Here is a 43,130-nt window from a genome sequence, read left to right as displayed (position 1 = left end):
CGGGGGGAGTGCCTATAGCTCGAAAAACTGACATATCCCACTCCCGGCATGACGACCCCGGGGACATAATAACCCGCCGTGATGTTCCAGCCACCATAACCAAGGCCTGAAAAGCCGGTGAGAAAAAACACAAAAAACAGGATTAAAAAATATTTTTTCATGCAAGTGGGTTATCGACCAAGCCATCGAAAAGTTGCCTCTATTTCGAAAATAGGGCACACTTATGGCCATGAAAAAAATCATCCTTTTTCTGGCTCTTTTTGGTTTTAGTTTAAACACCTTGGCCGATGAAGTCACCCATCAGCTTGGCAATTCAGGCTATGCCATTCGTGAAGCCATGCAGGCCGGGGCACCACGTAAGAGTCCGGCTTCTTATTTCAAGGCTTTAAATCTTCAAAATCAGGCCAAAAAAGCCTTTAGTAACGAAAATTTGGAGATGGCTATTCAAGTTTCAAAAGAGGCGGAGGCAGAGGCCAAATTGGCATTAAAAAAATCTTTATAAATACATTTTCACCTCCCTTGCCCCGCGCAGCGGGATTCCGGTACGCGGAAAGGGGAGGGGGTTAGGGGGCGGGTGATCCCGGGGCCACCCTCTCCCTAACCCTCCCCCCTCAAGGGGGAGGGGATATAAATAATAATGAATCGCATTGGCATTATCTGGGATGAGCGTTACCTAAAACACGAAACAGGAGAGTCCCACCCTGAATCCCCCGCACGTCTTTTGGCGATCAAAGAAATTCTGGATAAAGATTCAACACTGGTGCGCCTGAAACCCCGCATGGCAAGCGTTGAAGAGATTGCCTGGGTACATAATCCAGATCTGATTGCCCAGGTTGAAAAAACACGGAGCATGGCCCATGCCTATTTTGATTTGGATACCCCCGTTTCTAGCGGTTCTGCCGATGCCGCTTTTTTAGCGGCAGGCGGGGTGCTGAGTGCCGTCCAATCTGTTGACAAGGGAGAGGTGGACGGGGCATTTGCTTTCCCGCGGCCTCCTGGGCATCACGCTGAGGCAGCCCATGCCATGGGTTTTTGCCTTTTTAACAATATCGCCATTGCCGCCGAATTTTTATTGAAACAAAGCCACAAAACAAAAGTGGCCATTGTGGATATTGATGTCCATCACGGCAATGGAACCCAGCATGCCTTTGAGGAAAGAAGCGATGTTTTTTTTACTTCCATTCATCGTTTTCCCTTTTATCCGGGGACGGGTTCTGCCAGTGAAAGGGGAAGGGGCAAGGGGGTAGGGTTTACCTTAAATGTTCCCATGCCGGCTTATTCAGACGATGCCGACTATGAACGCGAGTTTGAAAATAAAATAATCCCTGCCGTCTTGAATTACAAACCTGATTTTATTTTGGTGTCAGCGGGATTTGATGCGCATATCCGCGATCCGTTAGGGGGGATGAAAATCACCAAAACAGGTTTTTTCAGCATGGCCCGGCATTTGGTAAAAACGGCAAAGAAAGTCTGTGACGGTAAAATCGTCTTTGTCTTGGAAGGGGGTTATGATAAAAAGGGCCTTCAGGAAGGAACCGAAGCTGTTTTGGAAAACTTGTAAGGGCGGTTCATGAACCGCCCCTACGGGATATATATATTATGAAAAAAAAATATTTCATTCTTGCGCTTGCCTCTCTTTTCTCTTTAACCACAAACCTACAAGGAGCCCCCATGACCCAATTTTCAGAACCCGTTGCCCCCATGAAGTTTGAAGCGGGGAAAAAATATACAGCTATTCTTCATACCTCCAAGGGGGACATCACTTGCGAGCTTTATCCCGACAAGGCGCCAGTTTCCGTCACCAATTTTGTCCAGCTATCAAAGGGCGGTTTTTATAATAATCTTACTTTTCATCGTGTCGTTCCCAATTTTGTGATTCAAGGCGGAGACCCCAAGGGCAATGGAAGTGGAGGGCCTGGGTATACAGTCAAAGCGGAAATAGGCCTTCCCCATATAAAAGGGGCTTTGGCCTGGGCTCGCTTGGGCGACCAGGTAAACCCTGAAAAGCGATCGAGCGGTTCCCAGTTTTACATTACCTTGGAGGCAACTCCGTTTTTGGATGGGGAATATACTGTTTTCGGACAAACGACGGCTGGAATGGAAGTTGTTCAAGAAATTTTGCAGGGCGATATTATCAAGAGCGTGGATATTTTGGTACGGTAGGGGCGGGTCACGATTTGTAAGGGCAATTCACGAATTGCCCGTGTAAGTAATGATCGTATCCTTCTTCTCCGATTCAAGAGGATCAGGGTAATCAATATTATAATGAAGTCCGCGTGATTCCTTCCGCTTGAGGGCCGACGCAATAATAAGTTCGGCCATGCAGGCTAGGTTTCGTAATTCAATTAAATTAGAAGTCACCTTAAAGCTCCAATAATAATCCATGATTTCTTCCTGTAAGAGCGCCATTCTTTTCTGAGCCAAAGTCAGTCGTTTGTTTGATCGGACAATCCCCACATAATTCCACATGAGCCTTCGTATTTCATCCCAGTTTTGGGTGATAAGAATTTCCTCCTTATTCTCTTTGGCCTTGCCCGGGTTCCATGGGGGTAAATCCGACAAAATCTTTTCTTTGGTATTTGTGAGAATGTCTTTTGAGGCGTAATCGGCCATGGCTACAGCTTCTAAAAGGGAGTTTGAAGCAAGCCGATTGGCTCCGTGTAAACCAGTGCAAGCCGTTTCTCCAATGGCATAGAGATTTTTAAGGCTGCTTTGCCCCTTTAAATCGGTCAACACGCCACCACAAAAATAATGGGCTGCAGGAACAACGGGGATTGGTTCACGGGTCAGGTCAAAACCAAGTTTGAGACAGGTTGTATAAATGTTAGAAAATCTTTTTTTGATGAATTCACTAGGCTTGTGCGAAATGTCTAAATAAATAAAATCATCCCCGCTTTTTTTCATTTCAAAATCGATGGCACGGGCCACAATATCGCGAGGGGCTAGTTCTTTTAAGGGATGGTGTCTTTCCATGAACGAGGAACCATCTTTAAGCTTTAGTTGGGCCCCTTCTCCACGAAGGGCTTCTGAAATAAGAAAGTTTTTGGGGCCAAGGCTGGGGGTATATAAACAAGTGGGATGAAATTGGACAAATTCGAGATTGGCCAAGGTGGCTCCGGCGCGATAGGCCATGGCCATGCCATCGCCTGTGGCAACATCGGGATTGCTCGTATAAAGATAAACCTTTCCGGCCCCCCCACTGGCCAGGATTGTTTTTTTAGCCACGATTGTCTTGATGATATTTTCTTTGATGGAAAGAACATAAACCCCAAGACACTCATTAGACGGGGTTTCTGCAAGTTTTTTTGAGGTGATCAAATCGATGGCAATATGATGTTCTAAAATTTGGATGCGGGAAGATTTTTTAACCTGCTCCAGCAAGACTGATTCAAGTTCATTGCCTGTAAGATCCCCCGCGTGTAAAACACGCCGCCTGGAATGCCCCCCTTCACGACCCAAATCAAATTTCTGGTTCTCTCTGCGGGCAAAAGAGACGCCCCAATTGACAAGCTCATCAACAAGGCGGGGACCGTCACAGACAATCTGATGAACGACATTTTCGTGGCACAGGCCGGCTCCTGCAGTTAATGTATCGCTTATGTGCGACTGGAAATCATCATTGGAAGCCATGACAGAAGCAATACCCCCCTGGGCATACCGTGTATTGGCTTCCATGGCCTCTTTTTTGGTGACAATGGTGACATCAAAATCTTTGGCCAGCTTTAGAGCGCAGCTTAATCCCGCAATGCCACTGCCGATGATGAGGATATCTGTTTTCAAGAGAGAGGAGTCAGGAGTCAGGAGTCAGAAGTCAGAATAAAAACCTACCGACTACTGACTACCCAAAATTCCATAGACATTAGGAACATCATTGTTTAACCTCAACAAGTACTCTTTATTTAATTCCCATGGCAACTCAAAAACAAAAAATTTTTAATGTTCCAAATATCCTGACTCTGGGGCGTATTGCCACGATTCCCATTATTATGGGGCTCTTATTTTTGCAAATGGGGCAGAATACGTTTGAATTTAACAAAACGGTCGCCCTTGTTTCAGCCATTCTTTTCATTCTGGCCGGCATTTCAGACTTGGTGGATGGGGCCTATGCCCGCAAATATGGGCAAGTCAGCCTGATGGGAAAGTTTTTTGATCCCATGGCGGATAAGCTGATTCATTTAAGTGTCATGATATTACTTATTCCTCTCGGCCGTTTTCCTGCCTGGCTTGCCATTCTTCATTTATTCCGGGAGATTTTTGTTTCGGGCATGCGTTCAGTGGCCGCAGGTGAAGGGCTTATTATTTCGGCCTCAAAAATGGCCAAGAAAAAAACCGCCTGGCTCAATGTGGGCTTGGCCGCACTGCTTGTCCATTACGATATTCTGGGAGTCAGCGCCTACAGCTTTGGCTGGGTATGCACGGCTGTGGGCACCTTTTATAGTATTCTTTCAGGAGTTGAATACGGCATTTTGTTTTTTAAGGAAATGAAAAAGAAATAAGCAACGTCATTCCCGCCACGCTTGCCCTCGAGTGCTTTTGTCGAGGGTGATCCCGCAAAGCGGGATACTAAGGGCGGGAATCAAATACTGGATCCCCGCTATAAGAATCCGCCGTATACGGCGGATAGCGGGGCGGGGATGACGTCTTCAATCCAATGATCCAAATTTTCATCAAACGTTTAAGTCAAATCAAGCCCGAATTACCCCTTCCTTTCTATCAAACAAGCGGCTCCGCAGGCATGGATTTGATGGCCGACATCAAAGACACTGTCATTTTAGAACCCGGTCAGCGCAAACTTGTTCCTACGGGGCTGGCTTTTTCAATTCCTGTGGGTTTTGAAGTTCAAATCCGTCCTCGCAGTGGCTTGGCTATTAAAAAAGGAATCACTCTCCTTAACACACCTGGCACGATCGATTCCGACTACCGTGGCGAAGTTCAAATTATTCTCGTAAATTTAGGGCAGGACACCGTCCGCATTGAACGTGGCGAGCGCATTGCCCAGATGATTGTTGCCCCTATTGTGCAGGCAAATCTCAAAGAAGTGGATGACCTTGACTCGACGACACGCGGTGCGGGTGGTTTTGGAAGTACGGGGGGATGACCCCGTAGGGGCGCAATGAATTGCGCCCGCAATTTTTGAAGATCATGGGCGCAATGAATTGCGCCCCTACACATTTCTTACCCCACATTCCCATTGAATTCTCTTTTTACTTACATTAGTAAGCTTCTTCATGAAAATTCTTGTCATTGGTTCAGGCGCTAGAGAGCATGCTCTTGTCTGGAAAATATCCCAAAGTCCCCTTGTAAAAAAAATTTTCTGTGCTCCCGGTAATGTGGGCATAAGCAAACTTGCCGAATGTGTGGACTTATCCGCTGACAATATCAAAGGACTGCTTGGATGGGCCTTAAAAGAAAAAATAGATTTAACTGTTGTGGGACCAGAGTCGCCTTTATCCCTTGGCATTGTTGATGAATTTGAACGCGCCGGCCTTGCTATTTTTGGCCCACGTAAAAACGCTGCCATTCTTGAAGCTTCAAAATGCTTCACCAAAGAATTTTGTACGCAGTACGATATTCCTACTGCCCCTTATACTTTTTTCTATAACGCAACCGATGCCAAAGCTGTTTTGGAAAACAGAAAAGATTATCCTGTGGTCATTAAAGCGGACGGTTTGGCTCAAGGAAAAGGGGTGATTATTGCCCACAACAAAAAAGAAGCTTTTAAGGCCGTCGATTCCATGTTGGTGCATGAAAAGTTTGGGGAAGCCGGCAAAAAAATTATCGTGGAAGATTTTATGCCGGGAGAAGAGGCCACCTTTTTGGCTTTGGTTGATGGGTTGCATTTTCTCCCCTTTGAATCATCCCAGGATCACAAGCGTATCTTTGATGATGACAAGGGGCCCAACACAGGGGGAATGGGTGCGTATAGCCCGGCTTCCCTTGTAACCCCGGCCGTTTATAAAAAAGTGGTTGATCAAATCATTAAACCCCTGCTTCATGGAATGAATCAGGAAGGGCGTCCTTACAAGGGAATTTTGTATGCTGGATTGATGATCAATAAAGGCGAACCCCGCCTTGTCGAATTTAACTGCCGCTTGGGCGATCCGGAAGCCGAAGTCGTGTTGTTCCGGTTAAAAACCGATTTGGTTCCCTTGATGTTGGCCGCCATTGAATCAAGACTTGAAAATGAGAAAATAGAATTTACACCTCATCCGGCTGCTTGTGTTGTTCTGACATCCAAAGGATACCCTGGTGAATACGAAAAAGGGAAAACCATTACGGGGCTTGATGAAGAGATGGAACAAACCTACGTATTTCATGCAGGGACAAGAAAAGATGGTAACAAGATAACCACAAGTGGGGGACGTGTTTTAGCCGTCACTGCCCAAGGAAAAAACCTTCAAGCAGCGTTAGACAAAGCCTACAAACGTGTGAAACAAATAAAGTTTGAAGGAATGCATTACCGGAAGGATATTGGTAAAAGAGGGTTGTAGGGGATTAACTCCCCCTCGCCCCCTCTTAAACTAAGAGGGGGTTGGGGGGCGTTATTCAAATTGAAAGGAAAAATATGACCATACAAGTTGGCATTGTGATGGGAAGTGAATCCGATCTTCCCACGATGGGAGAATCAAAAAAAGTTTTGGCTGAATTTGGTGTCGAATCTGAAATAAAAATTTTATCAGCTCATCGCACTCCTAAACTGGCCCAGGAATATGCTCAAACAGCCATAAGTCGCGGCTTGCAGGTCATTATTGCCGGTGCCGGAATGGCCAACCATTTGGCAGGCTCCATGGCAGCCCATACCCTACTTCCTGTGATAGGAGTCCCTGTAGATGGGTCCGCTTTAAATGGACTGGACGCGCTTCTCTCCACAGTGCAAATGCCGCCGGGTATTCCCGTGGCTTGTGTGGCTGTGGGGAAGGCCGGGGCCAAAAATGCCGGGTATTTGGCGGCACACATCCTTGCTTTAAAAGATGAAAAAATCAGAAAAAAATTGGAAGAATACCGCAAAAAAACAGAAGCCTCGATTGTCGAAAAAAATAAAAAGCTGTAGGGGCGTATCGCCATACGCCCTTTTATCTCTCGATCAAGCCGCCCGCCTTATCAAAAAAGGCGGTGTGGTCGCTTATCCCACGGAAACTTTTTATGGGCTTGGGGCCGATCCCAAAAACAAAAAAGCACTTGGGAGAATTTACCGTATTAAAGGGCGCGAAAAAGGAAAACCCGTTTCAATCATTATTTCTTCCTTGAAGGAACTGCAAAATTGGGTAGAACAGCCAGGATCTTCTTTAAGAAAACTTATAAAAAGCGTGTGGCCGGGAAGAGTTACTTTTATTTTTAAGGCCAAAAAGAATGTGAACTCCATTCTTACGGCCAAAACGGGAACCATTGGCATTCGCATTCCTCCCCATTTAAAGGCAAGGCAATTAGCCCAAAAAGTGGGCGGAGCGATTACGGCCACCAGTGCCAATTTGTCGGGATTGCCTTCATGTTTCAGCGCCAAAGAAGTGTGGGGGCAGATGGGCGATAAGATTGATGGAATAGTAAGAGGAAGATCGTGCAAGCCATCAAAGGGTTCCACAATTGTGGATGTATCGCATATTGCTGTAGGGGCGCCGCTCCAGCCTGAGGCTGGTCCGCCTCTGGAGGATGCTGCGCCCCTACTCATACGCCAGGGTGATGTTCCGTTCAAAGCTCTCGTTCCCACGCTCCAGCGTGGGAACGTATGACTCCCGACGCTCCAGCGTCTAATACAAAGATGTTCCCACGCTGGAGCGTGGGAACAAGCAAACAAGCAAAACGGAGATGGATGTAAATAAATCGGGAACGGGAACAAATCCCCCTTAATTCCCCTTTTTTTCAGCCAAAGGACTGATCCGTCCTTCGGCGGAAAAGGGGGACAGAAAACTGGAGATCATTATGACCAATAACCCCAAATTACTCCCCTTTAAAGGGCTTCGTTACAATGCCAACAAGGTTTCTAATCTAGCTGATGTGGTCACACCGCCTTATGATGTGATCAATCCTGAAATGCAAAATGAATTTTATGAAAGGCATCCTTACAATTTTGTCAAAATCGATTTGAACAAAGAGCCCGGCGATAAGCGTTATGAAGAAGCCGGAAAACTTTTCAAGCAATGGATTGATGCAGGAATTTTGGTTCAGGATGAGAAACCGGCGTTTTATTTTCACCACCAAATATTCAAGCTTTCCGATGGGCATGAAATTACACGAAAGGGTTTCTTTGGTGTGCGCCGTATTGAAGATTTTTCTGAAGGGGGCATTAAACCCCATGAAAAAACCCTGGAAGGGCCCAAGGCTGATCGTTTAAAACTGATGCGAGCTACACAGACCCAGCTTTCGCCCGTTTTTTCACTTTATTCCGATCCCCAAAAAAATATCGATGCGCTTGTTGGTAAAATAAAATCGGAAAAACCCCTGATTGATTTTGTCACTGTTGAAGGGGAGAGGCATCAGTTGTGGAAAGCAGAAGAACCATCTGTTTGCACCAAAATTAATTCTTTTTTAGGGGAGCAACCCCTGTTTATTGCCGATGGTCATCACCGTTACGAAACCTCCCTTAATTATCGCAACGAGTGTCGACAAAAAAATCCCGGTGCCGTTAATTTGGAACCATTTAACTATGGCATCATGTATTTTTCAAACATGAGTGATGAAGGGTTGATCATTCTTCCCATCCACAGGGCGCTTCACAGCATCAAGAATTTTAAGTTTGAAGCCCTGTTGGAAAAACTTCGTCCATACTTTGAAATCACACCCTTGGGAGAAACCAATCCTCAAAAAATTGTTGAAAAATTGGCTGAGGCAGGGAAACAGGCCCATGCCTTTGTTCTTTTAACTAAAGATTCTAAGCAATCTTGCATCATCTCCCTAAAACGTCAGGATTGGATTTCTTCTTTGGTAGCTAAAACCGTTTCGGAATCCCTACGCCCCTTGGATGTGACTGTTTTACACCGCCTTGTGTTTGAAGAAATCTTGGGCATTTCCCAAACAGCCCAGGCGAATCAGGAAAACATCATTTATTGGAAGGATACGAAAAAGGCGATCAACGAAACCCAGAAGGGGGCCTGCGAAATCACTTTTCTCCTAAACCCCACACGCATCCAAGACATGGAGCGCGTGGCTATGGCCGGTGAAAAAATGCCCCAAAAATCGACTTATTTTTACCCAAAAATTCTTTCGGGCTTGGTGATGCATCCGTTGTGGGTTTAAAGCCAGGATTGAAAGATTTTTTTAAGGGAACGACTAATGTTGATTGAATCGTTTGAGGAAAGAGTGCCTATTTTCTTGACGATGATTTCGTGTTCTATAGTGACCAGTTTTCCAAGCCTGACTTTGGAAGGGTAAAGAAGCCCCGATTTTTCCCAATCTTCAAGCAGAGTATCCCCCTCAATAAATCCACTATCAATTTGGCTTGTAACCATGGCTACTGGATAAAGCCTCCTTTTTTTATCAAAAACGATATTCGCCAAAACCAGAACAGGCCGTAATTTTTTTGTTTTAAGATCGCTAAAGGGGAAAGGAGCCAAAACAATATCGCCGGGATTATAATTTGTCATATTCGGCGTCCTTGGGGTTGTCCCATTCCTCAAAGGTTTTTTCTGCTAATTTCAATAGGGCCTTGTTTTCTTTTTTGTTTGAAAAATAGCTTTTTAAGGCATCGACAACAACTTCCCGGAGGGATTTGTGTTGTGATACAGCTTCAAGCTGGACAAGCTGAATAAGGGCAGGGTCTTTTAAATCAAGAGTGATTCGGGTATTCATAGGGTAAGCCATATAAACATATTCATGCTTTTATGTCAAAGCACATTATCACCTAAAATTTTAATGAATAATTCCTTGCTTTCATATTCTTCTTTCCTATGATCTCTCCTTCATCAAAGGAGATACCTTATGGATTTTTTTCAATTTTCCATTCCCACTAAAATCGTTTTTCAGGCGGGGCTGGCCAAGGATTTTTCAGCAGAGCTCGACCGCATTCCCATTTCCAAATATTTTATTGTCACTGACAAAGTGCTGACCGATTTAAAAATCATCGACCCCATCCTTGAAGGTATTAAAAAATCCGGGCGTGAAATCGCAGGTGTCTTTAATGAAGTTCCCCCTGATTCTGGCATTACAGTCATCGAACATGTCGCCCAAATAGCCAAGGAAAGCGAGGCGGAAGGCTTCATCGCCATCGGTGGGGGAAGTGTTTTGGATACGGCCAAAGGCGCTAATATTCTTTTCACACTTGGGGGGGATTTGGTTAATGACTATTCAGGGGCTCAAACCATTGGGGAAGAATTATCTCCTTTAATTGCCATCCCTACCACAGCAGGCACGGGAAGTGAAGTTACTGAGGCCATTGTGGTATTAGATGAGGCCAGTCAAACCAAAATGAGTTTTGTTGATGCTCATTTACTTCCCACCTTGGCCATCCTTGATCCTGAATTGACCCTTGGCCTTCCTCCCAAGATAACAGCGGCCACTGCCATGGATGCCTTAACCCATGCCATTGAAGCTGTGATGAGTGTGCAACGCGGGCCTTTTTCAGATGCGCTGGCTTTCAAGGCAGTTTCCCTCATTGCTCAAAATATTGTGCCTGCCACTCGCGATGGTTCCAATCTTGAGTCACGCAGCGCCCTTTTGGTGGCTTCCAATTTGGCTGGCATTGCCTTTAACCACGCCATGGTTGGCGTTGTGCATGCCGTGGCACACACTATAGGAGCCATGTTTCATGTCCATCATGGCACAGCTAACAGCCTCTTTTTACCTTACGGCATGGAATATAATTTGGAAGAACGAAGAGCCGAAATAGCAAGTCTTGCCCCTGCGCTGGGTGTGAAAACCGCTGAGGAATGTATTCAAAAAATCAAAGATTTGAAAAATGAATTAAAGAAATTGTGTGGTTTACCCACCAATCTTAAAGAAGCCGGCATCCCTGAAAATAAACTTACCGATATCGCCGCCAAAGCCCCCGATGATGGCGCCAGCTTTTATAACCCCCGCCCGTTAGATAGCGAAAGCCTTCTGCCTTTTATTAAAAAGGCTTATCGGGGAGAATGATGCGACGCGTTAGTATTTTTCCCCCTTGAAAAAAGGGGGACGAATACAGGGGATTACTTCCATCAAACATAATCAGTAAATTGAGATATCGACAGTAGAAAAATTAAATTAAAATTTCCGCAACTAATCCTTAGAAGATCCGATAAATAAACCAAGGAGTCTATTTATGGCTGTCACGCAATCCAATCCAACCTCTCACTTTAACGAAGTTGCATACACCTGTAAGGATGAACAACAAGGGACCAACGCTCAACGCCGCGTTTGTGAATCAATGGGAGATGGTCATGTCAAATTTATCTGCGAATCTCCCATGACAGAATCATATACCTGCAATGTCCGTGATTCGGGGCGTACTTATAAAAGATTTCGTGTCGATGGGTCAGAAGGACGCCTGGCTAGAAATATAAATGACTATAGAAAAGAAAAAGCAGAATTAGAGAAAATAAAAAATGACCCCGTTTTAAGAGCAAAGGTCATTATCGAACGTGAGCGTAACCCTGGCGCAAAAACCGTTACTATTGTTACCGATGAAGGTGGAGATGCTTTTCCTTTAATTCCCCTTGTTTCATGTGCTGATCCCGTTAAAAAAGAAGATGTTGATGTAACAGCCATAGACGGAGATGCAGATGCCACTGTTAATGTGGGAGATGGCGATGCAGTAACCCCTCTCGTGGATGCCAGTGATGGGGGGGATGCAAGTGATGCCGGTGATGCTGCCTCAAGCGATGGCTCGCAAGTTTCTACTGATGGCCCAGCCATTTCTGATGTCCCTGATAATTATATTCCACCCACCAGTGATGCTGATATTTTCTCCGCTGTCGACCAAGGTCTCTCCGGCCCCGTATGTGGGGAACGTCCGCAGGTGAGTGTGGTGCAGCCTGGGTTGGCGCCACGTACAAGGCAACTCAATGACAATACCCAAGTGGTTGCTATCAACTTTGGTTTTCCCGAACAGAGCATAGTGAATATAGATACAGATGGTATTGTAGAAGTTTACTCGGACCTTGTTGCTGATGGTATCTGTGTGAATCGTAGCGATCAAGACAATTATCCTCACTGCCTTATTAACCAAGATGCATATTATGATGGGGGTCACTCTTTTGATTTTAGTGCATTACCGGAAGACGTCGTAGCATCCTATGTTCTTGTTGTGTGGTCTTGCGAGGCTGACCGCCAAGCTCATGATCTTTCTAGGGCAAGTATTATCTACATGGATGTAGATTATGCTTAATGAATTATGAAAAAAATCATCCTCATTTCTTTTTTGTTTCTGATGGGAAACTTTAATTTGTCTTCATGGGCTGATGAGAATTTTAATCCTAATACCATCTCTGATGGTGCCCAGTTTTTTTTCAGTGGAGAAAACCCTGCCGTGGCTTATCTTTGTACCACAGAAGATGTGACACTCAAATTTCAAAAACTGGAAAGAGTGCCGGGTCGAGGTAAAGTTCAGGTAGATGATGGTGAAACCACCATTCAAGTTGGACAGGAAATTCCGTTGCAAACTATGGAGGAAAGTGGTTTTGATGTATTCAATAAGAATATTTTCGTTTCGGTATCCATGTCAGATAATGTCCAGTTTTGTGACACTGAGGATGGAACTTGCAAAACACTTTCAACTATTACAGGCAGTGGCAGCTTTACTCCCTATATTATTTTTGAACCTAGTGGTACTGTTGAAAATCCCTGCATTCAAGGACAAACGGTTTTTCAAACTTATCAATTCAGAAATATCCCCAATTCCGAATTCAGCCTGCAAGTCACTCAAATTGTGGCGGCTGATCCGGGAATAGATCCGCCCCTAGAAGATAAGGGATCAGGTGGTTCTAGCGGGGGAGGGTGTTCGCTTAAAGCCAATTCTTCTTACAGCCCTGTCAGCTTCCTTGTTTTGTTGGGAATGTTTCTTGGATTACGTTTTGTAAAAAAGTTCTACAAATCAGCAATATGAATCTAAGAAGTCCCTAACCAGCCGCACAGCGGCGGTGAGGGGGAGGCTCCATCCCCGCGGCGCGGGGTTGGAGGAAGGCTCCATGAGCCGCTGCCAGTGGCAGATAAAGGCGAGTGGAGAGCATACGCGAGCCCCTATAATTGATCTATAATCTTCTGCAAACTCTCCTTAGCGACAACACCCACTTGCTGTTGAACCATTTTTCCATCCTTAAAGAATAAGAGGGTAGGGATGCCTCGAATGCCGTATTGGGAGGCGATGTTGGGGTTGTCATCCACATTTAATTTGTAAACATTGACCTTGCTGGCATTGGTTTCGGCCAGTTCATCGATAATAGGGGCCAGGGCACGGCAGGGGCCACACCACACAGCCCAAAAATCAACGACGGACGGTTTGCTTGATTTTAAAACTTCGGTTTCAAAATTATCATCGGTTGCTGTTTTGACAAAATCACTGGCCATAAAATCTCCTTTTTTAAAAATAAACCGTAGCCTCCTCAAAAAATCAAGTAGATATTTTTTCTTTGACAACAATCTTTTAAAAATAAATCCTTTTGAGGTTATTACTCTCTCCCTTTATGAGGGGGGAAGGGAGAGTCATTGAGTGGATGTTTTTTTAAATATGCCGAGCTCACCCTCCCCCTGACCCCCTCCCCTCAAGGGAGGGGGATATTAAAGAGACAAAAATCAAATAGATATTTTTCTTTGACAACAATCTTTTAAAAATAAATTATTTTGAGATTATTATTCCCTCCCCCTTGAGGGGGGAGGGTTAGGGAGAGGGTGACGATCGGTGAACAAAAAATTAATGAGATTTGCAAAGAATTTGAGAAAACAGTCAACTGATACAGAAAATTGGCTGTGGAATGCCTTGAGAGCTAAACGATTTGAACAGTTAAAATTTAGAAGGCAACAAATTATCGGAAATTATATTGTTGATTTTGTCTGCTTTAAAAAACGTGTCATCATTGAATGTGATGGTAGCCAGCATTTGGACCAAATTGAAAAAGATCAACAAAGGGATGAGTGGCTGAAAAAAGAAGGATATCAGGTTTTGAGATTTTGGGATTATCAAGTGTTGCAAGATCTGGATATAGTCTTGGAAGTTATCTTTCAAGTATGCCAAGATCACCCTCCCCCTAACCCCCTCCCCTCAAGGGAGGGGGGATATTAAAGAGATAAAGAAATAAGCATATATTTTCCTTTGACAAAAAAGCCTCCAAACCTCTAAGTGTTCCTTCATGCAAACATTTTCTTTTCTGAAGAATCCTTGGGCTCTTCCCCATCTTATTTTCATTTTTACAGGGATGATTATTTTCCTGATCAGTTTTGCTGAAGGAATCATTTATCTCGTTTCAGAATATCGAATCAAAAACAAACGGATTGGGGGATGGTTTGATAAACTTCCGTCGCTGGAAACCATTGAAAGAAACCACAATAAACTTTTAAACATCGGGTTTGTTTTTTTCACGCTGGGAATCATTACCGGGGGAGGGTGGTCCAAATCAGCCACGGGGTATTATGTAAGCAATAATTTTCAGCAGATCGGCTCCTTTGTCCTGTGGATTTTCTTTGCCATTTTTTTAAGACTGAGGGTTTCAAGGGGATGGGTGGGTCACAGGGGCATCTTACTTTCCTGCATCGGTTTTGTGGCGGTCATCATCTTATTAACCTGGGCCCAACAGCATTAAAATTTATGACACTTCTTCTTGTCGGCATGAATCATAAAACGGCCCCCGTTGCTATTAGAGAAAAAATAGCCAAAGAGCCGCGCGCCCTGGAGTTTTTTTTAAATAAAATTAAGAAAGAACTCTCACTTACCGAAATTTTTGGCTTGTCGACCTGTAACCGCTTTGAGATCGTAGCAGTTACTCAGGATGCCTCATCGCCATTAAATGCCTTAAAAACCTTTTTTGCCGCCGAAACCTTGCAAAGCTTACCTGAAATAGAAAAATTTATTTATGTTCATGAAAATACCGAAGCCTACAGACATTTGCTTCGGGTTGCTTCAAGTTTAGATTCCATGGTGTTGGGTGAAAACCAGATTTTGGGCCAGTTTAGAGATGCCTACCAAAGCGCCCTGGATGCGGAAACAACCGGGCCCATCTTAAACAGGCTCCTTCAAAAAACCCTTCAATTTGCCAAAAATGTTCATTCTGAAACCTGCTTGGGAGCAGGCTCTGTTTCGGTAGGGTCGGTGGCTGTAGAATTGGCTGAAAAGATTTTTGATACACTTCAAAACAAAAAAATTCTTCTCATGGGAGCAGGCGAAATAGCCGAACTTGTCTTGGGGGCCTTAAAAGCCAGGGGAGTTCAAAATATCAGCATTACCAACCGCACCTTCGAAAATGCCACCGGACTGGCCAAAAAGTTTGAAGCCAATACCAAATGTTTTGAGGATTGGCCAAGATGGATGGAAGAAAACGATGTAGTCATTACTTCATTGGCGATTTCTTCGGCCCTTATTCAAGAAGAACACATCAAAACCATCATGGGCCAAAGAAAAAATAGGCCCCTGTTCATGATTGATTTGGGGTTGCCCCGCAATATTAGCTCACAGGTTTATTCCACCAATAATGTTTATGTATACAATATTGACGATCTAAAAGAAGTGGTCGACAAAACCCTTTCTGAACGTCTTGCGGTTGCCGAACAAGTCGAGGCGCTTATTGAAAAAGAGACTTCGCAGTTCTGGCATTCTGTGTTAGGCACTCAAGTCACAATTACACTTTTAAAACAGAAATGTGATCAAATTTGTGCTCAAGAACTTGAAAAAACCTTTGGCCGGTTAAAAAACCTGAAAGAAGACGAAAAAGAATCCATCCGAAAAGGAATGGATGCCGTGGTCAGTAAAATTTTGCATGACCCAATTTTAACCCTTAAAAACGAAAGCCTTGAAGCGCAAGGATCGTTGGCCAGTTCATGGCTTAAGAAACTGTTTCGATTGGAGGACTAAATGGCCCAGTACAAACGCCTGCCCAGGAAAAACGTGAAGACAAAACGGGACGAGTTTGTCAGTTTTATCGATCACGCGCTTCATTATTTTGAAAAATACCGAGGCGCTATTATTGGGGGAGTATTGGTCGTTTTGTTGACCTTGGCCAGCTTGTGGGGCGTTAAACAATACCAACAATCAAGCCTTCAGGATTTCAGTGAAAAATTTTATCACCTAAAAAATAATAAGGAACCCAGGGGAAATTTTGAGGAACTTTTAAAGGAATATTCCCTTAAGTCCGAACAAAACCAACTTCATATCGCCCTTTTGCAGGATAAAATTTCTGCTGCAAAATGGGATGAGGCTTTCAATGAAATTGACGCCGCGCTTGGTTCTGTTTCTTCAGATTTTAAAGGGCTTCTGCTTTTGTCAAAAATTTCAATTCTCTGGCAAAAAAATCAGTTGGATGAAGCCTTGGCCACAATCGATAAAGAAAAATTAACAGAAGATGCCTTGGTCAAATTTGAGGCCCAATGGATAAAGGGCCAGCTTCTTGAGGCCACGGGGAAAAAAGAGGAGGCGATTGCCGTCTATGAACAGTTAGTTACCGCTGACGAAAGCCATGTCATCCAAGCCCAAAAAGCCAAAGAACGTCTTCTTTATCTCAAATAGTGATTGGATTCCCGTATTATCCCCCTTTAAAAAAGGGGGGTAGGGGGGATTTGTTTCCGTATCCGTATCGGGGATAAAGGTAAAAGAGAAAAAACAAAAATGATACGGGAACAAATCCCCCTTAGTCCCCCTTTTTTAAAGGGGGATATCATGGGTTCAATAATTCGATGGAAATAAAACAGGAGTTTAAACACATGATGAAACCTTTTTTTTATTTTACAGGAATTCTTTTTCTGCTTTTTATTTTTTCTTCAAATAGTGCCCTGGCGAAAAAAGAGGATGAAGAAAAAGCAAAACCTCCCAAGGGTGCAGGAAAAAACATTGTATCCATTGATTGGACCCGTTCTTTAAAAACCTCCGGATCAAAAAAACGATATTATCCGGACATGGCTTCCCCCGTTTTGGATGACAGCCATCTTTATGTAGGTACCCATGGCGGCCGTTTTTATTCCATCACCAAGGATGGGAAAGAAGCATGGGAAACTAATTTAGGTGGTGCTGTTGCCTCCCAAGCCCACCTCGATGCCCAAACCGTTTATTTGGGAAATAACAAGGGTTTTGTCATTGCTTTAGATAAGGCCACAGGGAAGGAAAAGTGGCGTACCTATGTTGAAAATGAGGTGCTGGCTCAATCCGTAAGCGATGAGAATTTTTTGTATGTCGTTACCACGGGGCGTGATTTGCTGGCCTTAAACAAAAACACGGGCGAAATCCAATGGCAAAAAAATGTCCGTGGTTTCGAGAAAAAAATCACCATGCGCGGAAATGCCTCCCTTGTTTTGCACAATGGAAAAATTTACGCCGGCTTTGCCGATGGGACCTTGGTGGTTGTTTCTGCAGGAAGCGGGAATCTTGTTTGGGACATTAATTTAACCAACGAAAGTGGTGGGTTTAAAGACGTAGATGCCCGTGTCTTTATTGATGGGGCCAATCTTTACTTTGTCAGTTATGCCGGTTTTTTGGCCAAGCTTGATTTGGCCAGTGGACAATTGTTGTGGAAAAAGGAAATTCATTCAGGAAATGAAATTGTTTCAAATGGAAACCTTCTTTTTGTCAGCAATTTTGAAGGAGGTGTTGTGGCCTTTAACAAACAAACGGGAATTCGTGCCTGGGAAATAAGCATGAATGCCGGAAGCCTTTCTTCCCCCTTTATTTTGGGTGATTACGTCCTTGTTGGTTCGCAAAGAGGTCACTTGTTTGTTTTTGAAGCGGCTACGGGCAAAGTAGCCCAAACCCTGCGTGTGGGGGCTTCTTTCTTAAGTGAGGCCGCCACCGAGAAAAATCATGCCTACCTCCTTTCTGGGGCGGGAAAGATCTATTCTTTAACAGTTAGGTAGGGGCGGAACCTCGCCTGCCCGCCTCAGGAGGGTGTTCGCCCGTTATTGGGCAGATATCTCTGGGCGAACACAAGGTTCGCCCGTACAGATGCGCCCTTACAATTCTCTTGCTTCTTCCAAACACTTTGATTAAAAAGCCATGGGAACATGGAAAAAGAGTTCCCCAAAGCTTTAACCTTTGATGACGTTCTCCTCGTCCCAGCGCGAAGCCAAATTCTGCCCAAAGACGCCGATACCAAAACCAAACTCACTCGTAATATTGAACTTTATATCCCCCTTGTTTCATCCGCCATGGATACAGTGACCGAAGCAGGAACAGCCATCAGTATGGCCCGGCATGGCGGCATTGGAATTATCCACAAAAACATGTCGATCCAGAAGCAGGCGCTGGAAGTCATCAAAGTCAAAAAATCAGAATCAGGCATGGTGGTAGATCCACTCACAATCGATCCGGACTCTACCGTAGCGCAGGCTGTGGATCTAATGAAGAAGTACGGTATTTCGGGATTGCCTGTGACGAAGAATAAAAAACTTGTCGGCATTTTGACCAATCGTGATTTGCGCTTTTTAAAAAACATCCGCCAAAAAGTTTCACAAGTGATGACCAAAGACAACCTTGTCACCGTCCATGAAAAAGTCACTCTCGACCAAGCCAAAGAACTTTTACAAAAACACCGTATTGAAAAACTCTTGGTCGTGGATAAGTCCCACAATTTAAAAGGTCTCATCACTGTCAAAGACATTGAAAAGACAATTAAATATCCCAAAGCCGTCAAAGACAGTTTAGGCCGCTTAAGAGTGGGCGCTGCAGTTTCTGTTGGGGAGGAAGGCCTGGAACGCGCCTTGGAGCTGAAGGCCGCGGGCGTTGATCTGGTGGTTGTCGATACAGCCCACGGGCATTCTGAAAAAGTTTTGCAAACAGTGGCCCTCTTAAAGAAAAAAATGGGCAACGTTGATGTTGTCGCCGGAAATATCGTTACCGAGGAAGCCACACGCGATTTGATCGAAGCTGGGGCTGATGCGGTTAAAGTAGGTGTGGGGCCGGGTTCCATTTGCACCACACGCATTGTAAGCGGTGTGGGTGTGCCTCAAATTACCGCCGTTCAAAACTGTGTGAAAGTGGCTGCCAAGGCCAAGGTGCCCATCATCGCCGATGGGGGAATTAAATATTCCGGGGACGTGATCAAGGCGCTGGCTGCCGGAGCGCATACGGTCATGCTTGGTTCGCTCTTGGCAGGCACGGATGAAGCTCCTGGCGAAATCGTCCTTTTCCAAGGACGCAGCTATAAAGTGTACCGTGGTATGGGGTCGCTTGGAGCGATGAAGGAGGGGAGTAAGGACCGTTATTTCCAGTCCGATATCATTGAAGAATCTAAATTCGTTCCTGAAGGTATTGAAGGCCGTGTTCCTTATAAGGGCCCGCTCGAAGGAAGTTTATATCAGCTGGTGGGTGGAATTAAATCTGGGATGGGTTATGTTGGGTGTTCAACGATTGAAGAAGTTCACAAAAAAGCCCAGTTTGTCCAAATTACTCCTTCGGGCTTGCGCGAATCGCATGTGCATGATGTCATCATCACCAAAGAAGCCCCTAATTACAATGTTGGGTAATGTAAATGGCCCCTTCGACTCCGCTCAGGGACCGAATTTCTGGTCATTGAGCGGAGTCGAAATGACCAATGGCCATGGGCCTATAGCCCTGCGCATTTTCTCATGAACAAAATTCTCATTCTCGATTTTGGTTCCCAATATACCCAATTAATCGCCCGGCGGATTCGTGAGGCCGCCGTTTATTGCGAAATTCATCCCTGCACCGTTTCTTTCGAATTCATCCAAAACTTCAAGGCCGATGCCCTTGTTCTTTCAGGGGGCCCGGCCAGTGTCTTGTCAAAAGGCTCTCCTAAAGTGGACAAGCGTGTATTTGAAATGGGGCTACCCATTCTGGGGATTTGTTACGGCATGCAACTGATGAGTTTTTTATTGGGTGGAAAAGTCACCAAATCAAAAAAACGGGAATACGGAAAAGCCGTCATCCAATTGCCCGAAGAAAGCTCGATTCTATTTTCAAAACTTCCACAAGAATCGGTGGTGTGGATGAGTCACGGCGATTCAATTGAAGCCTTGCCGCCGGGTTTTGTCCCCATGGCTCATACCAATAACGGCATTTTGGCCGCCATGATGTGCAAAGAAAAACATTTTTATGCCCTGCAATTTCATCCCGAAGTCGTTCATACCGAACATGGCAAAACCATTCTTTCCAATTTTCTCTTTTCCATTGCCGGCTTAAAAGCAACCTGGAACATGTCGAGCTTCCTTGAAGTTTCACTTAAAAATATAAGAGATACAGTTTTGAAAGATAAAGTTATTTTAGGTCTATCAGGTGGGGTTGATTCCTCCGTTGCGGCTGTATTGGCACACCAGGCTATTGGGGACCAGCTTATCTGTATTTTTATAAACAACGGGCTTCTCCGAAAAAATGAAGATAAAGAGGTAAGAGAAGTTTTTGCTAAACACTATCACATTAAATTACATTACGTGGATGCCAGTCGTCTGTTTTTAACGGCCCTTAAGGGAGTTTCTGACCCTGAAAAAAAACGCAAAATTATCGGCCGGGTTTTTGTGCGTGTGTTTGAGCGCGAAGCCAAAAAAATTAAGGGGGCCAAATTTTTAGGACAGGGCACGCTTTATCCCGATGTCATTGAAAGTGTTTCTTTTAAAGGCCCCTCGGCAGTAATCAAAAGCCACCATAATGTAGGGGGGCTCCCAAAAAAAATGGGGCTTAAACTTTTGGAACCCTTTCGCGAACTTTTTAAGGACGAAGTAAGACAACTGGGAAAAGTTTTGGGCATGCCCGATGATATTATCCATCGGCACCCCTTCCCAGGGCCGGGGTTGGCTGTTAGAATTTTGGGCACCCTAACCAAAGATCGCTTGGATATTTTGCGAGAAGCTGATTCCATTGTCATGGAAGAAATTCGCAATGCCGGTTGGTATTCTAAAATATGGCAGGCTTTTGCCGTCCTTTTGCCCATCAAGTCTGTGGGGGTGATGGGGGATGAACGTACTTATGAAAATGTCTGTGCCATTCGTGCTGTGACAAGCCAGGATGGAATGACAGCTGATTGGGTGCCCTTGCCACCGGAGGTTTTGGGCCGCATTTCAAACCGCATCATCAATGAAGTCAAGGGCATTAACCGTGTGGTTTACGACATTTCTTCAAAGCCCCCGGCGACCATTGAATGGGAGTGATTGTTTTATGCCCTTCATCCATCTCCACAACCATTCCGAATACAGCCTGCTTAACGGGGCCATCCGTATCCCTCAACTCATCAAGAAAACCAAAGAATATGGCATGAACGCGGTAGCCTTGACCGATTATGGAAATATTTTTGGGGCGGTTGAATTTTATCTGGAAGCCAAAAAGGCCTCCATCAAACCCATCATCGGTTGCGTTGTTTTTCATCCATCCAACGACCAGTTTGATTTGCGCTCGCATCGCCGTGGCATTGACCACCTTTTTCAACTGGTTTTGCTTATTCAAAACGAAAAGGGTTATCGCAATTTATGTGCGCTCATTTCCAAAAGTTATCTGGAGGGTTTTTATTACAAGCCCCGCGTCGATTCAAAACTTTTGGCCCAATATTCCGAAGGGCTCGTCGCCCTTTCAGCCGGATGGAATGGAGCGTTAAATCATTATTTATTCGATGGCCAGCAACAGGAAAAAGCCCGGGAATACATCAAGCTTTATAGTGATATTTTCAAAAATCGCTTTTATGTTGAACTTCAGGAAAATGGGGTCGAAGGTCAACATGACACCAATTTAAAATTGATTGAACTCGCCAAGGCTCATAACATAGGCGTTGTCGCCAGCAATAATTGTCATTATTTAAACAGGGACGATGCCGAGGCTTTTGAAACTCTTTTATGCATCCAAACAGGAGCCACCTTGCATGGGACGGGGGATCATTTAAAATTTTCGACGGATTGCTATTATTTTAAAACGCCGGAAGAAATGGAAACTGATTTTCAATATATTCCTGAAGCCATCACCAATACAGAGTTGATTGCCAGCCAATGTAATTTTGATTTCGACCTTAAAACCTACCACTTTCCCAAATTTGCTCCCCCTGAAAATAAAACTTTGGATGAATACCTTATTGAACAAGCCCATATTGGTTTGGAACAACGCTGGCCCACTATTTTAAAGAATAGGAAAATAACACCCTCTCCCCATCCCTCCCCCCTTGAGGGGGAGGGTGGCCGGAGGCCGGGAGAGGGGGAAGTTGAAAAGCTCAAAAAAAATTACGAACAACGTCTTAAAATAGAACTCGAAGTCATCACCACAATGGGATTTTCCGGTTACTTTCTGATCGTGTCTGATTTTATCCAATTCGCTAAAACCCATGATGTTCCTGTAGGCCCCGGACGTGGTTCCGCCGCCGGTTCTCTTGTGGCTTATTGCACACAAATCACCGATCTCGATCCCATCCCCTACAATTTACTATTTGAACGATTTTTAAATCCGGAACGTATCAGCATGCCGGACGTCGATATCGATTTTTGCATGCGTGGGCGCGACAAAGTTATCCAATATGTCGCGCAAAAATACGGGAATGTTTCCCAAATCATCACTTTTGGAAAAATGAAAGCGAAAGCCGTTTTGCGCGATGTGGGCCGTGTGATGGAAATTCCGTATGCCGAAGTCGATAAAATCGCCAAGTTGGTGCCCAACTCACTCAACATCACTCTTGAAGACGCCCTGACCCAAGAGCCACGCTTTAAAGAGTTGATGGAATCCAATGCCCAGGTGGCCCGCCTGATTGAAATTGCCCGAAAACTGGAAGGTTTAAACCGGCATGCCTCAACCCATGCCGCCGGTGTGGTGATGTCGGACAAGGCTCTCTCCCATTTTCTTCCGCTTTACAAGGGAAGCAACGGAGACGTCGTCACCCAGTTTGACATGAAGGCCGTTGAAAAAATCGGCCTGATCAAGTTTGACTTTTTGGGGCTTAAAACACTCACCGTCATTTGCGACACGCTTCGCATTATCAAACGCACCCAATCGGTTGACTTGAATATTTTGGACATTGCCCTTGATGACAAAAAAGTCTTTGAGCTCATCACCAAGGGGGATGCGGTGGGGGTGTTTCAGCTGGAAAGTTCCGGCATGATCGACCTGATGACCCGGCTTAAGCCCACCTGCTTTGAAGACCTGGTCGCCTTGGTGGCTCTTTATCGTCCCGGCCCCCTGGGAAGCGGGATGGTGGATGATTTCATCAATCGCAAACAGGGCAAGACAAAAATCATTTACGAACTTCCCCAACTCAAACCCATTTTGGAAGACACCTATGGGGTTATTGTTTATCAGGAACAAGTGATGCAGATTGCTTCCGTGCTGGCCGGTTACAGCCTTGGAGAAGCCGATCTTCTACGCCGGGCCATGGGAAAGAAAAAAGCGGAGGAAATGGCAGCCCAACGCGAACGTTTCTTGAGAGGAGCCGCTGAGAAAAAAGTGCCCAAGGACAAGGCCGAAAAGATTTTTGACTTAATGGCCAAGTTTGCCGAATATGGTTTTAACAAATCCCACAGTGCGGCTTATGCCCTTGTTTCCTATCAAACCGCATATCTTAAGGCTTATTATCCTGCCGAATATCTGGCCGCGGTTCTTACCTGTGAAATGCATGATACGGACCGCATTCTTTTTTACATTGATGACTGTAAAAAACACGGCATCAAGGTTTTAGCTCCCGACGTAAACGAAAGTTATTTCGGTTTTTCGGTGATTGACCCCTACACAATCCGTTTTGGACTGGGTGCCTTAAAAGGAGTGGGTGAGGGGGCCATTGAATGCATTGTCGAGGTTCGTAAAAACAAGAAAGGACGATTCGATTCTTTTTTTGATTTCTGCCATTCCATTGACCACCACAAGGTCAACCGTCGTGTCCTTGAATCCCTCATCAAAAGCGGCGCTTTTGATACTTTGCATCCTTCGCGTAAAGCCCTGTTTGATGTTCTTGAAGGCGTTGTCGGTTGGGCGGTGAAAAAACAGGATGAAGACCGGCTGGGCCAGCAGAATATTTTTGATATGGTGCAGGAAAGCCCGAAGCCCGTGGGTTTAGAGGTGGGCACGCTTGAGTGGCATGAAAATGAAAAGCTAAGTTTTGAAAAAGAGGCCATGGGTTTTTATTTTTCGGGGCATCCCCTTAAAGTTTATGAATCAGAATTAAGAAGAGTCGCCAATTCAACAACGGCTCTTTGTGCCACATTGCCACAAGAAACGAAGGTGCTTCTGAGCGGTTTTTCGTCGCAGTGTAAAGTAATCACCACAAAAAAGGGAAGCCGCATGGCTTTCATCACTTTTGAGGATTTGGCCGGATCCATCGAGGTGATCATTTTCTCGGATGTTTACCAAAAAACAGCCGAGGTTTTAACCCAGGATAAACCCCTGGTGCTTTCAGGCACTGTTGATCGGACCGAAGATGGGGCAAAAATTCTCGCCCAGGATATTACTTTGCTTCATACCTACCTCAATCAAAAAACAAAATCGGTCCATTTTAAAGTCCCCCTTCAATTGTGCACGGAAGAAAAGCTTAAAAGTTTCCACCAAATTTTAAACGAGTTCCCCGGTGCATGCTCCGGTTTTTTACACGTGCTGAAATCAAACGAAAGTGAAACTATTATGGAACTTCCAAACCGTATCAATCTTGAAAACACCGACCATCTCACGGCTAAAATCAATACGCTCTTTCAATATCGGGTGGTGGAGTTTTCGGTGTGAAATAATCAAATGTTCGATTCATGGTTCGATGAACTCACCATGTCCAATACTAGGATGCAATTCAAATGATCCGTTCCCAAAAACAAGAAACAGCCTATCTCATTGGGCTTATCACATCGTTTCAACGCAAAGAAACGGCTCTTGAGTCTTTGGATGAATTGAATGCTTTGGCCCAAACCTCAGGGGTTATCATTGCCGCATCGCAAATGGTCGAAGTGAGGCAAATTTCGGCAGCTACATTCATTGGTAAAGGGAAAATTGAAGAAATAGGAGAAAAGTTAAAATTGTTAGGATGCGATCTTGTCATTTTTGATGTCAATTTGGCGCCTTCCCAAAACAAGGCACTTGAAGAAGCGTGGGGAATTCATGTCATCGACCGCACCAGCCTTATCCTGGATATTTTTGCGCTTCATGCCAAATCAAAGGAAGGCAAGCTTCAAGTCGAATTGGCCCAATATCAGTATCTGTATCCCCGTTTGGTGGGGGCCTGGACCCATCTTTCCAAGCAACGAGGGGGTGGGGTGGGGTTGCGTGGACCGGGAGAAACCCAGTTGGAAGTCGACCGTCGTCGCGTCCGCGAACGCATCACGCATATTAAAAATGATCTTAAAAAAGTGGAACGCTCCCGTGAAATTCATCGTAAAAAGCGGGCGACCTTGCCCATTCCCACCATTACATTGGTTGGATACACCAACGCCGGCAAAAGCACCTTGTTCAACAAATTAACCGAAGCCAATGTTTTAGCCGAAGACAAACTTTTTGCCACCCTTGACCCCAAAACCAAACGGATCAGTTTGCCATCGGGAAGAAAAGTTCTTGTTTCGGATACGGTAGGGTTTATCCGCAATTTGCCCCATCAATTGGTGGAAGCTTTCAAATCAACTTTTGAAGAAGTGCGTCAGTCAGCCATTTTGCTTCATGTAGTTGATGGATCGCGCCCGCACTACAAAGACCAGATCAAAGTAGTCAATCAGGTTTTGGAGGAATTAAAATTAAACCATCTTCCAATGATAACGGTTCGCAATAAGATGGATCGAATTGAAAAAATCCCCCTTAATCCCCCTTTTTTAAAGGGGGAAAATAACAGTCCCCGAATTACGTCCCCCTTTAAAAAAGGGGGAGCAGAGGGGGATTTTAACAATCCCCTTTTCCTTAGTGCCCTCACCGGAGTTGGCGTCCCCCAACTCCTTCAAGCCATCGACACCACGCTGCAAGAAAATCTAAAAACAACAGAATTATTTTTGCCCCATCCTTACGGAGCCAAATTGTCTCAACTTTACACCCATGGCCACGTCCACAAAGTCAAAAACACCACGAAAGGAGCTTACGTAACCGTGGCCCTGCCGGAGAAATGGTTGAATAAATTGGGATGAATATTCTCATGTGGACATGGTGTCCGCCAAAGGACGGATCAGCCTCTGGCTGAAGCTCTCCGTCGAACCATTGCCTTTACAGGGGATGTTATAGGAGATTTGTTTGGTATGTTTCCGATACTGAAAGTACCGACATCAGTTTTTTATCCAATGTCCATATTTGAACCTTATGTCGTCTGGCAAAAGCAATAAGAAATGTGTCAATAAGCCCAATACCTTTGGCAAAATATTTTTTTTGGCCCGATAAGTTACCTGCATCCAGCCATAAATTTTTTTCATCCTTTTTGGGGAGATTGTTCCAATATTCAAGAATGATTTTTCTTTCTCGCTTATTTTTTGCTCCTTGAAGCAATTCTCCAAAAACACATTCCGTAACCACGATATTTTGCTGCTCCATTTCATGATTGAACAGATCAAAAACATTCCTGTTAAGTTTAAGGAATTCAATCCAAATGGAAGTATCAACAAGAATCATCATTTTTTTCTGTTTATGGCCCTTATGATTTTAGCTGAGTATGCTTTTTTAAATTGGAGGGGCCTGCTCTGAAGGCTTTGATTGAGTCTTTTTATTTTTTTGAGGGCCACCCATTCCTTAAGAACGATGACCAGGGATTCCGTGAGATTTTTGCCATGGGCATAGCGGGTTACATCCTTAATAAGCGGATCGGCAATAAGTGCTGTTACTTTCATTTGCTTAATATACGATACAGTATCGTATGGGGCAATGGTTTTTTTACCTATTGAAAACATCCCAATCATCCGTGCCCAAGGGAGCCATAATATCACCCTCTATCTTCATCTCTTGTTTCATGGTTCCAAATAATGAATGCTTTTTCTTGATCGGGGGCGGGGGAGTAATCAAGGCCAGAGGATGTCCATTTTTAGTAATGACAAGAGTTTCACCGCTTACTTTTATTTGAGAAAGCACTTTTAAACATGTTGCCTTAAATTTGGATACAGCCATCGTTTTCATAATTAAATTTGATCTCTCCACTCCTACGAGCGAGGAGCAACTAGCGACAAGTCACCCCCTTGTGGCCCCAACCCCCCAGTTTCATCTCAATAACATACCTCCCATAACTCATAACTCATAACTCATAACTTATAATCATAATAGAATCAATTACTTATAATATCACTTCCTGGCATTAGTCTTGCATTTACCCTCGGTAAGGGGTGACCCATTTATGGATGCATGTATTAAAAAATATATCAAAGTAAACCTAATCCTTCTGGCCTTGGTTTTTTTGGCCTTGGCAGGTTTAAACAATTGCGGTGGAGGCGGTGGCGGTAATTCAAATGATGATAATAACGATGATGATTTTTTTGATGGAGATGATGGTGGAGCCGGTGCGTGTGATGATTTTTTGGGAATTGACTGTGAAGAGGAAGAAGACCCTGCTGCCAATTGCCCCAGTGGAGACCGCAAAGACTGTGATGGCGATGGAATCCCTGCCACTTTCTTGGATGCTACGCGCACCTCCCATCCTTGCGATCAAGATGATACCGATGTTCGCAATAAAAGAATGACCGAAGACTGTGACCCCGACCAGGATGGTTTTATCAATCCCGTTGCAGGCCTTGGTTCTTGTGCCAATTTAGACTCAAACCACGATGGAAGCTTTAGCAATGAAGAACTGGCCGCCCACCGAGCTGGCCGCAATGCCTGCGATAACTGCCCCTTGGAACCCAACCCAGAGCAAGGGACACCCGGTAATCCTGATTATAGAGCCATGGTTGGAAGTGCCTGTGGTGGGGATCAAGCGGGGAATGATAGGGATAGGGATATTATTGCTGATGGTAGCGATAATTGCCCGGATGAAGTTAATTTTGATCAAACGGATATGGATGGGGATGGTGCTGGTGATATTTGCGATAGAAATCCAGATGATGGTGTCAAATATGTAACTGGAGGAGAATGCAATACACTGGAGGGTGGTCAAGATGAAGCCGAGCTCGATGGTAGCTTTAGAAAACCCTATAATTCACTTAAAAAGGCTCTCGATAGAACTTCAAGAGACAGAAGTATTCGTGTGATTAATGTTCTAGAAGGTTATTCTTGTGAAAATGAAAAGATCACAGTAAGTCGGGTTATCAAAATTCAAGGAATCAAATGTGTGGGTCACAATTGTTCAGAAAGAATTAATCTTAGAGAAATTAATGAAGTTGGTGAAGAGCTAGATCGTGTGCCATTGCCACGAGTCATGTTAACCGTACCTTCTGGTTCTGTTCTAACTGTAACAGCTGATGCAACTATTAAAGCATTACATCTTGAGGCTACGCAGCTAGTAGAAGATGAGAATGCGACTGTACTGATTGTCGATTCCAACCCGCATTTCGTCAGCAACAGAGTTGTGGCTAGTTCCAATAGCCTTAGAGGTCCTGACCCAAGAGATCAGAATCGAAATGATGGATTTATTCCAACAACTTTGCCGGTTGTCGGAATTGCTTTAACAAGCCAACAAAGAGCTGGTGAAATTGAAACGGTAATTGAAAATAACAAAATTGATATTCCAGATTCTGAAAATGACATTTCTAGAAAAATTGGCGTTCAAATCAGATGTTTGGAGCGGGGTGCTACGGTTAAACCCCTTTTAAAAGGCAATTTTATAAATGTGACATCAGCAAAATACGAATCACATGGTATCAGTATCGAATCTTGTCAGGCCCCAGAAAATCAAAACGCTTCCCTGTATCGAAATATTAATAGGCCTCAAATTGTTTCAAATAAAATTTACGTACAATCTTCTCCTACAAATGGTTTTAACACGGAAAGTTCGGTTGGAATTAGAAGTGTAGCCCTACCAAGTTCAGCTAATGATGAAAACTATTGGAGAAAAAAAATTGGAGTCGTTGTTTCTAAGAATATCATTAATATCGATGGCCCAGCCCAATTTAACCGGAATGACGATCTAATGCATCGTTTCATTGGAGTTAAAATAGATGCTGGTAGTGATAATGTAGTTATTGATACAAACTTAATTACCGTGGGTCTTAATGGTGTTCCCCAATTACCGCGATGCGTGCTTGTTGCGGCAAACAAGGTAGATTTGCTTGCCAATACCCTTGTGAAAGGGGATGTTGATTCTGTTTCTCCAATAGCTTCCCAAGAACCCTGTGTATGGTTGATTACAGGCAACAGGGATCAAACACCAAATAGGGTCCAAAGTAACCTTTTCGTATCAACGAACAATCACGAACCTTCTTACGCTCTTTTTCCAGGGAGAGTTTTTACCGAATCTAATAATATATTTGATACGAATTTTGCCCAGAGCATTAAAGACGTAAATGGGAATGTTGCCAACATTAATCGTACCAGCAAAAGATTGGACCAGTTAGATGAATTGTTGGATGAAGATTTCAAGCCTGATGGGGGCAATAGATTTAATAATGGCCTATCATTTGCGGTTAACGAAGGCCCCCAAAATGACATCACTGGCCGTCAGCGTGGTCATCGGCCCGATGTTGGTTGCTACCAAGTTTCACATCCTTTGAATGCTGATGGAACTGAAATGCTTGAAGATTTTGTGGTTATCTTAGGTTATGCGGATAATGCCTGGCATGCTTGGCAAAATTGGGGGGATTAATATCTTAGGTAGCCAAGGTAAGCTAAGAAGCCAAGGAGAAGCCAAGGGGTCTCTGGTTGGATAGCAAATCGTTCTTGGGGGTCGGGTCTTTACAATATTCAGGTTTTAAAAATTGCATGGGAAAAATATCCCTGAATCCTCCTTTTACCTCAAGAAAAAGAAATCTGTTTCGTTGTTTGAGTCACCCATGCTACATTAAGTGGCGATGAATATTTCGTGGATACGAAAAAAAATCCTGAGCGGTGATTATTTATGGAGCATGCATGCCGATGTAGAAAGGCGCAATGATAACCTGGAAATTGCTGATGTGGAAAAAGCCCTTACTAAGGGCAAGATTTTAGAAACGTATCCTGAGGATCCTCGTGGCAAGTCAAGTCTGGTTTATGGGTACTCCAAAAACCAGGCCATTCACATTGTGTGTGGTAAAAATAAACAAGACAAGCTTGTGATTATAACCGTGTACAAGCCGACATTGCCCAAATGGAAAAATACAACGGAAAGGAATAAAAAATGAAAAACAATTATGGTGATTGTATGTATTGTGGAGGGCATATTCTGGAAAAACACGACAGGGTGGATTATCGTTATCATGGCCAGCTTTTTATTATGGAAAATGTTCCTACCGGGATATGCACCCAGTGCGGAGAAAAATTCCTGACTGCCAAAATTTCAAAAAAATTGGAAAAAGAAGCTTCCAAATGCCACAAACCTTCTAAAATGGTGGCCATTCCTGTTATTTCAATTGCCGCTTGAAAGGGGTCAGCCAAAAAGCCAAGGGGTCTCTGGTTGGATAGAATGAGTAAGTAACATGACTTTGCACCATGACTTTTTGCATGCACGCGGGCCTGGGATATGAAAGTTATCGGGGGGTGTTATTTCATCACTTCTTTCGCTTTTTCATTTAGCCAAATCTTAATAAGAGCTTGATAAGCGATGTCCATGTTTGCAGCTACCCGTTTTATTTTTGTGAGCAAAGGCAGAGGCAGGCGTAGTGAGATGGATTGTACGGGGGGCTCATAAATAGCATTAACCCGCGGGGCATTGTTTAAAAGGAAATCAAGGGGTCAAGTCTCTGGTTGGATAGAATGAGCAAGTAAATCACTCACAAAAATATTCCATTGTCATTGAATTCTATTTCATTATACTGTAGCTACAATGTTGTTTTCATGGGACGCTAAGAAGGCTGAATCAAATATCAAAAAACACCATGTCTCGTTCGAAATGGCACAAACTGTATTTGATGACCCTTTGCATTTGTCTGTTTTGGACAAAAAGTCAGGCGATCAGGAAAGATGGATCACCATGGGGCACACCCCTCATGGGAAAACCTTGATTGTGGTTCACACTTATATTGAAATTACCAACGGAGAAGAGTTGATCCGTATCATCTCAGCCCGTTTGGCAACACGAAGGGAAATTGAACAATATGAAAAAGGAATATGATTTTTCAAAGGGAGTGCGTGGCAAATTTTATCGTTCTCACAAAATTCAAAAAACAATTCGTTTGGATGAAGATGTATTAAAATTTTACCAAAAGATGTCCAAACGATGCGGTATTCCTTATCAAACCCTCATCAACTTAACCCTGAAGAAATTTGCAGCCGAAGACGGCCAACTTGTCATTCAGCCATAGCAAAGTAAAAGTCATGGTGCCAGGCACACGGGCAGGGGAATGAAAGTTATGGAGAATTATTATTTCATCACTTCTTTCGCTTTTTCATTCAGCCAAATCTTAATAAGAGCTTGATAAGCAATGTCCATGTTTGCAGCTACCCGTTTTATTTTTGTGAGTAAAGGCAGGGGCAGACGTAGTGAAATGGATTGCACGGGGGGCTCATAAATAGCATTAACCCGCGGGGCATTGTTTAAATCCAAAACATCAGTGGCATCATGGCTTGCCCAGTAATTGGCCACTTGGGCATCAGAAACTTTCTTTTTTTCTTTGGTTTTCATGCCATGTCCTTTCTTTTTGGCTCATTGGCCTTGCGCTGATAATGCGAAGGAGATTTTTTCTTAATGTAAAAGCAATAAATAACAGTTTTGCCGAAATAGTTTCTCCCAATGCAATGAATCTTTTTTCCTGTAGCGTACTATGTTTGGAATCCTCAAAAATAAAAGGATCCAGACCAAATATTTGTTCAGCTTCCTCGCAAGAAACCCCGTGTTTTAGAAAACTTTTATCGGTATTTCCTTTATCCCATTCAAAGCCATTATATATGAGATTCATATTCCAAAGGTATTCTAAAAATATATATACAATATATCAAGTTTTATTTTGTAGTATTTGTTCGGCCCCGGCGGATGGGGTCAGGCACGCGGCCAAGGGCTTGAAAATCATGGGTAGCAGAACAGAGTTGGGGGGTCGGGTCTTTACAATATTCAAGTTTTAAAATTTGCATGGGGAAAATCTTCCTCCGGATTAGCCTTTGGCTGATAAAGGGGGGGGATGAGAAAATAGTGTTGCAGTAGACATACAAAATGTATTACATTTCATAAGCAATGAAAGAGATACGCTGGGATTTGGAAAAAAGTAGGCAGCTCAAAGAAAAACGGGGAGTTTCTTTTGAGGAAATTATTCAGTCAAAAATGGTTGGAATTATGACTCATCCAATGAGAAAAAACCAGAAAGTCTTGCTATTTGAACATAAGAATTACATCTGGGTTGTCCCCTGTGTCATGCAGCGGGAAGAGATATTCCTAAAAACGCTTTTTCCAAGTCGGAAATATACAAAAATGTGGAAGGAGGGAAAATTAAATGGATAAAATAAAATTGAACAAATATGAAAAAAGCATTGAGATGGATTTAATCAAGGGGAAATACCGCCCAGCAACACCAGCTGAATTTTCAAGTATCGCCCAAGCAATAGCAAACAGAAAAAAAGACGCCCTGTTAAGTATAAGGGTTAATACTAACGATCTAGAACGGTTAAAGCAAAAAGCCAAAAAGCTGGGTATCGCTTATCAAACTTTTATCTCTGAAATCCTTCACCGTTTTGCCGCTTAATGAAGTCATGGTGCCAGGCACGCGACCAAGGGCTTGAAAATCATGGGCATCATGTCAAAAAATCAAAAAAGATTTTAGGCGCACCTGTAAATGTGAGACATTTTGTCAGATTTTAAATCAACATCACACTTAAAGGAGAAATATAATGAAGAAAATCAGTACATTTATGGCGGCGGTTTTTGTCGGTTATGGACTTAACGCCCATGCTTTTAACATTAACACAGGAAACTCCAATGCCAATCAAGGCATCAAGACTTCAAGCAAGGTGGCCGGGGCCAGCATTGAAGCTTCCATCAATGATAAAATCAAAAAGGAAAATTGTGCTTTCGCTGATTCAAAAACAGATAACAAAACCACCTGCGATCTGGATAAAATCATCAAATACCTTGTCGATTGGAAAAAGGGTCTGGAATCAACCATTGCCAATGATGTCGATGTCCATATCGAAGCCAGCGCTGATAAGAACGACCTGGCCTGGAAGCGTGTAAGCTTTGTGCAGGATAAAATGCGCGCCAAGCTTAGCTATTGGGATTGGTATACTCACAAAACAACAGCCAATGCCGATAAGATGAAAATTTGGGTCGATGTGAAAAATTAAGCCATTTTTTTTCTCGTTCCCATACCTTCAGGGTTATGGGAACGAGAAAAAATCCTCCCCTAACCATACCTCCCACATAAGTTTCAATATCCTTTAAAAACTCCTTGAACTTAAAAATAAAATTGCCTAGGTAGGCCAAAAGGTTTTAGGGGAAAGGTCAGGTCGAATTTTAGCTTCTTTTTATTATTCCAACATTATTTAATGAGGTGAATTTTTATGATTTCAGAGATTTCTTTACCTGGGTTTGCATTATGGGATTGGCCCCTTCCTCAAGAAGGGCAAGAAGAGCTTACTTTGGATGGTATTCTTGACCAATGGATGGAAATGCATTCTCCTGTTGGAGATAATGGATCCCGTAGAAGGGAAAATGGAGATGGGATTGAAGGTACCATTGCCGAAGACACCGGTTCAGTAAGAAGAAGAGAAGAAGAAAGAATAAAAGAAGAAAAAGAAAAAGCCAGGAGAAACACGGGGCGAACCATTGCGGACGTTGGAGATGTATCGGTCTATGACCTGGCCCCAAATTTTTCTAGTGATGTTTTAGTTCCCATGGAACCAGCTTCTCCCTTACCTTCTCCATCCAAAATAGGCAGCACTCCCTTACATGGCCCAAGTCGTGGCGCCCATTTGGCGCGACATGGGCTTTTTATTGGTCGGCCAGTGTCTTGGAGATCTTCCTTGGCCTTTTCCTCCGCCCGCACTTTTCTGGCGCGAAGATAAGATGTAAAATCCTAAGCCAACAGGAGTGTTTTATGGGCATCGGAAATACAGGCCAAGCCACAAGTCAACTCTATGATTCCTTTCTTTCCGATGGAAGCTTTGGGCGTGAACAAATTCAGCCCCCAACGGATGGGGATGAGGGAAAACGTTTGGCGCTTCAACAATTACTGGAAAGAAACGAAGCCACCGTTCGAAGACGTTTTCGGGTTTTAGGGCTATCCAATGGGGTTGGATTTGATCAATATCGCCAATCCCTTGGTGTTCTCCCCCTAGCTCTGCGTCAATATCAAAGGTTCTGTGAAGATTATGAAGCCATTATTCCCTGGTATCTAAAAGAAACCAGCACCAAGTGGGATGATTCGGGTGTGCGACAAACTGTTTCAAGATTACTGGGTACCTTGGATGAAGTTCTAGGGCCCGAACATGAATACTGGTTAGATCAGCGCCAGGATTTGAGGGCTTTGGTCTTAAAAGAAGAAGTTCCTCAGGACGTTCTTACGGATGCCCTCGAAAAAAGAAACTTTCTTCGCAACGCTTTGGGCGTTTCTGAAGACAGCTTGGAATCTGAAACAAAAAAAATTGGATTAGCCCTGGCAAAAAAGAAATTCTCTTTAAAACCTGCTGATTGGTGGCAATCTTTTCTTAAGTTGCAACAAGACATCATGACGGGGGATGAAGAGCTTTTAAATGCTTTCATGCGTTTTGTGGATGTGCTCCCTGAAATTCAGGATGACCCCGATCTTATTTTTGGGCATCTTCGGGAATATTTTACTCGAGAACAAATTTCAAAATTGGAAAAATTACTTCCTGTTGCGCCAGGATCATCTAAAACCGGTATCCTGAAATACTTAATTACAAAGGTCACAAGAAAATTTGTTGCCACCTCTTTGGAGGCCGCTGCGCAAGAAGGTTATGCCGGCTCCATCGAGGCAGGCATAGTGAGAGGGGCCGTCACTATAATGGCCAAGCAATTTATCGCTGGGGCCACAGGCCCAGAAGCTCTCCCGCGCATGCGGCAAATGGCCAAGGAAGGGCAGGGGATCATTGCTGATATTTTAGGAGAAGCCACAACAAACGAAGAAGAAGCCCAGAAATATCTCCAAACCTACCTTGATTTGATCGACACCATGGCCGCGGATAAAAAATTGATCGCGGCTTCACGCCAACAACAAGAAATTGAATATTCTCATCCTGTTTTTGCCGCCAAAAACCAGTACGATTTTGAAATTTCGTTGAAACTCTCCTCCCTTTATTCGCAATGGAAACCTGAAGACCCCGAAGGTACGGCATCCGCTGTAAAAGAACGTCTTTGCTTGGTTTTAGATAAAATTCAGGCCCACGAAGACAAGGGCATCAAAGTCGGTTTAACCATTGATTTGGAGCAGTTTGAATACCGCGATCTCACCTACAAAATTCTCAAAGAAGTGTTGATGGAAGATGAATACAAGCAAATGGAGAACGTGGGTGTGGTGGTGCAAGGATATTTAAAGGATGCAGAAGCCATCATCAATGATTTGGCGAGTTGGTCCAAAGCACGTAGGGCAGCCGGGGGTGGGGAGAGCATCCTCATCCGTTTGGTAAAGGGAGCTTATTGGGATTATGAAGAAATGCAAGCCTCCCAACGCGGTTTACCACACTCGGTTTTCCCCAAAAAACAGATGAGTGATGCCAATTTTGAACGGCTTATCGATGTGTTGTATAACAAAGCGGGTTCCCTCCGGGCCGCTATTGGCTCCCACAATGTTCGTTCTCTTTCCTATGCCATTGCCCATGCACGCGCACGAGGTGTGGCGACTGAACTTCAGGAGCTCTTTGGTTTAAACGATCCACAGGTCCGACGGAATCTGGTTCGTGAAAAAATCCGTCATCGTATTTACACACCGGTGGGAAGCTTGTTTACCGGCATGGCTTATTTGGCCCGCCGCATTTTGGAAAATGCCTCTCAACAATCATTTTTAAACATGAGCCGCCAGGGCGTTGACTTCGACACCCTTATGCAAAATCCACGTACGCCCAATCTGTGGCATGGCCATAGGGATAGGGTGGCTCATCCTGAACAAGTCACTTCACTTGCCGATCCTTTTGTCAATGAACCCCTCACCGATTTTTCGCGTGAAGAAGAATTAGAAAAAATAAAACGGGCCTTGGCCGAGTACCAACCCATTCACCTAGATGGTGCAAACCAACGGATGCTTGTTACCAACCCTTCCAATCCCGATGAAGTTTTGGGAAGTGTTTCCAAGGGAAATCCGGAAGATGCCAATCACGCTGTAAGCCTGGCCAAGCAACATGCTAAAAGCTGGGAAAAAGTGGATGTAGAAACAAGAGCGATGGCACTTCTGAAGAGCGCTGCTCTCATGCGACAACAAAAAGCGGAGCTTACGGCCCTTATCATGCTTGAATCCGGCAAAATCGTGCGTGAAGCCGATGCCGATGTGGCTGAGGCCATTGACTTTTTGGAGTATTACGCTCGTGAAGCGGTCAAGCTCACCAATGAAAATCCCGCTCTTATCAAACCCCGTGGGGTCACTGCCGTGATTGCCCCCTGGAATTTCCCGCTCGCCATTTTGACCGGTATGGTGGCCGCCGCCCTGGTTACAGGAAACACGGTGGTCATGAAACCTGCAGAACAAACACCCCTGATCGGGGCTCTCTTAAACGATATTCTTCGTAAGGGCGGTGTTCCTGCCGGAGCCATCAATTATGTTTCAGGGGACGGGGTTGTAGGGAAGGCCTTGGTCCAAAACCCTGACGTCAAATCCGTGGTCTTCACCGGTTCCTTTGATGTTGGCTACAACAAAATTTATGCCGAAGCCATGCCACGCGGCGTGAATGTGATTGCCGAAATGGGTGGAAAAAATACCATGATCATCGACCGCGACGCGCATCCCGATGATGTGGTGAAATATATTCTTCAATCCAAGTTTGGCTTCTCCGGACAAAAATGTTCGGCGCTCGACCGGCTTATTTTTGTGGGGGATGAAGACCATGTTCGCAAGCAGATTGAGCGTTTGATCAAGGCGGCGCGGGATTTAAAATTTGGGGATGTGCGTGATTTTGGAAATGCTTCAGGCCCCGTTATCGACAAAGAAGCCCATGATCGTTTGATGGCGTTGATTGGGCGGGTTGTGAAGGAGAATCAGGGAGTGTTGTTGTTGGATGGTAGAAATATCGCTTCGACTCCGCTCAGCGACCGGTCCCTGAGCGTAGTCGAAGGGCGGTCGAGTCCTGCGGTGGGTCAAAAATCCGGCCATTTCATCAACCCTACCATTTTTGAAATTCCTCCCGAACAATGGTGCAGCGAAATCTTTCAGGATGAAAATTTCGGACCGGTTCTGGCCCTCACCCGTGTGGACACTTTGGAAGAAGCCATGATTTTGGCTCAGCTTTCCAAGTATGGGCTTACCGGTGGAATTATCACCCGGTCGCCAAGTGCTGAAGAATTAGCCGAGGGCAAATGGATTCGCGTCGGCAATTTGTACATCAATCGCAATATTACGGGAGCCATTGTAGGACGGCATGATTTTGGTGGAATCAATCTTTCCGGCATTGCCGGTTCCAAGGCAGGGGGACCCCATTATTTAAAACAATTTGTCACCATGGAAAGCACGCAAGAACTTGAATTGAAAAATTTTGCCGGGGATATGAGTGCGCAAAATGTTTTTAGAAGAGTTGCCAAACGTGCAGAAGCCCGTATGGCAAACCCTGAAATTCGTCAGCCCGATATTTTGGGTGAAGAAAACCGGCTTATTTATGGCGCCCGTGGCCATGGGTGGATCGTTTTTGGAAAAAATTCGAGTTTGGCCGAAGTAAGCGCCCTTTTAGGTATGGCCCTGGCCGCAGGCAACGATGTAACGGTGTCTTATTCGTCAGACCATTCCGACCCGTCAGACAGGTCCGACAAGTCTGACATCGTCAGACTTAAGAGTTTGGTTGCTTCCACCAACAGTGGACAAAATATCCGCTTTGTTCCCCACCCTGAAAACGATGAAGCCTTAACTGAAATGGCCAGCTCGCACAATGTGCGTTGGATTGGCTTTGCCAATAAAAAAGATGCAGACGCCCGCATTCTTAAAGCCTCAACGGTCATGGCCCCAGGCCAGAATTTCATCCGCAACATCATTAATCCCCACGATATTTTTGCCGAGGAGGAAATTGTATTCCAAAGCCTTACCGAGCACCGCCTCATCAGTAAAAATACGGCTCGGCATGGGTTTGTGGCGAAAAAATCCCCCTTACGTCCCCCTTTATTAAAGGGGGAAAGAGGGGGATTTAATACGAAACATTTTGATCCCTCTGCCGAAGCTAGAAAAAAGCTACCTCTAGCTCCCAGCCCCCTGTTTGATAAAGCCGGAATAGCCGTTCTTGAGACTGGGTGCGATTTTGAAGAATTTGGAAGTGAGATGGGGGCGATAGGTAAGGGCGCATCTCGTGTTCGCTCTCAGGGCATCGTTCCCGTTAATGGGCGAACACGAGATGCGCCCGTACAGCCCGTACGACCCGCACCGATGTTTCGATCCGGGAGAATGTCTTTATTCGGGCGTGGAGTGATGGGGCAGGGGTTTAAAACAATGTTTAGAGTGGGAAGATAGAAGAAGAAAGTAAAATGACTGACGGCACAAATCCAACACCTAGAATTTATTCTACCGACTGGGAAGCTTATTTAGACGCTCTTCAAGCGGCTCAAAGTGGAAATGTATCAAACGGAAGTCCCCTTCAATGGCAAGTCTCTGATGAAACACGTTACACCTTAGTACCTGAAGACTTACGTCCCGCTCCTGAACAGCCGACTTTATTGACCTCTAGACCACACCCCGTACGTCTTTACGAATCTTTTGGCCCTCCCGATGGTCCTCGATTTGGACTCCGTTTAAAGCCCAGAGAAACATTAAGTACCCACGATACCCAAGAAGAAACCCCGGCCCAAGTTTTGGCCCGGATAAAAGCACGCATTGATGCCGCTATTGCAGACGGCCCTATTTCGGTGGCTGATCGCGAAAGATTATTTCCCTTGGCTGAAAAAATGGCCGTCGGAGAACTGGGGCTTTATTTGTTGCGCCATGGAGGGTTGGATGGACATTTCTCAGATTACCGTTTTAATCCCGAAGTTTTGGCTCGCGCGCCAAATGAAACAGATCTTGATCACGAAATTTTGCACCGACTTCCCTTAAATGTAGGAACCCTCAAACGATTTGAGGTTTTTAATAGAGTGTTAACGAAAACCATTCGTAGGGGCGGTTCGCGAACCGCCCTTACCGATGGGAGAAAAGACCAACTGGATGTTCTTACGGTCATTGATGTTCCCAGCGGCTATGCGCGGGGAATCATTGGTGTAGGGGCGCGGCATCCTCCAGAGGCGGACCAGCCTCAGGCTGGAGCAACGTCCGTACAAGGCATTCAATTTCTCGCCATCGACCGCGATGCAGCGTCTCTTGCTGGCGCTAGCCAACTTGCCCGTTCTCAAGGCGTTCCTCTTCGTACTTTGTGGCGTGATGCTTTCAAACTGAACATGCATGAAGAAGCCGATGTCCTTACCAGCCATGGGCTTACCCCTTATTTAAATGACGATGAGGTGCTTCGATTTTATCGGCAATGTTATCGTGCCCTTAAAATTGGGGGAAGTTTTGTGGTCAGCCAGATTACTCCCCATCATGAATGGAATGATATTTCTAATGATGATTTAAGCTTGCAGATTGATATCTATCAGCACTTGGCCCGGATCCGTTTTTCATTTCATCGCACCAAGGAACAAACCATCGAACTTCTTGTCCGTGCCGGTTTTAGTAAAGACGATATACAGGTGCATGATGAAGGCCACGGCATGTTCCCCACTTTTGAGGCTACAAAAAAATCTCCTGAAACAAGATTTTCCTCTTGGCTTGATAGCGCGGTAGTCTCTTCTGATGGTACTCGTTCCGTCCACGCCTCTTTTAAGGCCCGGTATGAATGGCACAAAGTAGAAAATAAGGATCGATATGTTTTGACAAATTCAGGCATTCACACTTGGGATGATTTGGCCGATTATATTCACACGGCCCTTCAAGCAAACCCAAGTATTTATGAGTTTGTCATCGATGCCTACCAAATGGATTTTTTTGAACCACCACAATCCTTTTGGAAAGAAATGCTACACGCAGTGGAACAACATCCAAACAAACAAGTGGTTCTTGTGATTAAAGGCAACACTCTTGAACCTCCACGAGTCATTCAATGGCACAGGGGGTTTCTTGGAGATGGCAAACTTGTCCAGTCAGGTCTAAATCTTTCCAGAATTGACAACACTATTTTTACACACGATTCATTGCGTCATGAAGCAGATCCGGCTTCAGCTTCATTTTGGAAAAGTGATCGAGTCCGCGGTGTCATTGAGGGGTATTTAATTGATCATCCGGAAATGAAAAAACTCTATGAAGCCATGAGGGATATTCATGCAGACATCGTAGGGGCGCCGCTTGCTGCGCCCACACACCTAGGCAAATATCTCACCCGTATTCTAGAACGTGCCCGGCCCGATCTTGTTGAATCAGACCAGCGCACTCACATTATTCCCCTGATTTATCAACTGCAAAAAGATCTGGTCGCATTAATCAAATCAGAACAGCGTAAGCTTAACCAAGGAAGGCCCCTTCCTGCCGCTTATGCTTATTACGACCCTGTTTCATGCTGGTTACGAGCCCATCCTGCTGACCGAAGTTCTGAAAACCAGGCCGTGTCCATTGGTGGAGGTGCCATGAATGCCCGTTGGGCGCATCAACGTCGTCTGATGGATTGTGGGTATGATGCTCAACAGGAAACGGGCCTTCAGCTTGATTTTGGCATGACAACCTTCACCTCTGCCGATGAGCTGGTGTGGGAAATGAGGGAATTAGGGACAAATCGTGTGGCCAATTTTTATGAGACAACCCCCCTAAATCCACAAGGGGAAAATGCCGGACGTGACATTGATTATTTACCTAACCGAATGCGTAACGGTTACTTAAGGAGATATCGGCCCAACATCATTTTTTTAAATCAGAAAGCCAAAGAACTTGTGGAACTTTTTAAAGATGAGGAATTCTTGAGCCTTTTTGACTTGAAGGGAAAACCATCAGAAACAGGAGTGTCGAAGCCCTATTGTCCCGTCCTTGTCATGCCAGCCAAAGCCTTTGACGGAGCCGGGAGCATTCCCTACTTGGAAATTTATTGTGATTTGGTTCGAAGGGGAAAAAAGGAATTGGCCGATCGTATTCTCGTTGAGGGGGGGTTTTTCAACGCAAAGGATATGCTATCGGGAAGAAAAACTTACATGACTATAGCCGGTGGATCGGCAGAAGCCTTGGAAGAATACCGAAAGCTTATGTCTCCCCATCGCATGAACAATGGACGTGCCGATTGGGAAGTGATGGAAATCGAATTTATTCAGAGTGTTGAAGTGGCTGCTTTGCTCATGGGAGGTGGGGCTGGTAAAAATTATGAAATTTATGGCCTGGCCAGTGAATTTCAGGATCGCATTCTTGATCTAAGTGACATTGATTATACCAATCCGGCTGTCTTAAGCCGTCTTGAAGCCGAGTTAGTCAAGGCAACCAACGATATTTTACCGGCTATTGAAGAAGACATGGCCCGGCTTTTCACCCACTACAACCTCGGTTTTTCTGCCGATCATTTAAGGTCCCCCAAAGGTCTTTTCAGAGATGTCGAAAACTGTGCGCCCCCACACCTTGTTGAACTTGGAGAAATTCGTGATGAATGGAAAATACTGGCCGCAATGGGGGAATGCGACAAATTTCATGCGGGACTTACCAAGCTCGTGCGGCGTATTGAGAAGGGAAGGGATCCGGATGGTCTTCATGACGGTCTGGGAGATGGAACCCGTAATGCACGGGATGGATACATTGACAGTGTTCTTTGGAAAGCCTTTTCCCATGCCCGAAGCCAGCAATGGATAGAAGAAGGTGTCAGCTTTGATGAATTTCGGGATGGTATCAAAGCTTGGACGGGAAAAGAGGCGCAAGAAGGGCGCAATGCCATTGAGCCTTTGATTGCTTTGGCCGATCAAAACCGGATTCCTCTTCATCCATTAACGTATAAAGCCTGGAATTATTATCACAGGGGCAGCACCAAAAAACCTTACTCCGAACCCATAAGATCAGATCGACCTTTGACAGCCGATGATGCCCTCTTGTGGGGATTGGATAAAGGGTTTCTCAAAAAAATGGCGCATTTTGTCATTGCACAGAGTTCAAATGTTGATGAATGGCTTACCCATTATGAGCTTGGAAACAGACCTGAGTATTCCATCCAAAAATTTCTTTTTGTAGGGCTGAACCAACTTCATGGGGCATTGGAGACTTTTAATGCCCAAACAGGTTATTACCCCGAAGTCGATCGTCTTTTTAAGGTAATGCAAGAGCGTGTGGCCGCCCTTTGTGAATTACTCGGTCCAACACGAAACCATGAGGAAGAACATCTTGTTTTTGCCATCAGACGTTTTGCAAAAATGCTTCATAAAGCCAAATTGATGTTCACCTCGCCTCCTCATTCAACAAAAATACTCATTGTTAAAATGCGCGAAGTCACCAAGAGGCTTTTTGATGTGGAGCTTACTTTGGACCAAGAGCTACGGAAAAAACAGGGGCGCAATGGAAATGGTCGTGCCAGTGATCCCAATGCAAGCATGGAACAAGTGATTTCAGGTTCGTCATTGGCCAGAAGGCTTGGTGATTCTGCTGCGGAAGGAGGGAACAGAGTTCAAACTTTGGTTGCTGCTGGGGCACAGGGCCATCAGCAAGATAGCTCTGGCCAACATAGAGCCAGCCTTAATGGAATTTTGGCCGGCGATTCTGTTTCCCCCACGGGTGAAGCCTATGATTTGCGGGCGCAGTATGAGTTTAGATCGAATCCTATCCCTGTCAGGGCGCAGCATCCTCCAGAGGCGGACCAGCCTCAGGCTGGAGCAGCGCCCCTACGGGGACAGTTTCGCACGCCTCACCGTGCCCCCTTGCAAAACTACCGTTTTTCCATGCGCCCCCCCCCATTTTCCCTTCGCGGTCCCAGTTCTTTCAGGCCAACAAGGCCCTTTTTCAGGCCCTTATAAAATGACACTAGTGTCCGGTTAACTTAAACCGGATTCGTT

At 44.7% G+C, this 43,130-nt stretch carries 41 protein-coding genes; 32 read left to right on the top strand and 9 right to left on the bottom strand.

What is annotated here, in order from left to right; genetic code table 11:
- The first annotated feature begins 223 nt into the window (after positions 1-223).
- The 3 genes from A2048_07245 (at position 224) to A2048_07235 (ending at position 2,163) form a co-directional block, all read left to right on the top strand.
- Positions 224-502 carry a hypothetical protein gene (locus A2048_07245; GenBank protein OGP07312.1) on the top strand — a complete coding sequence of 93 codons (279 nt, stop codon included), beginning with the start codon at positions 224-226 and terminating at the stop codon, positions 500-502.
- Positions 503-637: 135 nt separating this feature from the next.
- Positions 638-1,561 carry a hypothetical protein gene (locus A2048_07240; protein ID OGP07311.1) on the top strand — a complete coding sequence of 308 codons (924 nt, stop codon included), beginning with the start codon at positions 638-640 and terminating at the stop codon, positions 1,559-1,561.
- Positions 1,562-1,701: 140 nt separating this feature from the next.
- On the top strand, positions 1,702-2,163 hold the full coding sequence (locus tag A2048_07235; GenBank protein ID OGP07316.1) for a hypothetical protein: 462 nt from the start codon (positions 1,702-1,704) through the stop codon (positions 2,161-2,163).
- A gap of 27 nt (positions 2,164-2,190) precedes the next feature.
- On the opposite strand, the gene A2048_07230 is transcribed toward A2048_07235, so the two are convergent.
- Positions 2,191-3,780, bottom strand: a complete 1,590-nt coding sequence (locus tag A2048_07230; protein OGP07310.1) for an L-aspartate oxidase — start codon at positions 3,778-3,780, stop codon at positions 2,191-2,193.
- A gap of 128 nt (positions 3,781-3,908) precedes the next feature.
- Between A2048_07230 and A2048_07225 the strand changes: the two genes are divergently transcribed.
- The 6 genes from A2048_07225 (at position 3,909) to A2048_07200 (ending at position 9,231) form a co-directional block, all read left to right on the top strand.
- A complete protein-coding gene (locus A2048_07225; protein OGP07309.1) occupies positions 3,909-4,496 on the top strand; it encodes a CDP-diacylglycerol--glycerol-3-phosphate 3-phosphatidyltransferase in 588 nt (195 codons plus the stop codon).
- 155 nt (positions 4,497-4,651) lie between these two features.
- Positions 4,652-5,098, top strand: a complete 447-nt coding sequence (locus A2048_07220) for a deoxyuridine 5'-triphosphate nucleotidohydrolase (GenBank protein OGP07308.1) — start codon at positions 4,652-4,654, stop codon at positions 5,096-5,098.
- A gap of 130 nt (positions 5,099-5,228) precedes the next feature.
- Positions 5,229-6,491 carry a phosphoribosylamine--glycine ligase gene (locus A2048_07215; protein OGP07307.1) on the top strand — a complete coding sequence of 421 codons (1,263 nt, stop codon included), beginning with the start codon at positions 5,229-5,231 and terminating at the stop codon, positions 6,489-6,491.
- A gap of 74 nt (positions 6,492-6,565) precedes the next feature.
- Complete coding sequence (locus A2048_07210; GenBank protein OGP07315.1) at positions 6,566-7,051, top strand: 5-(carboxyamino)imidazole ribonucleotide mutase; 486 nt, start codon at positions 6,566-6,568, stop codon at positions 7,049-7,051.
- The gene (locus tag A2048_07205) at positions 7,026-7,727 is read left to right on the top strand and encodes a threonylcarbamoyl-AMP synthase (GenBank protein OGP07306.1); all 702 of its coding nucleotides are present in this window, start codon (positions 7,026-7,028) and stop codon (positions 7,725-7,727) included. Before A2048_07210 ends, A2048_07205 begins: the two co-directional genes overlap by 26 nt.
- A 190-nt stretch (positions 7,728-7,917) precedes the next feature.
- The gene (locus A2048_07200) at positions 7,918-9,231 is read left to right on the top strand and encodes a hypothetical protein (protein ID OGP07305.1); all 1,314 of its coding nucleotides are present in this window, start codon (positions 7,918-7,920) and stop codon (positions 9,229-9,231) included.
- Here A2048_07200 and A2048_07195 read toward each other — a convergent pair.
- Positions 9,228-9,578, bottom strand: coding sequence for a hypothetical protein (locus A2048_07195; GenBank protein ID OGP07304.1), 351 nt, complete (start codon positions 9,576-9,578; stop codon positions 9,228-9,230). The genes A2048_07200 and A2048_07195 overlap by 4 nt on opposite strands.
- Positions 9,565-9,783, bottom strand: coding sequence for a hypothetical protein (locus tag A2048_07190; protein OGP07303.1), 219 nt, complete (start codon positions 9,781-9,783; stop codon positions 9,565-9,567). Before A2048_07190 ends, A2048_07195 begins: the two co-directional genes overlap by 14 nt.
- 129 nt (positions 9,784-9,912) lie before the next feature.
- Between A2048_07190 and A2048_07185 the strand changes: the two genes are divergently transcribed.
- The 3 genes from A2048_07185 to A2048_07175 all read left to right on the top strand — a co-directional run bounded on the left by A2048_07185 (position 9,913) and on the right by A2048_07175 (position 13,015).
- Entirely contained in the window at positions 9,913-11,067 is a 1,155-nt protein-coding gene (locus A2048_07185) for a hypothetical protein (protein ID OGP07302.1), read from the top strand.
- Between the two features lie 166 nt (positions 11,068-11,233).
- A complete protein-coding gene (locus A2048_07180) occupies positions 11,234-12,298 on the top strand; it encodes a hypothetical protein (GenBank protein OGP07301.1) in 1,065 nt (354 codons plus the stop codon).
- A 6-nt stretch (positions 12,299-12,304) separates the two neighbouring features.
- Positions 12,305-13,015 carry a hypothetical protein gene (locus A2048_07175; GenBank protein OGP07300.1) on the top strand — a complete coding sequence of 237 codons (711 nt, stop codon included), beginning with the start codon at positions 12,305-12,307 and terminating at the stop codon, positions 13,013-13,015.
- Between the two features lie 134 nt (positions 13,016-13,149).
- Here the strand turns inward: A2048_07175 and A2048_07170 are convergent, their stop codons facing one another.
- A complete protein-coding gene (locus tag A2048_07170) occupies positions 13,150-13,476 on the bottom strand; it encodes a thioredoxin (protein ID OGP07314.1) in 327 nt (108 codons plus the stop codon).
- Between the two features lie 346 nt (positions 13,477-13,822).
- Here A2048_07170 and A2048_07165 point away from each other — a divergent pair, with 346 nt between their 5' ends.
- The 9 genes from A2048_07165 (at position 13,823) to A2048_07125 (ending at position 26,106) form a co-directional block, all read left to right on the top strand.
- On the top strand, positions 13,823-14,188 hold the full coding sequence (locus A2048_07165; GenBank protein ID OGP07299.1) for a hypothetical protein: 366 nt from the start codon (positions 13,823-13,825) through the stop codon (positions 14,186-14,188).
- A gap of 67 nt (positions 14,189-14,255) precedes the next feature.
- A complete protein-coding gene (locus tag A2048_07160; protein OGP07298.1) occupies positions 14,256-14,705 on the top strand; it encodes a hypothetical protein in 450 nt (149 codons plus the stop codon).
- Between the two features lie 5 nt (positions 14,706-14,710).
- A complete protein-coding gene (locus A2048_07155) occupies positions 14,711-15,970 on the top strand; it encodes a glutamyl-tRNA reductase (GenBank protein OGP07297.1) in 1,260 nt (419 codons plus the stop codon).
- Complete coding sequence (locus A2048_07150; protein ID OGP07296.1) at positions 15,971-16,621, top strand: hypothetical protein; 651 nt, start codon at positions 15,971-15,973, stop codon at positions 16,619-16,621.
- A gap of 167 nt (positions 16,622-16,788) precedes the next feature.
- The gene (locus A2048_07145; GenBank protein ID OGP07295.1) at positions 16,789-17,958 is read left to right on the top strand and encodes a hypothetical protein; all 1,170 of its coding nucleotides are present in this window, start codon (positions 16,789-16,791) and stop codon (positions 17,956-17,958) included.
- A 147-nt stretch (positions 17,959-18,105) separates the two neighbouring features.
- Positions 18,106-19,566: an IMP dehydrogenase gene (locus A2048_07140; protein ID OGP07294.1), complete on the top strand. Its 1,461-nt coding sequence runs from the start codon at positions 18,106-18,108 to the stop codon at positions 19,564-19,566.
- A gap of 102 nt (positions 19,567-19,668) precedes the next feature.
- Complete coding sequence (locus A2048_07135; GenBank protein ID OGP07293.1) at positions 19,669-21,204, top strand: glutamine-hydrolyzing GMP synthase; 1,536 nt, start codon at positions 19,669-19,671, stop codon at positions 21,202-21,204.
- Between the two features lie 7 nt (positions 21,205-21,211).
- Positions 21,212-24,733, top strand: a complete 3,522-nt coding sequence (locus A2048_07130; GenBank protein OGP07292.1) for a DNA polymerase III subunit alpha — start codon at positions 21,212-21,214, stop codon at positions 24,731-24,733.
- A 65-nt stretch (positions 24,734-24,798) separates the two neighbouring features.
- Positions 24,799-26,106, top strand: a complete 1,308-nt coding sequence (locus A2048_07125; GenBank protein ID OGP07291.1) for a GTPase HflX — start codon at positions 24,799-24,801, stop codon at positions 26,104-26,106.
- Positions 26,107-26,194: 88 nt separating this feature from the next.
- Here the strand turns inward: A2048_07125 and A2048_07120 are convergent, their stop codons facing one another.
- Genes A2048_07120 through A2048_07110 form a run of 3 tightly spaced genes read right to left on the bottom strand, consistent with a single transcriptional unit; the run spans position 26,195 to position 27,079 of the window.
- The gene (locus A2048_07120; GenBank protein ID OGP07290.1) at positions 26,195-26,581 is read right to left on the bottom strand and encodes a hypothetical protein; all 387 of its coding nucleotides are present in this window, start codon (positions 26,579-26,581) and stop codon (positions 26,195-26,197) included.
- Positions 26,581-26,796: a hypothetical protein gene (locus tag A2048_07115; GenBank protein OGP07313.1), complete on the bottom strand. Its 216-nt coding sequence runs from the start codon at positions 26,794-26,796 to the stop codon at positions 26,581-26,583. Before A2048_07115 ends, A2048_07120 begins: the two co-directional genes overlap by 1 nt.
- Before the next feature lie 43 nt (positions 26,797-26,839).
- On the bottom strand, positions 26,840-27,079 hold the full coding sequence (locus A2048_07110) for a hypothetical protein (GenBank protein OGP07289.1): 240 nt from the start codon (positions 27,077-27,079) through the stop codon (positions 26,840-26,842).
- 214 nt (positions 27,080-27,293) lie between these two features.
- Here A2048_07110 and A2048_07105 point away from each other — a divergent pair, with 214 nt between their 5' ends.
- The 5 genes from A2048_07105 (at position 27,294) to A2048_07085 (ending at position 31,326) form a co-directional block, all read left to right on the top strand.
- Positions 27,294-29,693, top strand: coding sequence for a hypothetical protein (locus A2048_07105; GenBank protein OGP07288.1), 2,400 nt, complete (start codon positions 27,294-27,296; stop codon positions 29,691-29,693).
- Between the two features lie 205 nt (positions 29,694-29,898).
- The gene (locus A2048_07100; protein ID OGP07287.1) at positions 29,899-30,207 is read left to right on the top strand and encodes a hypothetical protein; all 309 of its coding nucleotides are present in this window, start codon (positions 29,899-29,901) and stop codon (positions 30,205-30,207) included.
- Positions 30,204-30,446, top strand: a complete 243-nt coding sequence (locus A2048_07095; protein ID OGP07286.1) for a hypothetical protein — start codon at positions 30,204-30,206, stop codon at positions 30,444-30,446. The genes A2048_07100 and A2048_07095 overlap by 4 nt, the downstream gene beginning before the upstream one ends.
- Before the next feature lie 402 nt (positions 30,447-30,848).
- Positions 30,849-31,136 (top strand): hypothetical protein, encoded by a 288-nt coding sequence (locus A2048_07090; protein OGP07285.1) that lies wholly within the window; start codon positions 30,849-30,851, stop codon positions 31,134-31,136.
- Positions 31,120-31,326 (top strand): hypothetical protein, encoded by a 207-nt coding sequence (locus A2048_07085; protein OGP07284.1) that lies wholly within the window; start codon positions 31,120-31,122, stop codon positions 31,324-31,326. Before A2048_07090 ends, A2048_07085 begins: the two co-directional genes overlap by 17 nt.
- Before the next feature lie 59 nt (positions 31,327-31,385).
- On the opposite strand, the gene A2048_07080 is transcribed toward A2048_07085, so the two are convergent.
- Positions 31,386-31,646: a hypothetical protein gene (locus tag A2048_07080; GenBank protein OGP07283.1), complete on the bottom strand. Its 261-nt coding sequence runs from the start codon at positions 31,644-31,646 to the stop codon at positions 31,386-31,388.
- Positions 31,615-31,920: a hypothetical protein gene (locus A2048_07075; protein ID OGP07282.1), complete on the bottom strand. Its 306-nt coding sequence runs from the start codon at positions 31,918-31,920 to the stop codon at positions 31,615-31,617. The genes A2048_07080 and A2048_07075 overlap by 32 nt, the downstream gene beginning before the upstream one ends.
- A 272-nt stretch (positions 31,921-32,192) precedes the next feature.
- Here A2048_07075 and A2048_07070 point away from each other — a divergent pair, with 272 nt between their 5' ends.
- From A2048_07070 to A2048_07045, 6 genes are all read left to right on the top strand, one after another.
- Positions 32,193-32,456, top strand: a complete 264-nt coding sequence (locus A2048_07070; GenBank protein OGP07281.1) for a hypothetical protein — start codon at positions 32,193-32,195, stop codon at positions 32,454-32,456.
- On the top strand, positions 32,449-32,697 hold the full coding sequence (locus A2048_07065) for a hypothetical protein (protein ID OGP07280.1): 249 nt from the start codon (positions 32,449-32,451) through the stop codon (positions 32,695-32,697). Before A2048_07070 ends, A2048_07065 begins: the two co-directional genes overlap by 8 nt.
- 145 nt (positions 32,698-32,842) lie before the next feature.
- A complete protein-coding gene (locus A2048_07060) occupies positions 32,843-33,295 on the top strand; it encodes a hypothetical protein (GenBank protein OGP07279.1) in 453 nt (150 codons plus the stop codon).
- A 216-nt stretch (positions 33,296-33,511) separates the two neighbouring features.
- On the top strand, positions 33,512-34,015 hold the full coding sequence (locus A2048_07055) for a hypothetical protein (protein ID OGP07278.1): 504 nt from the start codon (positions 33,512-33,514) through the stop codon (positions 34,013-34,015).
- 32 nt (positions 34,016-34,047) lie between these two features.
- A complete protein-coding gene (locus A2048_07050; GenBank protein OGP07277.1) occupies positions 34,048-38,607 on the top strand; it encodes a hypothetical protein in 4,560 nt (1,519 codons plus the stop codon).
- A 14-nt stretch (positions 38,608-38,621) separates the two neighbouring features.
- Positions 38,622-43,091, top strand: coding sequence for a hypothetical protein (locus A2048_07045; protein OGP07276.1), 4,470 nt, complete (start codon positions 38,622-38,624; stop codon positions 43,089-43,091).
- Positions 43,092-43,130 lie beyond the last annotated feature (39 nt).

Source organism: Deltaproteobacteria bacterium GWA2_45_12, from assembly GCA_001797365.1.
Classification (GTDB): Bacteria; UBA10199; UBA10199; order UBA10199; family UBA10199; genus UBA10199.
This window is presented reverse-complemented; position numbering and strand designations above follow the sequence as displayed.

What these genes read in the sequence shown, in the direction of transcription:
- A2048_07245 (OGP07312.1), top strand. Translation starts at nt 224, where the DNA reads ATGGCCATGAAAAAAATCATCCTTTTTCTGGCTCTTTTTGGTTTTAGT.
- A2048_07240 (OGP07311.1), top strand. Translation starts at nt 638, where the DNA reads ATGAATCGCATTGGCATTATCTGGGATGAGCGTTACCTAAAACACGAA.
- A2048_07235 (OGP07316.1), top strand. Translation starts at nt 1,702, where the DNA reads ATGAAGTTTGAAGCGGGGAAAAAATATACAGCTATTCTTCATACCTCC.
- A2048_07225 (OGP07309.1), top strand. Translation starts at nt 3,909, where the DNA reads ATGGCAACTCAAAAACAAAAAATTTTTAATGTTCCAAATATCCTGACT.
- A2048_07220 (OGP07308.1), top strand. Translation starts at nt 4,652, where the DNA reads ATGATCCAAATTTTCATCAAACGTTTAAGTCAAATCAAGCCCGAATTA.
- A2048_07215 (OGP07307.1), top strand. Translation starts at nt 5,229, where the DNA reads ATGAAAATTCTTGTCATTGGTTCAGGCGCTAGAGAGCATGCTCTTGTC.
- A2048_07210 (OGP07315.1), top strand. Translation starts at nt 6,566, where the DNA reads ATGACCATACAAGTTGGCATTGTGATGGGAAGTGAATCCGATCTTCCC.
- A2048_07200 (OGP07305.1), top strand. Translation starts at nt 7,918, where the DNA reads ATGACCAATAACCCCAAATTACTCCCCTTTAAAGGGCTTCGTTACAAT.
- A2048_07195 (OGP07304.1), bottom strand. Translation starts at nt 9,578, where the DNA reads ATGACAAATTATAATCCCGGCGATATTGTTTTGGCTCCTTTCCCCTTT.
- A2048_07190 (OGP07303.1), bottom strand. Translation starts at nt 9,783, where the DNA reads ATGAATACCCGAATCACTCTTGATTTAAAAGACCCTGCCCTTATTCAG.
- A2048_07185 (OGP07302.1), top strand. Translation starts at nt 9,913, where the DNA reads ATGGATTTTTTTCAATTTTCCATTCCCACTAAAATCGTTTTTCAGGCG.
- A2048_07180 (OGP07301.1), top strand. Translation starts at nt 11,234, where the DNA reads ATGGCTGTCACGCAATCCAATCCAACCTCTCACTTTAACGAAGTTGCA.
- A2048_07175 (OGP07300.1), top strand. Translation starts at nt 12,305, where the DNA reads ATGAAAAAAATCATCCTCATTTCTTTTTTGTTTCTGATGGGAAACTTT.
- A2048_07170 (OGP07314.1), bottom strand. Translation starts at nt 13,476, where the DNA reads ATGGCCAGTGATTTTGTCAAAACAGCAACCGATGATAATTTTGAAACC.
- A2048_07165 (OGP07299.1), top strand. Translation starts at nt 13,823, where the DNA reads ATGAGATTTGCAAAGAATTTGAGAAAACAGTCAACTGATACAGAAAAT.
- A2048_07160 (OGP07298.1), top strand. Translation starts at nt 14,256, where the DNA reads ATGCAAACATTTTCTTTTCTGAAGAATCCTTGGGCTCTTCCCCATCTT.
- A2048_07155 (OGP07297.1), top strand. Translation starts at nt 14,711, where the DNA reads ATGACACTTCTTCTTGTCGGCATGAATCATAAAACGGCCCCCGTTGCT.
- A2048_07150 (OGP07296.1), top strand. Translation starts at nt 15,971, where the DNA reads ATGGCCCAGTACAAACGCCTGCCCAGGAAAAACGTGAAGACAAAACGG.
- A2048_07145 (OGP07295.1), top strand. Translation starts at nt 16,789, where the DNA reads ATGGAAATAAAACAGGAGTTTAAACACATGATGAAACCTTTTTTTTAT.
- A2048_07140 (OGP07294.1), top strand. Translation starts at nt 18,106, where the DNA reads ATGGAAAAAGAGTTCCCCAAAGCTTTAACCTTTGATGACGTTCTCCTC.
- A2048_07135 (OGP07293.1), top strand. Translation starts at nt 19,669, where the DNA reads ATGAACAAAATTCTCATTCTCGATTTTGGTTCCCAATATACCCAATTA.
- A2048_07130 (OGP07292.1), top strand. Translation starts at nt 21,212, where the DNA reads ATGCCCTTCATCCATCTCCACAACCATTCCGAATACAGCCTGCTTAAC.
- A2048_07125 (OGP07291.1), top strand. Translation starts at nt 24,799, where the DNA reads ATGATCCGTTCCCAAAAACAAGAAACAGCCTATCTCATTGGGCTTATC.
- A2048_07120 (OGP07290.1), bottom strand. Translation starts at nt 26,581, where the DNA reads ATGATTCTTGTTGATACTTCCATTTGGATTGAATTCCTTAAACTTAAC.
- A2048_07115 (OGP07313.1), bottom strand. Translation starts at nt 26,796, where the DNA reads ATGAAAGTAACAGCACTTATTGCCGATCCGCTTATTAAGGATGTAACC.
- A2048_07110 (OGP07289.1), bottom strand. Translation starts at nt 27,079, where the DNA reads ATGAAAACGATGGCTGTATCCAAATTTAAGGCAACATGTTTAAAAGTG.
- A2048_07105 (OGP07288.1), top strand. Translation starts at nt 27,294, where the DNA reads ATGGATGCATGTATTAAAAAATATATCAAAGTAAACCTAATCCTTCTG.
- A2048_07100 (OGP07287.1), top strand. Translation starts at nt 29,899, where the DNA reads ATGAATATTTCGTGGATACGAAAAAAAATCCTGAGCGGTGATTATTTA.
- A2048_07095 (OGP07286.1), top strand. Translation starts at nt 30,204, where the DNA reads ATGAAAAACAATTATGGTGATTGTATGTATTGTGGAGGGCATATTCTG.
- A2048_07090 (OGP07285.1), top strand. Translation starts at nt 30,849, where the DNA reads ATGTTGTTTTCATGGGACGCTAAGAAGGCTGAATCAAATATCAAAAAA.
- A2048_07085 (OGP07284.1), top strand. Translation starts at nt 31,120, where the DNA reads ATGAAAAAGGAATATGATTTTTCAAAGGGAGTGCGTGGCAAATTTTAT.
- A2048_07080 (OGP07283.1), bottom strand. Translation starts at nt 31,646, where the DNA reads ATGAAAACCAAAGAAAAAAAGAAAGTTTCTGATGCCCAAGTGGCCAAT.
- A2048_07075 (OGP07282.1), bottom strand. Translation starts at nt 31,920, where the DNA reads ATGAATCTCATATATAATGGCTTTGAATGGGATAAAGGAAATACCGAT.
- A2048_07070 (OGP07281.1), top strand. Translation starts at nt 32,193, where the DNA reads ATGAAAGAGATACGCTGGGATTTGGAAAAAAGTAGGCAGCTCAAAGAA.
- A2048_07065 (OGP07280.1), top strand. Translation starts at nt 32,449, where the DNA reads ATGGATAAAATAAAATTGAACAAATATGAAAAAAGCATTGAGATGGAT.
- A2048_07060 (OGP07279.1), top strand. Translation starts at nt 32,843, where the DNA reads ATGAAGAAAATCAGTACATTTATGGCGGCGGTTTTTGTCGGTTATGGA.
- A2048_07055 (OGP07278.1), top strand. Translation starts at nt 33,512, where the DNA reads ATGATTTCAGAGATTTCTTTACCTGGGTTTGCATTATGGGATTGGCCC.
- A2048_07050 (OGP07277.1), top strand. Translation starts at nt 34,048, where the DNA reads ATGGGCATCGGAAATACAGGCCAAGCCACAAGTCAACTCTATGATTCC.
- A2048_07045 (OGP07276.1), top strand. Translation starts at nt 38,622, where the DNA reads ATGACTGACGGCACAAATCCAACACCTAGAATTTATTCTACCGACTGG.